General features: G+C 68.7%; 36 protein-coding genes and 11 pseudogenes. 29 read left to right on the forward strand and 18 right to left on the reverse strand.

The window, feature by feature from the left end; all coding sequences use genetic code 11:
• Window positions 1-124: 124 nt before the first annotated feature.
• Both MXD62_RS30020 and MXD62_RS30025 read left to right on the forward strand, forming a co-directional pair.
• A pseudogene (locus MXD62_RS30020) lies at window positions 125-1,180 on the forward strand (methylmalonyl-CoA mutase family protein); the annotation flags it as partial.
• 211 nt (window positions 1,181-1,391) lie between these two features.
• Window positions 1,392-2,708, forward strand: coding sequence for an ABC transporter substrate-binding protein (locus tag MXD62_RS30025; protein ID WP_248832742.1), 1,317 nt, complete (start codon window positions 1,392-1,394; stop codon window positions 2,706-2,708).
• Window positions 2,709-3,257: 549 nt separating this feature from the next.
• Here the strand turns inward: MXD62_RS30025 and MXD62_RS30030 are convergent.
• Window positions 3,258-3,950: pseudogene (locus MXD62_RS30030) on the reverse strand (ISAzo13 family transposase); the annotation flags it as partial.
• A gap of 309 nt (window positions 3,951-4,259) precedes the next feature.
• Between MXD62_RS30030 and MXD62_RS30035 the strand changes: the two are divergent.
• The 3 genes from MXD62_RS30035 to MXD62_RS30045 all read left to right on the forward strand — a co-directional run bounded on the left by MXD62_RS30035 (window position 4,260) and on the right by MXD62_RS30045 (window position 7,255).
• Window positions 4,260-4,610 (forward strand): hypothetical protein, encoded by a 351-nt coding sequence (locus tag MXD62_RS30035; RefSeq protein WP_248832743.1) that lies wholly within the window; start codon window positions 4,260-4,262, stop codon window positions 4,608-4,610.
• A 120-nt stretch (window positions 4,611-4,730) separates the two neighbouring features.
• Window positions 4,731-6,167 carry an NF041680 family putative transposase gene (locus MXD62_RS30040; protein WP_248832744.1) on the forward strand — a complete coding sequence of 479 codons (1,437 nt, stop codon included), beginning with the start codon at window positions 4,731-4,733 and terminating at the stop codon, window positions 6,165-6,167.
• Entirely contained in the window at window positions 6,149-7,255 is a 1,107-nt protein-coding gene (locus tag MXD62_RS30045; protein WP_285224238.1) for an IS3 family transposase, read from the forward strand. The genes MXD62_RS30040 and MXD62_RS30045 overlap by 19 nt, the downstream gene beginning before the upstream one ends.
• A 378-nt stretch (window positions 7,256-7,633) precedes the next feature.
• Here the strand turns inward: MXD62_RS30045 and MXD62_RS30050 are convergent, their stop codons facing one another.
• The gene (locus tag MXD62_RS30050; protein WP_248832746.1) at window positions 7,634-8,803 is read right to left on the reverse strand and encodes an IS4 family transposase; all 1,170 of its coding nucleotides are present in this window, start codon (window positions 8,801-8,803) and stop codon (window positions 7,634-7,636) included.
• Between the two features lie 365 nt (window positions 8,804-9,168).
• Between MXD62_RS30050 and MXD62_RS30055 the strand changes: the two are divergent.
• The 3 genes and pseudogenes from MXD62_RS30055 to MXD62_RS30065 form a co-directional block, all read left to right on the forward strand.
• A pseudogene (locus MXD62_RS30055) lies at window positions 9,169-9,801 on the forward strand (serine/threonine-protein phosphatase); the annotation flags it as partial.
• Between the two features lie 136 nt (window positions 9,802-9,937).
• Window positions 9,938-10,288: pseudogene (locus tag MXD62_RS30060) on the forward strand (DUF6444 domain-containing protein); the annotation flags it as partial.
• A gap of 104 nt (window positions 10,289-10,392) precedes the next feature.
• Window positions 10,393-11,460 (forward strand): integrase core domain-containing protein, encoded by a 1,068-nt coding sequence (locus MXD62_RS30065; RefSeq protein ID WP_248832748.1) that lies wholly within the window; start codon window positions 10,393-10,395, stop codon window positions 11,458-11,460.
• A gap of 207 nt (window positions 11,461-11,667) precedes the next feature.
• Here the strand turns inward: MXD62_RS30065 and MXD62_RS30070 are convergent, their stop codons facing one another.
• Window positions 11,668-12,213 (reverse strand): TetR/AcrR family transcriptional regulator, encoded by a 546-nt coding sequence (locus MXD62_RS30070; RefSeq protein ID WP_248832749.1) that lies wholly within the window; start codon window positions 12,211-12,213, stop codon window positions 11,668-11,670.
• 537 nt (window positions 12,214-12,750) lie between these two features.
• Between MXD62_RS30070 and MXD62_RS30075 the strand changes: the two are divergent.
• Window positions 12,751-13,237: pseudogene (locus MXD62_RS30075) on the forward strand (LLM class flavin-dependent oxidoreductase); the annotation flags it as partial.
• Between the two features lie 49 nt (window positions 13,238-13,286).
• Window positions 13,287-13,628: a transposase gene (locus MXD62_RS30080; RefSeq protein WP_251082532.1), complete on the forward strand. Its 342-nt coding sequence runs from the start codon at window positions 13,287-13,289 to the stop codon at window positions 13,626-13,628.
• A gap of 111 nt (window positions 13,629-13,739) precedes the next feature.
• On the opposite strand, the gene MXD62_RS30085 is transcribed toward MXD62_RS30080, so the two are convergent.
• The 8 genes from MXD62_RS30085 to MXD62_RS30120 all read right to left on the reverse strand — a co-directional run bounded on the left by MXD62_RS30085 (window position 13,740) and on the right by MXD62_RS30120 (window position 22,098).
• Window positions 13,740-14,720, reverse strand: coding sequence for an alpha/beta hydrolase fold domain-containing protein (locus MXD62_RS30085; RefSeq protein WP_248832751.1), 981 nt, complete (start codon window positions 14,718-14,720; stop codon window positions 13,740-13,742).
• A 72-nt stretch (window positions 14,721-14,792) separates the two neighbouring features.
• On the reverse strand, window positions 14,793-15,665 hold the full coding sequence (locus tag MXD62_RS30090) for an alpha/beta hydrolase fold domain-containing protein (RefSeq protein WP_248832752.1): 873 nt from the start codon (window positions 15,663-15,665) through the stop codon (window positions 14,793-14,795).
• A gap of 191 nt (window positions 15,666-15,856) precedes the next feature.
• Window positions 15,857-16,324 carry a hypothetical protein gene (locus tag MXD62_RS30095; protein ID WP_248832753.1) on the reverse strand — a complete coding sequence of 156 codons (468 nt, stop codon included), beginning with the start codon at window positions 16,322-16,324 and terminating at the stop codon, window positions 15,857-15,859.
• Complete coding sequence (locus MXD62_RS30100) at window positions 16,321-17,061, reverse strand: ABC transporter ATP-binding protein (protein ID WP_248832754.1); 741 nt, start codon at window positions 17,059-17,061, stop codon at window positions 16,321-16,323. The genes MXD62_RS30095 and MXD62_RS30100 overlap by 4 nt, the downstream gene beginning before the upstream one ends.
• Window positions 17,058-17,768 carry an ABC transporter ATP-binding protein gene (locus MXD62_RS30105; RefSeq protein ID WP_248832755.1) on the reverse strand — a complete coding sequence of 237 codons (711 nt, stop codon included), beginning with the start codon at window positions 17,766-17,768 and terminating at the stop codon, window positions 17,058-17,060. Before MXD62_RS30105 ends, MXD62_RS30100 begins: the two co-directional genes overlap by 4 nt.
• Complete coding sequence (locus MXD62_RS30110) at window positions 17,749-19,863, reverse strand: ABC transporter permease (protein ID WP_248832756.1); 2,115 nt, start codon at window positions 19,861-19,863, stop codon at window positions 17,749-17,751. Before MXD62_RS30110 ends, MXD62_RS30105 begins: the two co-directional genes overlap by 20 nt.
• The gene (locus tag MXD62_RS30115; protein ID WP_248832757.1) at window positions 19,863-21,242 is read right to left on the reverse strand and encodes an ABC transporter substrate-binding protein; all 1,380 of its coding nucleotides are present in this window, start codon (window positions 21,240-21,242) and stop codon (window positions 19,863-19,865) included. The genes MXD62_RS30110 and MXD62_RS30115 overlap by 1 nt, the downstream gene beginning before the upstream one ends.
• Before the next feature lie 256 nt (window positions 21,243-21,498).
• Complete coding sequence (locus MXD62_RS30120; RefSeq protein WP_248832758.1) at window positions 21,499-22,098, reverse strand: TetR/AcrR family transcriptional regulator; 600 nt, start codon at window positions 22,096-22,098, stop codon at window positions 21,499-21,501.
• A gap of 252 nt (window positions 22,099-22,350) precedes the next feature.
• On the opposite strand from MXD62_RS30120, the gene MXD62_RS30125 reads away from it, so the two are divergent.
• Window positions 22,351-22,650 (forward strand): hypothetical protein, encoded by a 300-nt coding sequence (locus MXD62_RS30125; protein WP_248832759.1) that lies wholly within the window; start codon window positions 22,351-22,353, stop codon window positions 22,648-22,650.
• A gap of 5 nt (window positions 22,651-22,655) precedes the next feature.
• On the opposite strand, the pseudogene MXD62_RS30130 reads toward MXD62_RS30125, so the two are convergent.
• A pseudogene (locus MXD62_RS30130) lies at window positions 22,656-24,169 on the reverse strand (ISKra4 family transposase).
• A gap of 281 nt (window positions 24,170-24,450) precedes the next feature.
• Here MXD62_RS30130 and MXD62_RS30135 point away from each other — a divergent pair.
• The 6 genes and pseudogenes from MXD62_RS30135 to MXD62_RS30160 form a co-directional block, all read left to right on the forward strand.
• Window positions 24,451-24,771, forward strand: a pseudogene (locus MXD62_RS30135) (transposase family protein); the annotation flags it as partial.
• On the forward strand, window positions 24,760-25,404 hold the full coding sequence (locus MXD62_RS30140) for a MerR family transcriptional regulator (protein WP_368862469.1): 645 nt from the start codon (window positions 24,760-24,762) through the stop codon (window positions 25,402-25,404). The pseudogene MXD62_RS30135 and the gene MXD62_RS30140, both read left to right, overlap by 12 nt.
• Window positions 25,405-25,585: 181 nt before the next feature.
• The gene (locus MXD62_RS30145) at window positions 25,586-26,191 is read left to right on the forward strand and encodes a hypothetical protein (RefSeq protein ID WP_248832760.1); all 606 of its coding nucleotides are present in this window, start codon (window positions 25,586-25,588) and stop codon (window positions 26,189-26,191) included.
• Between the two features lie 172 nt (window positions 26,192-26,363).
• Window positions 26,364-26,921 (forward strand): copper resistance CopC family protein, encoded by a 558-nt coding sequence (locus MXD62_RS30150; RefSeq protein WP_248832761.1) that lies wholly within the window; start codon window positions 26,364-26,366, stop codon window positions 26,919-26,921.
• A 306-nt stretch (window positions 26,922-27,227) separates the two neighbouring features.
• Entirely contained in the window at window positions 27,228-27,365 is a 138-nt protein-coding gene (locus MXD62_RS30155; protein WP_248832762.1) for a hypothetical protein, read from the forward strand.
• A 44-nt stretch (window positions 27,366-27,409) separates the two neighbouring features.
• Window positions 27,410-28,255, forward strand: coding sequence for an aminoglycoside phosphotransferase family protein (locus MXD62_RS30160; protein ID WP_248832763.1), 846 nt, complete (start codon window positions 27,410-27,412; stop codon window positions 28,253-28,255).
• A 468-nt stretch (window positions 28,256-28,723) separates the two neighbouring features.
• Here the strand turns inward: MXD62_RS30160 and MXD62_RS30165 are convergent, their stop codons facing one another.
• Both MXD62_RS30165 and MXD62_RS30170 read right to left on the reverse strand, forming a co-directional pair.
• Window positions 28,724-29,605, reverse strand: a complete 882-nt coding sequence (locus MXD62_RS30165) for a reverse transcriptase domain-containing protein (protein ID WP_248832764.1) — start codon at window positions 29,603-29,605, stop codon at window positions 28,724-28,726.
• Window positions 29,606-29,649: 44 nt separating this feature from the next.
• A complete protein-coding gene (locus MXD62_RS30170; RefSeq protein WP_248832765.1) occupies window positions 29,650-30,717 on the reverse strand; it encodes an integrase core domain-containing protein in 1,068 nt (355 codons plus the stop codon).
• Window positions 30,718-30,795: 78 nt separating this feature from the next.
• Here MXD62_RS30170 and MXD62_RS30175 point away from each other — a divergent pair.
• From MXD62_RS30175 to MXD62_RS30195, 5 genes and pseudogenes are all read left to right on the forward strand, one after another.
• Window positions 30,796-31,221, forward strand: a pseudogene (locus MXD62_RS30175) (ArsI/CadI family heavy metal resistance metalloenzyme); the annotation flags it as partial.
• Between the two features lie 5 nt (window positions 31,222-31,226).
• Entirely contained in the window at window positions 31,227-32,009 is a 783-nt protein-coding gene (locus tag MXD62_RS30180; RefSeq protein ID WP_248832766.1) for an MIP/aquaporin family protein, read from the forward strand.
• Between the two features lie 60 nt (window positions 32,010-32,069).
• On the forward strand, window positions 32,070-32,267 hold the full coding sequence (locus tag MXD62_RS30185; protein ID WP_248832767.1) for a hypothetical protein: 198 nt from the start codon (window positions 32,070-32,072) through the stop codon (window positions 32,265-32,267).
• Window positions 32,268-32,376: 109 nt separating this feature from the next.
• On the forward strand, window positions 32,377-32,787 hold the full coding sequence (locus tag MXD62_RS30190) for an arsenate reductase ArsC (protein ID WP_248832768.1): 411 nt from the start codon (window positions 32,377-32,379) through the stop codon (window positions 32,785-32,787).
• A 337-nt stretch (window positions 32,788-33,124) separates the two neighbouring features.
• A complete protein-coding gene (locus tag MXD62_RS30195; protein ID WP_248832769.1) occupies window positions 33,125-33,469 on the forward strand; it encodes a hypothetical protein in 345 nt (114 codons plus the stop codon).
• Window positions 33,470-34,618: 1,149 nt separating this feature from the next.
• On the opposite strand, the pseudogene MXD62_RS30200 reads toward MXD62_RS30195, so the two are convergent.
• Window positions 34,619-35,109 (reverse strand): annotated as a pseudogene (locus MXD62_RS30200) (SAM-dependent methyltransferase); the annotation flags it as partial.
• 179 nt (window positions 35,110-35,288) lie between these two features.
• Window positions 35,289-36,020, reverse strand: coding sequence for an SDR family oxidoreductase (locus MXD62_RS30205; protein WP_248832770.1), 732 nt, complete (start codon window positions 36,018-36,020; stop codon window positions 35,289-35,291).
• On the opposite strand from MXD62_RS30205, the gene MXD62_RS30210 reads away from it, so the two are divergent.
• Together MXD62_RS30210 and yaaA are read left to right on the forward strand one after the other, a co-directional pair.
• The gene (locus tag MXD62_RS30210; protein WP_248832771.1) at window positions 36,001-36,714 is read left to right on the forward strand and encodes a TetR/AcrR family transcriptional regulator; all 714 of its coding nucleotides are present in this window, start codon (window positions 36,001-36,003) and stop codon (window positions 36,712-36,714) included. The genes MXD62_RS30205 and MXD62_RS30210 overlap by 20 nt on opposite strands.
• Before the next feature lie 73 nt (window positions 36,715-36,787).
• Entirely contained in the window at window positions 36,788-37,636 is an 849-nt protein-coding gene (gene yaaA, locus MXD62_RS30215) for a peroxide stress protein YaaA (protein ID WP_248832772.1), read from the forward strand.
• Window positions 37,637-37,904: 268 nt separating this feature from the next.
• Here the strand turns inward: yaaA and MXD62_RS30220 are convergent, their stop codons facing one another.
• Window positions 37,905-39,173 (reverse strand): MFS transporter, encoded by a 1,269-nt coding sequence (locus MXD62_RS30220; RefSeq protein ID WP_248832773.1) that lies wholly within the window; start codon window positions 39,171-39,173, stop codon window positions 37,905-37,907.
• 191 nt (window positions 39,174-39,364) lie between these two features.
• Here MXD62_RS30220 and MXD62_RS30225 point away from each other — a divergent pair.
• The 4 genes and pseudogenes from MXD62_RS30225 to MXD62_RS30240 all read left to right on the forward strand — a co-directional run.
• Window positions 39,365-39,520, forward strand: a pseudogene (locus tag MXD62_RS30225) (IS66 family transposase); the annotation flags it as partial.
• 243 nt (window positions 39,521-39,763) lie between these two features.
• Window positions 39,764-40,327 (forward strand): NUDIX hydrolase, encoded by a 564-nt coding sequence (locus MXD62_RS30230; RefSeq protein WP_248832774.1) that lies wholly within the window; start codon window positions 39,764-39,766, stop codon window positions 40,325-40,327.
• 9 nt (window positions 40,328-40,336) lie between these two features.
• Window positions 40,337-40,612, forward strand: a pseudogene (locus MXD62_RS30235) (helix-turn-helix domain-containing protein); the annotation flags it as partial.
• 88 nt (window positions 40,613-40,700) lie between these two features.
• On the forward strand, window positions 40,701-41,357 hold the full coding sequence (locus tag MXD62_RS30240; protein WP_248832775.1) for an HAD family hydrolase: 657 nt from the start codon (window positions 40,701-40,703) through the stop codon (window positions 41,355-41,357).
• Between the two features lie 18 nt (window positions 41,358-41,375).
• On the opposite strand, the gene MXD62_RS30245 is transcribed toward MXD62_RS30240, so the two are convergent.
• Window positions 41,376-42,587, reverse strand: coding sequence for an XRE family transcriptional regulator (locus MXD62_RS30245; RefSeq protein WP_248832776.1), 1,212 nt, complete (start codon window positions 42,585-42,587; stop codon window positions 41,376-41,378).
• Between the two features lie 454 nt (window positions 42,588-43,041).
• On the opposite strand from MXD62_RS30245, the gene fxlA reads away from it, so the two are divergent.
• Entirely contained in the window at window positions 43,042-43,188 is a 147-nt protein-coding gene (gene fxlA / locus MXD62_RS30250) for an FxLD family lanthipeptide (protein ID WP_248832777.1), read from the forward strand.
• The last annotated feature ends 56 nt before the right edge of the window (window positions 43,189-43,244 follow it).

Raw genomic sequence — 43,244 nt, forward strand, 5'->3', positions numbered from 1 at the left:
TCATCAGGCACGGTGTGCCCACGACCACCCACCCCTACCTACTTCACGGCCGGAAACGTTCGTGGTCAGCGCACTAGACCGGGGTGTGCGCAGCGGGAAGCTCAGCGAACAGGACCGGGCCGCGGAGCAGGTCCTCGCCTACGAAACCGACCTACTGGAATACGAAGACCTCTTCGAGGGCTCGGTCGTCGTGGAGAAACGGGTTGCCGAGCTGGTCGAAGCCGCTACCGAGGAGATCGACCGGGTCCAGGCGATGGGTGGCGCGGTCGCGGCGGTCGAGAGCGGATACATGAAGTCCCAGCTGGTCACCTCCCAGGCCGCCCGGCGGGCACGGATCGAATCAGGACAGGACACCGTGGTCGGGGTGAACCGGTACACCGAGACCGAACCGAACCCGCTATTGGCGGACCTCGACACAGCGGTGCAGACCGTCGATCCGGCGGTGGAGACCTCGGCCCGGACCCGGATCACCGCCTGGCGCGCCGGCCGGGACGCCACCACGGTCGACGAGGCTCTGCTAAGCCTGAGGGAGGCGGCGAAGACCGACGCCAACCTGGTACCTGCGACGCTGGCCTGCGCCCAAGCCGGAGTGACCACCGGGGAGTGGGCCGGGGTCCTACGCGAGGTGTTCGGAGAGGACCGGGCTCCGACCGGAGTGTCGGCCGCGGCTGCGGCCGCGGGTGGCGCGGAACTGGCCGAAGTACGCGAGCTCGTCGCCCGTACCAGCCATGAGCTCGGCCGGCGGCTGCGGCTGCTCATCGGAAAACCGGGCCTGGACGAACACTCCAACGGCGCCAAGCAGATCGCCGTACGGGCCCGCGACGTCGGTTTCGAAGTCGTCTACCAGGGTATCCGGCTCACCCCAGCACAGATCGTCGCCGCCGCTGTCGAGGAAGACGTCCACCTGGTCGGCCTGTCCGTGCTCTCCGGATCGCACATGGATCTGGTACCCGAAGTCCTCACCGGGCTACGCGCCGCCGGGCTGGGGGACATGCCGGTCGTGGTCGGCGGGATCATCCCCGCCAGTGACGTACAGCAGCTGATCGCGATGGGGATAGCGTCCGTCTACACACCCAAAGATTACGGCTTGACCAGGATTATGCGTGACATCGTTAATATCGTACGTACCACCCGCGGCCTCCACCGTGAGGTGCCACCTGATTCTCGGATGCCAGTGTAGCGGCCGACACTTTTCTTTTCCGCCGCACCACCTGCGTAGTCAGGGCTGCCGGTCGCCAACGGTGTCGTGCATCCCGTGCATGCCGGGAAGTGTATACATCACTTAAAGACTAAGTCGCCATTCTCGCTGATCTGAACTACCAGCCCATGCGATCATGAAACTGGATAATGACAGGAAATTTTGCCAAAACCCTACAGAAGGTCGTCAGGCAATGCTTGAGGTGAAGTCGTCGGCGGTGAACGGCGCGAAAGATCTGAAACAGAGCGGGAGCGCCGTCGCGATGGTCTTGCCTGGACGGCCATCGTTATTACGGCTGACTGCGCTGATTCTTATCCTGAGCGGCCTGGTCGGACTGGCTGCGTGCACCGGTTCGGGGGACTCCGCCGGACGCGCCGGGACAGCTACCTGCGTCGCACCGGGCATTACTGAGACCGAGATTAAGGCCGGCGTTCTGTTCCCTGACACCGGGCCGTTCTCATACAGCATGCGTGCGTTCCGGGCAGGGATTGAGGCCCGTCTTGGTGAAGTAAACATCGCAGGCGGCGTCAACGGGCGGAAGATTGTCTACACTTGGCGGGACGATGCCTCCGACCCCCAGGTGAATCTAACCGCGGCCCGCGAACTCATTCAGAAAGAAGAGGTCTTCGGCATCATGGAAGGACTGGGTGCGGTCTCCGGCTCAGCCCAGTACCTCGCGGATCTGGACGTACCGGTCATCGGGCTAGGAGCCGAACCCGTCTGGGCGGCCCACGAGAACATGTTCACGTGGCATAATTATACACTTGCGGCCGGATCGTCCACCGTCTGGGGGGATTTTATCCGTGGTACGGGGGGAACCCGGGCCGCCGTGGTGGACGTAGCGTTGAACGATGCGGTACAAGACTACCATCGGCAGCTCGTTGACAGCCTATGGGCGGCCGGTGTCAGCGTGGACATAAACTTTGAGGTGACCGCCGAGACGACCGGCTTCGGGGCGTTGGCCAGGCAGATGAAGGCGGCGAACATCGACACCATTACCGGCGTCGTCACCCCGGACGTCCTCGCTCAGATCCTCCCTGCGGTCCGTGCCGCTGGCGTCAACCTCAGGACGGTACTCCTCTCGCTCGGCTACGATCGGGACCTGCTAAAAAAACTCGGCCCAGTCTTGGCCGGCACCAGCATCTACATCAGCTTCCTCCCGTTTGAGCTGAACACCCCCGCGCATCAGCGGCTGCTCACCGCAATGGCTCGCTACTCTTCGCAGAGCGAGGCGCCGGAGCAGGAAAGCGCGGTGTTCGGTTGGTTGTCCGCCGACCTGTTCCTACGCGGTCTGCAAGCCGGCGGCGCATGTCCGAACCGCCAGTCGTTCATCCAAGGTCTGCGTGCCGTGCACGACTACGGCGGCGCCGGTCTGCTTCCCGCGCCGGTGGATCTCGCAAAAAACCGGGGCCAACTCACCGACTGCTATTACTTCGTGCGCGTCAGCGACGACGGCAGGCAATTCGTACCGCTGCAATCCGCAGCCCGTTGTGGTAACTTGATCAACTGAACGTTCGCAAAACTAGTCAAGTGCGGTGTGCTGTAGCCGGATACGCCGGGACGAGATTTTCGCTCTTCCTGTCGTGAACAAGCCCAGCCGGAGTACCGAACAGAACGAGCCGCGGGCCCACGACGAGGTTAGTGAGCCTTTCCCGTGCGCCCAGCAGACTGGAGGTGACGCCGTGTAAACGGCCGATCTACCTTTCGTAAGCTCGTCGTCGCTTGCCGGTGGAAGTCCGGTCCGGGTAGCTGCCAGGAGGCCCGGTAGCAGGCTGGCGACTTCGTCTGGAAACGGGCGGGGTCGAAGCCCAGCGTCAAAGGCCCTGCAAGGGGGAGCGACAGTGCGGTCCGCAGCATAAAGCGAAGCCTGCGGCGTCGTTACTCAGCCCGTTCTTCGAACGGGACAAGGGAGTGCCGAGCCCTTCGGAATCGGGGCGAAGGCCATGGAAGCGGCGAAGATCCTGGAATTGCAGCCGTGAGGAACTCCCCGGCGTATGGGGCGCGGAACGTACTGATAGTGGCGGCGGGAACTGGGGAGGCCCTCCCAGGGAGCCGCCGATTAATAAGTCCCGTTCTTGATGTTGTTTTGGTCGATCAGGTTGGTGAGGTCGTGCGCGGTCGGTGCGGTGATCGGTGCGGGTCGGATGCGCCGGTCGAGGCCTTCGAGGACGGGGGTCATCTCGTGGATCGCGTCGCTGACGGCGCCGCGGGGTGAGCCGAGCAGGCGGGTGAGTGCCTGGTGCTGGGTCTTCCAACGGTGGTGGATCACGGTGATGAGCAGCCGGTCGGACAGGGAGAGGGGTCCGCGTCGCAGGATGCGGTGGCGGGCGTGCAGGTGGTGCAGGCTGATCGGCGGATGGTCGAGGATGTACTGCTCGACCGCGGCGAGCAGAGAGGCGAACGTGCCGTCGTTCATACCGGTGATCGTCGGATGGCGTAGCCAGTCCGGGGCCCGGTCGTCCGGCTGGCCGCGGTCGACGTACCGTGACGCCGGAGTCGAGACCGTCTGGGGTGGTGCCGGGGTGAGGGTGTAGTTCCACTGGCCGTGCCAGTCGTGGGCGGTCAGCGGGAGGGCGTCCATGACCTCGTCGGGCACGGTGAGACCGGTTGGGTAGGTGCCGGGGTCGAGTTCGGCGTGGATGGTCAGGCCGGTGCGCGTCGTCATCGCCCCGATCGTGTTGACCACGACCTCGTGGCTGGTCAGCGGCCGGCCGCGCCAGTTCGTGCTGATCCGGGAGAACAACCGGTGCTGCCGGGTAGCCAGGGGCATTTCAGCCCCTGGCCCCCACAGATCACGGACGTGAATCTCTCGATTCATCCGGCTCCTGCTGCACATCACGAGCGGTGCTCGCCTGGCCGCCTGTGGCTTTGCTCATCCCGCAGAGGTTGGCGAGTCCGTAGGTAGCCGCACCGCTCTACGAGGCGGTCAGCCCTGTCTGTCAGACTCCCGTGAGACATGAGGATCACCGAGACTTCTGTAGCGTAGGGCGAGACGGGATCTTCAAGACCAGTGACGTTGACCATGGCAGACATGGCCTCCTCGAAGCAGGAGGATGGCGGGGTGAGCTCGTCTGGAGGACCGCGGTCGGACCGGCCGAAGCGCCGGAGCTTCACCGCGGCCTACAAGAAGAGAATCCTGAACGAGTACGACGGGTTGACCGAGTCGGGTGAACGAGGCGCGTTGCTGCGCCGGGAAGGTCTTTACCACTCCCACATCCAGAAGTGGCGCGAGGCGCGGGACCAGGGGGCCAGCGAAGGTCTCACCGGAAAGCCCGCCGGTCGGCCCGCGGCCAGCGAGACGGATATCGATAACGAGCGGCTACGCCGAGAGAACGAACGGCTCGCCACCGAGCTGGCAAGAACGAAAGCAGCGCTGGAAGTCGTGGGAAAAGCACACGCGCTCTTGGCTTGAGATTTAAGCATCTCAAGATCGATTTTGGCGGATCGGTGGATCCACCGGACGAGCCGACACCTTCTACGAGATCATGCCTTCGCGTTGAGATCAGCGTCGGTCGCACCGGATTCCGTAGAGGTGAGTTTACTGCGCGAAGGCGTCAACACTGAATCGTTGGTCGAATTGGCCCGGTTCCGTGAGGGGTTCCACAGCTGTCTGGACGCTCGGGCGGACACGCTGTTCGAGTTGGCGGATGCCGTGCTGTGCACGGATGGTCCGGTGACCTCTCTGGTCGAGCTGTCGCTGGCGCCGGTATTCCGCCGCGGTCACGGAGCCCTGTACGACGCGTTGACGCAAGGCGGGATCGATGAGGAACGACTGCGGGACCTCCTGGCCGACCAGCTACCACCCGACAGCCCGTTGATCTTCGGTGTGGACTCCACGACGTTCCCGCGGCCGAACGCCGAATGCTCACCGGACCGGGGCCTGCACTACGCGCCGTGCCGCTGCGACGGCGACCGCAAGGTCGTGCCCGGCTGGGAGTTCCAGTGGATCACCGCCCTGGAATGGGGCCGTTCCTCGTGGACACAGCCCGTTGACGCTCGCCGCCTGCCCCAGGGCAGCTGTCCCGTGCTCTCGACCGCGGAGCAGATCCGCGACCTCGCCCGGCGGCTGGACACACAACCAGGGCAAGGGCGCCCCATCCCGCTGTTCGTGCTGGACCAGGGCTACGCGGCCGCCGCGCTGACCCACGCCCTGGACGACTTGCCGGTTCAGACCCTGGTGCGGATCGCCGGCGACCGGGTCTTCTACGACGGTCGGCCCGGCCCCCGCAAACCCGGCCCTGGTCGTAACGGCATCCACGGCCAACGGTTCGCCCTCAACACGCCGGTGAACCTGCGCCGCCCCGACCAGCTACTGATCGTGCCCGACACGACGAACTACGGACGGGTCGAGGTCCGGGCCTGGCATCAGATGCACCAGCGAGTCGCGCGCAGCGGCTACTTCGCGCGTCTCGGAGCCCGGATCTTCACCCGCCTCCCGATCATCGAAGGGACCGTGATCGAGGTACGGGTGGAACGGCTCCCCGATGGCCGCAGCCCGCACCGGACCATGTGGCTGTGGCACTCCGGCCCCCACGCCCCCGATCTGGACGTGTGCTGGCGGGCCTACCTGCGCCGCTTCGACATGGAACACACCTTCAAGCTGATGAAGTCCCAGCTCGGGTGGACCGCCGCCCGGCTACGTCACCCCGAGCAGGCCATCCGCTGGACCTGGCTCCTGATCGCCGCCTACACCCAGCTCCGCCTCGCCCGCGACCTGGCCACCGACCTGCGTCGGCCCTGGGAACGCCGGCCACGCCCCGGTAAACCCCTCACGCCCTACCGGGTCCGCCGCGCATTTCGACATCTCCGCGACCGCCTGGGCACCCCGACCCGTCTCCCGAAAACCAGCCACCCCGGCCCCGGCCGCCCACCCGGCGGCCGGAACACCCCCGCCCCACGCCACCGACTCGGCTCAGAAATCCGCAAAACAGACATACCAGCTGCGGTGGGATGCAAGAAGAAAGGTTAAATCTCAAGCTTGGAACTAATCTCCGAGAGCGCGGATTCCAGCAAGAAACCCGGCAGGTAGTAGACGAGGCGTTCACCTCGCTGGTGCCACTGACCTCGATCAAGGTCGCGTGCGACCTGCTCGGGATGTCCCGGGCGACGGTGTACCGTCGGCGTAATCCCACACAATCCACAGGACGCCTGCCCCGGGCCCCGGCCGTCCACCCGGCAGCACTCGACGACACCGAACGCGAACGGCTACTGGAGCTCCTCAACAGCGACCGGTTCGTCGACAAGTCCGCCGCCCAGGTCTGGGCGACTCTGCTCGACGAGGGCGTCTACCTGGCCAGCGTGTCCACCATGTACCGGCTGCTGCGTGCCCGGCACCAGACCGTCGAGCGGCGTGCGCAGGCCACCCACCCCGCCCGGAAGAAACCGGAACTACTCGCGACCAGACCCAACGAAATATGGAGCTGGGATATCACGAAGCTAACCGGACCCGTCCGCGGTGTGTACTTCGATCTGTACGTCATCCTCGACATATTCTCCCGCAAAGCCGTCCACTTCGAGGTTCATCCCACCGAGACCGGTGAACTCGCAAAAGCCTTCATCGAGCACGCAGTCGCCGTGAACGGCGACGTCCAACCGAACGCCGTCCACGCCGACCGCGGAACCTCGATGACCTCCCAGCCGGTAGCCGCCCTCCTGGCTTACCTGAACATCGACCAGAGCCATTCCCGCCCGCACGTCTCCAATGACAACCCCTACAGCGAAGCGAACTTCAAGACACTCAAATACTGCCCCGCTTTCCCGGGACGTTTCGGTTCTCTCCAGGACACCCGCGTCTTCTGCGACGTCTTCTTCAGCTACTACAACAACGACCACCGGCATTCAGGCGTCGCTCTACACACCCCAGCCAGCGTCCATGACGGCACCGCCCACGAGATCCAGACCCGACGCGCCCAGGTCCTCGACGCCGCCTACCTCGCCAACCCCGAGCGGTTCCACCACCGACCAACTCCGCCTGCGCTACCGACCAAGGCGTGGATCAACCAGCCCCCAGCGATCATCGAGACCGAGGAGACGCTACACACGAACGAAGCCGCCTGATGTCTCACCATGTTTGACAGGCTCCGCAGTACCGCAACTCCCAGTGCGCAAACAGGCCAGGGGACCGTTCCCGGACTGCCCTGAGCCACGCCCGCGCCCTACGGTCGCTGCGTTTCAGCCGCTTGTATTTCCCTTCTGCCCAGCGCACAATGGCCATAGGTTAAATGATCCCCTGAAGGTTTGGGGATGGTTGGTCATCGGAAGTCGAGGCAGTGGAGTTCGAGACGGTAGGTGACGGACCGGGTGGGTGGGTCGTCGGCCTTGCGGCGAGGGTAGGTGCTGGGCCGGCGGGTCCTGCGGGGTGCGGTACGACCGGGGCGGTCGGGGATGATCAGCCGTGGGTCGAGGATCTCGAGTAGGAACGCGAGAAGTGCCTGTTCAGGGGGAAAAAGCCGCGGCCCGGATGGAGTCGGACGCGGCGGTCAGGGCCCGGCGGAAGCTGATCTTTTCGGGTGGGGTGCCGGTGGTGTCGGCGGCGACGCCGATGAGGCGGGCGAGTGCCTGGTAGACGGCGAACAGGGCCCACATCTCCTGGGCGACGCCTTCGGGGTCCTTCGAGCGCAGGACAGGCCGTCCTTCACCGAGGTCGGTCTTGTGGTGGCCGATCACGGTCTCGCATCCCCACCGCGTCGGGTAGGCGCAGGCCAGGTCGAGCATGGGCCATTCCTCGGGGTCGAGCAGGTCAGTGACCAGGCAGAACAGCTCCGAGCTGCTCTGGCCGTCGGCGGTGGTGGAGTGCACGGTGTACTCGATCACCCGCACCGTCAGCGGCGGGCCGTCGCCCTTGCGGGCAGGTTTCAGCTCGGCGAGGTAGCTGCCGTCGTCGAGGACGCGGACCGGGGCCAGCGCGAAGTTCGCCTTCGCCCGCCACAGCAGGTGCGCCCCGGTCGCCAGAACCTCGGTGGCGAGCCGGTGGGACAGGAAGTTGCGGTCCGCCAGGGTAAGCATCTCCGGGCCCAGGTGCGGCAGCAGGTCGCGGGCCAGCGCCGGCTCGCCCGTGGTCCACGGGCCGAACGACGCGCCCAGCAGGGCGCCGGTGGCGGCCTCGGCAGCGATGACCCAGCGGACCTTCGGGAACGGCGCCGGCCCGTCGGCGTTCGACGGCCCACCGAAGAAGGCCCGGTTCTTCTCCGTGTCCGCCACGTCGGAGGTCGACCCGTCGATCTGGACCAGCCGCAGGCCGTGAAGGAACACCCCGGCCTGGCCGGCGACCCCGACCGGCCCCGCGGCGTGCTCGAACAGCATCCGCACCGGGTCCGAGTCGACCCGCGCCCGCGCCTCGCCCAGCGACGGGCTCGCCGGCAGCGACCAGCCCGCCCCGTCCGGCTCGCCCGCGGCCAAGGCGGCGGCCCGGCGCTGGAAGTGCAGCCCGTTGGTCAACCGGGCCAGCACCTGCACATAGCCACAGTTCCGGCCCCGGAACAGCCACAGCGCCAGCACGAAGTACACCACCAGCCGCGACGGCAACAACCGGCGGCGGACCTCGGCGGTGTCGGTCACGGCCAGCACCCGGTCCACCAGTTCCGGCGGGTACACCCGCGTCAGCACACCCACCGTCACCCGGTCCGGCAACCAGCCCTCCGGCGACAGCCCCTCACTCCCGTCATGACCCACAGGCCAAGCCTACCGACACGACGATCACTTAACCTACGGCCATTGATCCATGGACACTGGCGCGGTGGTCCGGCTTGTTAAAAGCTGACGGAAAGATCTCCTGGATCATGAGGAAGGAGATCCATCGGGAACCGGCTGGCACCGGCTTTCATGGCGGGCGATAGGGAGCGATGATAGGTACCGGACGTGCCGCGGCGAGTTCCTGATGGATCGACACAGCGTGTGCGGACGGAAGTGTGTGAATCGGCAGGAAAAGGGGGATCGCTGTGGCGGAGGAAGGGCGGAAGCCCGGCAGGGTGATGGTCGATCGGTCGGAAGGTTTCGGCGAGCGGCTGCTGGGTGTTCTGCTGGACCGGGCCCATGAGATGCCTCCGCAGTTGATCGCCCCGCTGGTCGCGGAAGAGGTGAGCAGGATCGGTGGCCGGGACGTCTCGATCCTCCTCCAGGACTACGATCAGCTGAGGCTTGCGCCGCTGCAGGGCAGGGGCCTCATGGTCGGGAAATCCGAGCCGATCGATGGCACCTCGGCAGGTAGAGCCTTCCTTCGCGCAGCTACTGTCGACGAACCGCAAGCCGATGGCGTACGGATGTTCATGCCGCTCCTGGATGGCAGCGACGAGGTGGGGGTGATGGCAGTCACCCTCGATACTGTCGATGATGACGACCGGCGCCTGCTCGGACGGTTGGCAGGCCTGGTCGCTGACATGATCGTCACCAAGAACAGCTACACCGACCGGTTCTTCCAGGCCCGGCGTCGCGAACGGATGAGCGTGGCCGCGGAGATCCAATGGTCCCTGCTGCCCCCACTGACAATGACCACTCCGCAGGTTTCGGTGGCAGGAATTCTCGAACCCGCTTACGAGGTCGCGGGTGACAGTTTCGACTACGCGCTCAACGACGACATCCTACATATAGCTGTTATCGATGCTATGTAGCTGTTCAGCTCGGTTGAGCGGGCGTCTTCCGGATCTTGTGTGGTGATCGTTCGTGTGATCGCGTGGCGGTGGGTGGTGATCCGCTAGCGTCCCGGGTGTGGACCTCGCCGGCCGGCCGACGTACGAGGATCTCATGCGCCTGCTCGCGGACCGGGACGCCACGATCGCGGCTCAGGATAGGCAGATCGCGGGGATGGCCGAGCAGCTCGCGGCGGCTACCGAACTGATCGAGCAGTTGGCCGGTCGGGTCGCCGAGCTGGAACGCCAGGCGGGGAAGAACAGCCAGAACTCGTCACGGCCGCCGTCGTCGGACGACCCGTACACGAAGGCGCCGACGCGCTCCTCGCGCACGTCCTCGGGCCGGCCGAGAGGCAAGCAGCCCGGCGCGCCCGGCCAGACCCGGAAGATGGTCGCCGACCCGGACGAGACGTTCACGATCGACCCGCCGTCCTGCGCGGGTTGTGGCGGGTCGCTGGCCGGGGCGCCGGTGTTCGCCACAGCGCGCCACCTGTGGGGTGCCAGAAGTCGGCCTGGGCCTGTGACCTGCGGGGATGCGGCCGTGCGGGGCCGGCGGCATGATGGTCAGCTATGTCCATCCGCCTGCTCTATCTGATCTTCGTTCGGGTGTGCGGCTGGCTGGTCCTCCTCGGCCGTTCGTCAGCGTCCAAGAACATCGAGCTGCTCGTGTTACGGCACGAGGTCGCGGTGCTGCGCCGTACCCAGCCCAAGCCCCGGTGGGACTGGGCAGACCGGGCGGTCCTCGCCGCACTCATCCGGCTTCTCCCCACGACGCTGCGAGCCCACCGGCTGATCACCCCTGGTACCGTCCTGCGGTGGCACCGCCGTCTGATCACACGGAAATGGACCCATCCGCAGCGGAGGGGACGACCTCCGGTCAGCGCGGAGATCGCCGCACTCATCAAGCGGTCCGCGACCGAGAACACGACGTGGGGCTACCAGCGGATCCAGGGTGAGCTCCTCAAGCTCGGCCACCGGGTGAGCGCCTCCACGATCCGCCGGGTCCTGACGTCCCTGGGTCTCCCACCCGCGCCCAGGCGGCAGACCGACACAACGTGGCGGCAGTTCCTACGTACCCAGGCCTCGACCATGCTGGCCGTGGACTTCTTCCACGTGGACTGCGCGGTGACGCTGCGGCGCCTGTACTGCTTCTTCGTCCTGGAGGTCGGCACCCGCACCGTCCACATCGTCGGGATCACCGCCCACCCCGACAGACCGTGGACCACCCAACAAATCCGGAACCTTCTCATGGACCTCGGTGACCGCGCGGCAGACTTCCGGTTCCTGGTCCGCGACCGCGCAGGGCAGTTCACCGCATCGTTCGACGCGGTCCTCGCCGACGCCGGCATCACCGCTGTCAAGATCCCGCCCCGGGCTCCCCGAGCGAACGCCTACGCGGAACGGTTCGTCCGCACCGTCCGGAACGAGGTCACCGACCGGATGCTGATCTTCGGTGAACGGCATCTGCGTACCGTCCTGGCCGACTACGCGACCCACTACAACGGACGACGACCCCACCGCGGCCGCGACCTTCAACCACCCCGGCCCGACCACCCCATCGCCGACCTGACCCAGGAACGGATCAAACGTCGGCCCGTCCTCGGCGGCCTGATCAACGAATACGAACGAGCCGCCTAAAACCCCAGGTCACCACCGGTGGCCGAGTTCTGGCACCCCACAGGCTCCCAGGGCGCGGGTGACCGACGGACTGGCCGGAACGAATTCGCACCTCAACACGGTCGTCGACGCCAGGCACGTGAGCGGCGATCAACTCGGAACCGGGAGAGAAATCCGGTGCCGAACCGCTACAGACTTTGCTGGCCCTGGCCAGTCGGCCCGAAGATCCTATTCTTCACGCTCGTGCCGACGAGGTTCGATGTGGTCCAGAAACCGCTCGATGATCTCGACCGCGTCGCGATGACCGGTATGGGTGCCGAAGGTCTCCTCAAGCGCCAGCATGCGGAGAATAGCGTTCATCATGAACAGGAGCCCGGCCGGGGACACAGCCCGTTCGTCAAGGCCATACTGTGTCCACTGCCGGGACACGGCCTCGAGCTGAGCGTCGCGGACACGCTCACCACCACGACCGATCTCACTCTGAATAGCCTTGCGATGGTTCGCGAGGGCCATGAACTCCAGGAGTAGAGCTGTCGCGGTCTTGTCGCTCGCGTACTCCCAGACCGCGCGGAGCGGCTGCTCCGTTTGGGATGCCTCGGCGAATCGTTCGAGGATGCGGTCCGTTCCGCTCCGCAGCAGCGCCACGAAGAGATCATCGAGGGTGGGGAAGTAGTACTGCACGAGGCTCGCGGCAACGCCGGCGCGGGCCGCGAGACCTCGGTAGGTGACGGCGGCATAGCCGTGCTCAAGCATGAGCTGCTGCGCGCTGTTCAACAGCAGCGTTCGCGTCCTGGACGTCGTCGACCCGACACGACGGGAGGATGCCACCAGCTGCCTCCTCGTCGCCGCTCCATCCGCTCACCAGCGAAGGTATCTCCTGACGCCGCGGGTCCGATCCCGCGGGTCCCGGACGGGACCACGAGTAGTCGGCAGCCCGGTGGCACCGCAATCAGTATCGTCCGCGGTCGGGCGGGCTGCTGGCCGACAGCCACTCGCTACAGCCGGACGCCTGCCTCGGCTGGACCGGCCGGCGAGTCAGGGGTGTCCGTGCTCACCGGCGCAACCCTGGTGATCATATTCCGCTTCGCTCATCGCTGGTGGCGCCGGCAGCGGGGAGCGAAGACCGCTGCGGCACCGGGCCTCCTGCATGGAACCGTTCAGCTGCCCACGTCCACCGTCCGGCGGATCATCGGGTCGTGCTGCTCTGCGGCCGGAATCCGGTCACGGCTGGCCACTGAAACCCGCACATCATAGATCCCAATGCTGCCACCAGAGCGCATCCTTGGCTACCTAGCGCAACACAGCCTTATCAGCCACCCGGTGCCCGTGTTGCTCGCGGCCTTGTCGCCCCGCCTGCTCCGGGGTCGCCGGCCAGCTCGCTGACGGCGTGGTGCTGTGGATGGCCCCGCTACGGGCGATCGAGACCCACGTGGCGCCGAAGGTGCACGCCGCGGCGGCCACGGCGGGCCGCCCGGCCCCGCGCATCGTCGCCGGGCTCCCCGTCGCCGTCCACGACGACCTCGACGAGGCCCGCGCCGCCACGGCAGCTACCGCCGCAGGTTACGGGAGCCTGCCCAACTACCAGCGCATCCTCAGGATCGGCGGGGCCTCCACCGCGACCGAGGCTGCCATCGTCGGCGACGAGGCCTCCGTACGCGGCCAGCTCCACAGCCTGATCGACGCTGGCGCCACCGACATCTGGGCCAACGTGGTCCCGGTGGGCGACACGCGGGAAGCACGGGCGGCCTCCCGACGCCGCACCACAGATCTACTCCGCGAGCTCCTCGACCAGGACTAAGAGCGTGTCTTGTGTGGCGGCTGCGGGTACATATCTGATCATGGATGTGATGGAGAGCAGCCTCGCTCTGCGGCTGGTCCCGGACGATCTGTGGGAGCTGGTGGAACCGCTGCTGCCCCGGTTCGAGACCCGCCACCAGGGTGGTGGGACCGCGCCGATCGAGGATCGGGCGGTGTTCACTGCGGTGGTCTACGTGCTGACAGCGGGGTGCGCCTGGCGGCATCTGCCCGCCGAGTTTGACGACTGCGCCGTGACACTGCGGCGCCTGTACTGCTTCTTCGTCACTGGATGCCTGGCTACGTGCCCATCCCGGCGTTCAGGTGGTCTGCCGGGACGGCTCCGGGACGTGCGGGCGTGCACGGGTTGCGTGATTACGACTGGTCCGCGGTGAGGCGAGGCGACGGGAGCGGTGGGTCTTTCGCCGGGTTTTGTGTCGCGCCAGTTCAGTCAGCGGTCGAGAAGGTGAGGCCCGGGAGGTTGGCGTGTCGGGTGTCTGGGCGGTTCACGGGCGGGCTCGGGCGAGGATGCGGGTGAGCCAGCGGCTGCGGGCGGTGAGGGTGTCGGTGGCAAGGGCGGTGTGGGGGGCGAATTCCTCGAAGCCGTGAACTCCGCCGGGCCAGACGTGGAGTTCGGCGTCGCCGCCGCAGGCCCAGATGGTGGAGGCGAAGGCGACGTCTTCGTCGCGGAAGAGGTCAACGGAGCCGACGTCGATGAAGGTGGGTGGGAGTCGGGAGAGGTCGGTGGCGCGGCCGGGGGCGGCGTAGGTGGTGACGTTGTCGGTACCGACGCGGTCTCCGAGCAGCATGCGCCATCCGGTCTGGTTGCTGCTCCTGGTCCAGGACAAGTCGGCGGTCATGCGGGACGACGGGGTGTGCATGCGGTCGTCGAGCATCGGGCACAGCAAGAGTAGTCCGGCAAGGTCGGGGCCGCCGTGGTCGCGGGCGCGGAGCGCGGTGCCGGCGGCGAGGCCGCCGCCGGCGCTGCTGCCGGCGAGGATCAGCGCGTGGGGATCGATGCCCAGTGTCTGGGCGTGTTCAGCGACCCAGAGCAGTGCGGTGTAGCAGTCGTCGAGGGGTGCGGGATCGGGGTGTTCGGGAGCGAGTCGGTATTCCACCGATACGACGGTCGCGCCGGTGGTGACGGCGAGCCGGAGCGCGGGCATCGCGCTGAAGCGGTCGCCGGTGGCCATCCCGCCGCCGTGTATCCAGAGGATTCCCGGGCCGGCGGCGGTGTGGTCGTGGAGGGTGAAGACCGATAGGACGATCGGTGTTTCGGGGCCGGCGATGGTGTGCTCGTGTTCAGTGACCGGGAACAGGTTGAGGAGGTCGTCGCGGCCCGGGACGGTGAAGGCGCGGGTTTGTGGAAGGGTTTCCTCGGTCAGCGTCATGGGAGAAACCCCGCCGAAGTAGCGGTCGACGATGTCGCGCCATGCGGCGCCGCAGTCGGGGTCGGTGGGCGGTGCCGGAAAGTCGGGTGCGCTCATGGAAACCTCACGGTCGGTGCCGGCGGGTGCTGCTGGGCCGGCAGCGGTGGTCCGCCGGTGCGGTGGGCTGTTTCACGCGTCGGTGGGGCCGGCGGCTGCGGTGAGCCAGTGGGTGATCCGGTCCAGGCTGCGCTCGCCGGGGGCCTCGAACGGAATGTTGAGGTGTCCGTGCTCGGCGTCTGGTTCGACCTCGACGGTGACCGGGACGCCGGCCGCGCTCAGTTGCGCGGCGTAGGTTTCGCCGGATGCACGCAAGTAGTCCGCGTGCGCGTTGAGAATGTAGACGGGTGGCTGGCCGGAAACGTCGCCGTTGCCGGCGAAGGCGTAGGGGTCGGCGAGGATGTCGTGGGGGCCGGTGAATTGGCGGGTGAAGTCGGCGACGATGTCGGCGGTCACGGCGGTGTCGGTCAGGTGGGCGGTCGCGGTGCGCAGGTCGTCGTTCAGCGGCGGTAGTTGGGGATGGACGATCGGGTAGGCCAGCAGCAAGGACGCCGGGGCGGGGCCGGCGCCGTCACGGAGGCGTTTTGTCATTCCCGCGGCGAGGTTCGCGCCGGCGCTGGCGCCGCCGAGGTGCAGGTGGGCTGGTGTGGCTCCCATCTCGTCGGGGTGGTGTGCCGCCCACTGCCAGGCGGTGAGGACGTCCTGACAGGGCACCGGGTAACAGACGCCGTGCAGACACTTGTGGTAGTCGACCGACAGGACTGGGATGCCGCGGGCGGCCAGGGCCAGCCCGATCCAGTTCGCTTCGGGCATGTCCAGGTCACCGCCTACATAGGCGCCGCCGTGGATCCAGACGAGCGCCGGGCCTGCGCCGCCGTGGGGGCTCCGGTAGTGCCGCGCGGCGATGTCGCCGTGGGCGCCGCTGATGGTGATCTCACGGGTCTCGACCACGGCGAGGCTCGGGTAGTGGGCGGTGAGCGCCGCAGTGTCGGTTCCTTTCGGCATGCGTGCGGCCACCAGCTCCGGGTGGGTCTCTAAGACACTGACGTAGTCGGCGAATGGTGAACGGCGCGCAGCGGGTGACACGGATCCTCCGGCGATGATCGGGGGGCGGATGGTGATCGGCCGCCGGCTCCGGACGCGGGCAGCGGCCCCGCACCGTTGCGCTGGCTCTCACCGTTTGGCGGGGGCGACGGTTAGTGATGCGGTGTGGTCACAGTGTCGCGGGCGGCTGTTGTGGGCCGCGGCGCGGTCTGGGGTGCCGGCAGGGTCACGGGGTCGGGGTCGGGGTCGGGGTCGGGGCCGGTGAGGTCGCGGCCGGTGTCGGGGTCCAGCAGGCGGTCGGCGAGCAGGGCGATGTCGTGGGACTGGCGGGCCATCCAGAACCGTAGGAAGCCGGTCAGGGAGTACCGCAGGAAGATCGCGGAGCCGACGACGGCGGCGGTCACGGCGGCCAGGCCCAGGGTGATGGCGTCGCGTTGCACCAGGGGGTCGCGGGTGGTGTGGGACAGAAAGTAGGCCGACACGGCCAGTGCAGCTCCCAGCAGCATCAGGACTGTGCCGAGACGTAGCCAGGTCTTGGGACGCCCGGCGGCCGGGTCGGGGATCTCGAGGTCCGCCAGTTCGCGGACGAAGCGGTCCGCGCGCGCGCCGGTCGGTGTCATACGGAACTCCCCAGGTAGAGGGCGGACAGGTCGGTGCGCAGGCTGTCGGGAGGGCCAGCCCGTTCGATCCGGCCGCGGACCAGAACGGCGGCGTGGTCGGCGATGCCCAGGACAGCGGCGGCGAACTGTTCCACGATCAGCACGGCGACGCCGTCGCGGGCGATCTCGGCGACCTGGTCGTAAAGTCGGCCGACGACCAGGGGTGCCAGGCCCATGGACAGCTCGTCGAGCAGGAGGACAGCGGGGTCGGTGGCCAGGCCCCGGGCCAGCGCGAGCATCTGCTGCTCGCCACCGGACAGGGTCCCGGCCGGCTGGCCGGGTCGCTGACCCAGGACCGGGAATCGGCTGTAGGCGATTTCCTCGATCTCTTCGCGGGACCGGCCTGTGAAGGTCATCATCAGGAGGTTGTCGCGGACCGACAGGTTCGGGAACACGCCGCGACCTTCGGGGATCAAACAGATCCCGGCGCGCGCCAGGTCACGGGCGCGGGCCCCGGTCATGTCCCGCCCGCCGACCATCACCGTGCCCGACGCGACCGGGTGAACGCCCGCGGCGACCCGCAGGGTGGTGGTTTTCCCGGCGCCGTTCGGGCCGAGGAGAGCGACGATCTGACCGGGCTGGGCGGAGAGGTCGACGCCGTGCAGGACGGTGATCCGGCCGTAGGCGGCGCGGACGTCGGACAGCGCGATCAGCGGCCCTGTGCCCGCCGGGGGGTGGAGGTCCGGTCTGGCGTTCATACGTCCCCCAGGTAGGCGGCGAGGACGGCGCCGTCGCGGCGGATCTCTTGGGGCGGGCCGACGGCGATGACACGGCCGAGGTCCAGGACGTGCACCGTGTCGCAGACGTCCATGACGAGGTCCATGTCGTGTTCGACGAGGACGACGGTCGCGCCGTCGGCGGCCAGGGATCGCAGCAGGGCGGCGAACCGGGCGGTTTCGTCGTGGTCCTGTCCGGCGGCGGGCTCGTCGAGCAGCAGGAGCGTGGGTCGCACGGCCAGGGCCCGGCCGACCTCGACCAGCCGGCCGATCCCGGTGGGCAGGCTGTCGGCGGATTGGTCAGCGATCGCGGTCAAGTCGAGGCGGCCCAGGATGTCGGTGACGGCGCGGGCCGCGCGGCGGCGGTCGGGTCCCAGTTCGGCGGCGACGAGCAGGTTGTCGCGGACGCTGAGCCGGCCGAACAGTTCCAGGCGTTGGAACGTGCGGGCCAGGCCGTGGCGGGCGCGGCGGGACGGGCCTAGCCGGGTGACGTCGCGGCCGTCGAGCAAGACTTGCCCGGCCGACGGTCGACGTAGCCCGGTCACGACGTCGAACAGGGTGCTCTTGCCGGCGCCGTTGGGCCCGATCAGGCCGGTGACCTGGCCGGGGTCGGCCGTGAGGTCGACCCTGGCCAGGGCTTGATGGCCGCCGAAGGTGACCGTGACGCCTCTAACCTCGAGCGATGCCACGGGCCAGCGCCTCCTCGTCGTCCTCGCGCCACGGCCGCCGGACGCCCCACCATTCGACCGGGACGTCCGCCTCGACGACGGCCGGCCGCCGGCTGGCGACGTAGCTCTGCGCGATGAGTCCCACGACCAGGGAGGTCGCGAGGAATGCCCCGCCGCTAACGAGGCCGGTCATGGTGAGCAGCCACGGCACGGCGATCCCGGCGACCAGCAGCGCCACGGCGATCGGCTCCCCGAAGGTGGGATCCCAGCGGCGCCGCAGTTCGGGGAGCACGCCGTCGGGGTTGCGGCCCAGGCCGACGCCGGCCAGTCCAGGTAGCAGCGCGACGACGTTCGTCAAGGACGGGGCCAGCGCGACGAGCCCGTTGATGGGCGCGACGTAGGCGGTGCCGGTGAACAGGCCGGTGCCGACCCAGGTCAGCCCGCCGACCACGGCGATCAGGAAGATCGGCAGACCGGCGACGAAGTTGAACTGGTCGGCGGTCACCGACCGTTCCTGCATGGCGTAGAGCGCCCCGCCCAGTCCGGCGATTCCGGCCGACAGCGCGAACACCGCGACCCGGGCGATCAGCAGGTTCCCGCCCAGCGTGGCGTAGGCGGCCTCACTGTCGCGCAGGGCGATCAGACGGCGGCCGAACCGGCTCCGGCGCAGCAACGCCACCCCGAGCGAGGCGAGAGCGAGACAGACCGCGGCGAAGATGACGAGACGTTGTCCGCTCTCGAAACGGACACCGAACAGTCGCGGCGCGGCAGCCTCCACGGAGCCCTGGTCGAACAGGGAGATTCGTACTCCGAGCAGGTCGAAGGCGGGCAGGGTGAAGATCCACCGGTCGAGGACGACCGCGACGGCCGCGGTGCCCAGGGCCAGGTACACGCCCGAGAGCCGTAGGACGGGCACGGCGATCAGGGCGCCGACCGTCGCCGCGACACCGATCGCGGCGCCGAGTGCCCACAGGTCCCCGTGGCTGCCGAGGTGGCCCCAGACGACGGCACCGACGCCGGCCAAGGACAGCTGGCACAGCGAGATCTGGCCGGCGTACCCGGCCAGCGGCACGAACGACAGGCCGACGACCCCGAGCGAGAAGATCGGCCCGTAGGTGATGAGGTCGGCCTCGCCCATCACCGACGCGAGCAGCACCCCGAACAGGACCGTCACCGCGCCGAACGCGGCCGTCCCCCGCAGCGAGGGTGTCGGCACCGGGCGCAGCCGCTGGTCGCGGCCGCGTAGCCGCCGGTGGGGGAACACCAGCAGCGCGACGAACAGCAGCAGGGCCGGGGCGGCCAGCCGCAGGCCGGGCAGGTAGGCGTTCTGGGGCAGGTAGCCGGCCAGGTAGCTCTCGGTGCAGCCGACCACGACGGCGCCGGCGAATGTGGCCGGCAGGCTGCGGAGCCGTCCGAAAACCGCCGCCGTGTAGGCGCTGACGATCAGCAGGGACAGCTGGACGGCGTCCAACGCGACGTTCGGCGCGATGAGGATCCCGCCGACCGCCGCGAGCTGGGTCCCGAGGATCCACGCGATCCGGTTGGCGCGCAGCGGATCGGCTCCGGTGAGGCCGACCAGGCCGCGGTCGTCGACGGTGGCCCGCATCTCGGCGCCGAACCGCGTGCGATACAGCAAGATCCGCAGGCCCACCGCGATCATCACGGCGACGATCATGATGATCGTCTGGTGCCAGGTGAGGGTGGCCGGCCCGAGGTGCAGCGGTGCACGGTCGGCGAAGAACGTGGACAGCGTGCGCGGCTCGTTGGGGTTCCAGATCCACTGTGAGACCGCGATGAGGCCGCTGAGCATCGCGACCGTCATGACCAGCCGTTCGGTCTCGCCCAGGCTCTGCACCGGTCGCAGGATGAACCGCTCGACCAGCAGCCCGAAGGCGGGGGCCAAGACGAGCAGGACCACGGCCAACGCGACCGGTACCGGCACGCCCCAGCCTGCGGTCAGCTGCCAGTAGGCGAACGCGGCCATCATCCCGGCCGCTCCGTGGGCGAAGTTGAACACGCCGGTGGTGGTGTAGGTCAGGACCAGGCCGCTGCCGATGACCGCGTAGATCGCGGCGGTGCTGAGCCCGACGATCCCGAAGGCCAGGAACTGGTCCATTACGTGAGGTCGCTGAGGCTCTTGCCGACGTCGGCCAGCGTCGTCGGCCGGCCGTAGTCGCTGGTGAGCCGGTACGGGGCGTCGCCGCACCGGTAGGCTCCGTCGTTGGGCTGGAACGCGGCGGGCTGCCAGCCGGACGGGGTCAGCTGCTCGACGTTGAAGCATGCCAGCGGCGTGTCGGCGCCGGACAGGTCGATGGGGGCGGTCAGGCCGCCGCCGGTCCACGCGGTCTGTGTGCGGGCCGCGTCGTAGACGCAGCGGCGGGTCACGGTGTCGCTGCAGCTGGCGGCGGACTCGGCGAACACCAGCCAGGCCGAGAAGGCGCGCAGCACGGGCAGGGTGACCTTGGCCGTCGGCTCGTACTTGGCGAACAGGTCGAGGACCTGCTGGGTCGCCGGATTGGCCGACGCCCGCTCCAGTGGGTAGGTCCCTCCCAGGTCGGCCAGATTGTTCTGGGCGGCGGCGGACGTGCCCAGCAACTCGAGGAAGGCGGGGCTGTAGGCGTTGCTGTTGGCGTCGATCCAGTCGGGCTTGTAGTCGATGGTGGTCAGGACCTGCTCGAGCTTGGCCAGGTCCCGGTAGTCGCCCAGGAACACCAGGCCCCTGACCCTCTTGTTCTTGATGGCCTGGGCATACGGGGTCCAGTCCGAGACGCCGACCGGTGGGTAGAGGTCGTTGTAGGTGATCGTCGCACCGGTAGCGCTGAGCCCCTCGGCCAGCTCCGCGGCGATGGTCTTGGTCAACGGGAGATCGCCGGCGATGATGCCGACCGAGCTCGCCGAGTCCGGGTAGGCCTCCGTGAGCAGCCACCGCTGGTAGGGAACGTAGGGGTTGTACGAGTGTCCGCCGCCGGAGGTTTCGACCTGCAGGTCGGAGCCGATGTTCGCGACCTCCACCGCCTGGGCGGGGAAGGCCGGCAGCAGGCACGACAGGCGGTCTTCGACGCCCGTGCCGTCGAAGGCGGCGCCGCCTCCCACGATCGCGAAATCCTCGTCGCAGGATTCGAGCATCCGCTGCTGCACCTGGAAAATCCGGCTGTCCCGGGTGGTCGCGACGAGCTTTCGTCCGTTGATGCCGCCGGCGTCGTTGCACCACGACGTGAACACCTTCGCGGCGTCGACGAACTCCGGGTTCTTGGTGAAGCCGACATCGGTGAAGACACCGACATTGATGTTCTGCGCGGTGACGCCCTGGGCGGGCGATCCGGTCGGTGTACCGGGCCCACAGACGCCCTGCAACGAACCGAAGTCGCCGGAAGCGGCCTGCGTGGCCGAGGTCGCAACGTCGCCGCCGACCTCGTTGTTCGAGCCACTACGACCGCATCCGACGACCACTAAAGCCACGACGACAAGGGCTACGAGAGGTGTCTGCGGTCTCACGACGCGTCTGCCCATGCTGCTGCGCCGCCGGCGCCGGCGGACCGAAATCCTCCGCCGCGCAGGCGAACGCCACCTGGACCGGGAACGTCGTGACAAGCCGTCAGCGACTGTTCTCATCGCCTCTCCTCACCTCGGGCCCGACGATTGCAGCCCAGAGGGCACCGACGGGAAACGGACCGGCGACCCGGCCCTGGCTTGTGCCCAAGGCCACTCTGACCCCGGCCCGGCGAAGCGTAGAGAGAAAACCGAGCGACGTCTAGGTTTTCGAGGACGGTGCGGCGAGGCAGCCGTCGAACAAAGCGAGGTAATCGGCCAGGGCAGCGACCAAGTCGATCTCGTCCGGGGCAAGCAGCCACTGGGCCTGCAAGCCTTCGAAGACCGCCAGCAGATGGGCCGCGGCGAGGTCCGGCGCGGACCCGCGGGGGAAGCGGCCGGCGCGCTGTTCCGCCGCGAGTCCCTCCGCCAGCGTCTGGCGGACCCACCGGTTTCGCTCTCGGAACCAGGCGTGCGCCGGATGGTCGGCGTCGAGACTCTCCCCGGCGAGCTTGCTGTGCAGGCGTGCCAGCTCGGGCCGCGCCACTATCCGCCGACCCACCTCGAGCAGGCGCTCGCTCCAGCTCGTCGCCACGTCGTCGTCCGCCGCCGTGGCGCCCAGCCAGCCGGCCTCCTCGACATCGCGCCGCCGTAGGACCTCCACCAGCAGGTGTTCCTTGCTCGGGAAGTGGTGCAGGACGCCCGCTTCGCTCAGACCCACCTGCCGGGCGATCGTCGACAGCGAACCGCCGCGGTAGCCCTGCGCCGCGAAGACCTCCACCGCGACCCGCAGGATCTCCTCCCGCCGAGCGCGGCCCTTCACATAACTGCCCCTGGTACCCGGTGTCGCCACGGGGCTCAGGCTAGCCCAGTGACCGGCCGACCCCGACGCAAAACCTAGCTCCCGCCCGGTTTTTGTTCTAGGCTGCCCGGCGGCGGCTATCCATGCCGATGCCCGTCACGGTGGTCTCCGTCCTGAACCGCGCCGCGGGCGTCGGAAGCAGCCGACCGAACCCGACGCCGGACGGCGACACTCCCGCCGCTCCGGCTGACTCCTCCGTAAGGAACGCAGACGATGGCCGACGCCGCGCACAGTCCCGAAAGCCGGGCCGAGGATCTTATCCAGATCATGACGATCGAAGAGAAGGCCCAGCAGGTCACCGGCCTGATGGCGATGGGCCTCATCGGCATCGACGACCTGATCCCGACGCAGGCCGACCGCCTGCTCGGCGGCGGGATCGGCCACCTGGCGATGCTCGGGATGGCCGGCCAGGCGCTGTTGCGTTCGGAGGAAGCAGGGCATGCCAGGGGCCCGGTGAGCAGTGGTCAGACGGCCTGGGCGAGTTCGATGAAGGGTGTAGTTCTCGCCAAGTGACTTGATCATGTCGGTGTGTAGGTTTCGGCGAACTTGCTGTGATGGTTGCGGTGTTGTTCCTGGTCGAGGTGGTAGGCCCAGTAGGCGTCGGAGTCGCCGTTGGTGACGACGGCGCGGAGAAGGAGGACGGCTTCGGTGCCGTCGAGGCCCCATCTCGCTCCGGTGATGTCGAAACGGTCCTTGACCAGGTGTCGGCAGGAGCCCTCGACGACGCCGGTCGCGATCGCCCAGCCGTTCGCGAGCGCGAGGTCGTAGCGCAGGTAGGAGGCCTTCGCGTCGAGGTAGTCGGCTGCGGTGTCGGCGCCCTTGCGCTCCCGGGCGTCGTAGTGGTTGCGGGTCGCGCGGCGGCGGAAGCCGGAGGCGATCGCCTTTGCCCGGCCGGCGAGCACGCCTCGGGCCTGCGCGCGGACCCAGTCCTCCGCGTCGGGGTCACCCTTGTCGAAGAACGACCAGGCCGCGGTCCAGATGTATTCGAGGACGTGGACGAAGTCGACCACGATGGTGACCGCCGCCTTGCGGCGTGTCGCCTCGGTGTGGATCGCCTCGATCTGGGTGTTGTTCCCGTCGACGAGCACGACCCAGGTCCGCTGGTGGTGGGGGTCGCGCCGTTCGGCCTCATCGAAGCCGGCCGTGATGACGGTGGCGATGTCGTCGACAACGGAGGCGGTCAGCCACTTCCCGGTGGCCTTCGGCCCGTCCGCCCGTGGCCGCGGTGTCTCGTCGGCCCCGGCCTTCGAGCGGGGACGGCGGGCGATGACGTCGTCGACGGTGCGCGGCGCCGGGTGATGTCGTGCACGACCGCGATCTCGGCCATCCGTTTGCGGTTGGCCTTCTCACCCGGAGACAGGCGGGTGGACAGCCGGTGGGTGGCCGCCCCGGCGGCCTTCGCGGTCGCCGGGCGCAGCGCTTCGGGACGCATGACGATGCCCTTGCCATCGAACTGGAGGACCAGCAGCCGACCGGCGGGGCTGATCTCGGGCCGCGCCTGGGCGTAGAAGGCATCAACGTCGGCGGCCAGGCCGCGGACGAGCTCGACGGCGAGCCGTTTGCCCAGGACCTGGCCGGTCGCGCGGGCGACCGCGTCGACCGCGTCGTCGAACGAGCCCCGGGTCACCTCCAGGGCGAGCCTGCGCGCGAGCGTGTGCGAGTACAGCCCCGCCGGCAGGTTCAGCGCCGCATCCGCGGGATGCAGGTTGCCCACTCCCGCCGCGCGGTAGGCGTGGCGGCTGACCGTGACCTGCCCGAACTGGGACACCAGCCGCCGGTCATGGCCGCGCTCGGTCCGGGTACGGGTCACACCGTCGGCGCCGACCGGCGGCGGGTCAGCCCGCTCCTCCTCACGTGCCCGCAGGTCAAGATGGCCCTGGAACAGCGCCCGCAGGACCTCGCGGCCATGCCGGTCGATCAGTTCCTCGACCTCGTCGTGCCTGCCAGAGCGAGCCTCCGCACCGGCGAGCAGCGCCTCGAGCGCGAAGTACCGCACTCTGGCCTCGGTGAACGGGCCCGCCGGCGGCGGCACGGCCGGCTCCTCGTACCCTGACACGCAGGCTCCTTCTTGCTGTCACGTCCCACTGGTTTCGTCACCACGGAACGTAGCGAGAAGGAGCTTCTTCCTTGATCAATAGCAGCACGCCGCCCAGAGATCATTAGCGCAACGATCTCACTCAGCCGGAACTACACCCGTCGGATATCACGATCGGCGGCTACGGCGCCGTCGCACACGTATAAGGGTCTGTCCAGTTAACGGCTCTGTCGCAGATCCGGTGGTAGCCGATCCGAGTAGTTACGCCACGATGCGTCATGGTTGGCGTGGATGGCCTTGTGGCGGTGGTGTTTTCGGGGTTGGCGCCGCTTGTCGTGGAGGACGTGGCGGATGAAGGCTACCGGGTCCGGGTCCGGGTCCGGGTCCGGGTGAGGGCGCGGACGCCGGACGCGCCGACCGCCTGCCCGGCGTGCGGTGCGTTCACGGCGCGAGTGCACGGCTTTCACGAGCGGACGGTGGCGGACGTGCCGTTGGACGCTCGCCGTGTGATCATGATCGTGCGGGTCCGTCGCCTGGTCTGCCCGACACGCGGGTGCCGCCAGACATACCGTGAGCAGGTCCCCGGGGTGCTGGAACGTTGCCGCGTCTGGATAACGGGTGACGAAATCGAACACCTGCCCGTCGGCCACAGACCGACCCTCCTCCTCATCAGCGCCAGCGTCGGTGTTCTCCGTGGTGTGGAACGATCGTGCGTGTTCAAGCCGACTTCAACGCAACCGATGTTCGAAGGGAGAGCTATGGCGCATCCGGTAGACGACGACCTCCTCCCGATCGACCAGGTCGCCCACCGCGTCGGGCTGAGTGCCTCATTGATCCGGTACTACGAGCAGCGCGGCCTGATCGACCGCGCGGTGCAGGCCGCTGGCGGCCGCTGGTATCGCCCAACCGAGATCCGCCGGCTGGCCGTCATCCGCTACTGGCGGAGGGCCGCCCTCATCAGCCTGGACGACATCGCCGACCTGCTGCTTGCCGACCGTCCCCATCCGGCATGGAAGCAGATGATCGAAGCACAGATCCAATCCCTACAGGTCAAGGCCGATCGGCTTCTCGCGGCCCGCGAACTACTCGAACACATCCTCGATCACCACGGCGACGCCCCACCGGAGGGCTGCCCCCGCTACGAGGCGCTCATCTGGTCCAGCGACGTACCCGCGAGCCACCACCACCACGACCGCCGTCCCGGCTCGCCCCCCGTGCCAGAACGACCATGAGGAGACCACCGGACAAGAAAGAGAACGCCCGCCAACATCGGACCGGCCAGATATCACCGCGAATCGCCGGGCAGTGGCCCAGGCCACGGCGATGGTCCGACTCGCCCGGCGATGACATGGGCGGGTGCGGGATGATCGGATCTGCCCCGGGGGGTGGTCTGGACTGTGGAGAGTGTGTGACGTGACGACCTCGACAGCACCGGTGAAGACGGCTCCTGGCCGGCCGCGGTTGACCGGCCCGCAGGCCGCGGCCGCCCGCCAGCTCGTCACGTTCGCCGCCGCCCTGCCGGTCAGCCCCGACGCCCAAGTCCTGGCACTCACGATCGCGGCACGCGCCGTGCGGGACGGGGAAGCGAACCTGACCAGCATGGACCTGCACCGCTACTCCCACCCCGCCGGTGTACTCAACGAACTGGCCGGGGCCGGGTGGATCAGCGGGGAATTGGACCGGATCATCGATGCCGACCCGGCGGAGACGTTCCGCGTCCAGGCGCCCGGGTTCACCGAGCTGGTGGACCCGCCGATGGGCACGCTGATGCGCAGCCGCGTGTCGGGGTGGATCAGCCGCACCCTCGCCACGAAACCGTTGAAGAAAACCGGGCCCACCACCCGGCTGGCCGCGCTCGCCCTGGTCCTGCACGCCAACCCCACCACCGGCATCGGCACCCTCCCCGACGACCTGCCCGGGCAGGTCGTCACTGACCTGACCCCCGCGTGGATCAGCCTCCAGGCAGACGGGGGCTACCAGCTGTCCGAGAGTGCCGCCGGCTGCCTGCCCACCGGCTGACGGTTCCACGCGCCGTGGCGGCTATCGCGGTACGCGGGGCGCGAACGGCAACGAGCCAGCCACGCCACCCCACCCACGATGTCGTTTTGGGGTTTAGCCCGACCGGACACGGCGGGCCGAGCCGAATGTACGATCAACCGTGCCGGCTGGGGTCGGCCGAGGGGATCACGCCGTGAAGACCGGACGCACGACACGGCCGACGTCGCGGCACCGGTTCCGGCGCCTGTGCCGGTTCGCGGTCCTGCTTCTCGCCGCGGCTGCGGCCTTGGTCGGCCAGGCCGGGGTGGCTTCGGCGCACGCCACCCTGGAAAGCTCCATCCCGGCTGACGGCGCCACAGTCGACGACGCCCCGAGCGAGGTGCGGTTGGTCTTCTCGGCGGCGCCGCTCAGCGTCCTATCGGTGACTGTGACCGCTCCCGACGGGTCGATCATGTCGACCGGAGATCCGGTGCAGGACGGGGCGGAGGTCTTCCAGGCACTCGGCCCGTTCACCGCCACCGGTGACTACGGCCTGCACTACTCTGTGATCTCCGAAGACTCGCACGCGGTCGGGGCGTCGCTGAGGTTCACCTTCACCGGTACCCCCGCAGCCGTGCCCGCCACCTCGGCCGGCAACGAGCCGGAAGAAGGTTCGGACGACGGGCGCGGCGTCGGCGGCGTCGTCCTCGGCGCCGGCATCGTGCTCGCCGTGCTGGTGTTCGGGGTGCTGCGGCTGCGCCGCCGGGACTGACGGGGCTGGGGCCAGCCACCGGACCCCTCTACGATCAGCTCGCACCGGATCAGCGCTATATCCCATCGTTCCACGATGTCGTTTTGGGGTACACGCCAGAATGATCGCCTCCTCCACCTCGGTCATCGCCTCCTGCCACGCGGACCGGAACGGGGAAGGCCGGTCACCGTCGTACACGTGCTGGTGCGTGGCGGGCTATATGGCTGCTGGCGAGGACGCTGCGGGCGGTGGACGGCCTCTCGGCGGCCAGGCGCAGCGCGGTGGCAGCGGCGAGTAGCAGCGTCGGCGGTGCGGGACCGTACCCTGATGGCGGTCATCGAGGCCGGCTACGCGGTCGACGCCGACCTGGGGTCTGAGGTGACCGGTGCGGACTGTTCGGGTGAGGGGAACTGTTCCGCGTCCGGTAAGGACGGCAACGAGAGTTCGGGCTCGTGGATCCCGTAGAGCCCCGGGAGAGTGAGGCGGACGTGTGGGGGTCGGTCCCTGGCGTGGTGCGGCGAGCGATCGAGCGGCATGTCGGCACGGTCACCTCGGCGACAGCCGTCGACGGCGGGCAGAACAACGACCTCGCCGCCGTCGTGCACGGCGGCGTGAGCGGGCCGGTGTTCGTGAAGGCCGTCCGTGGGACCAGCCGGCCGATGCGCTGGCTGCGGAACGAGATCACGGCCGGGATGCTCGCCGACGGCATCGCCCCGGCCGTGATCTTCTCCGAGGAGGTGGAAGCCGACGACCTGTGGCTGATCGTCGGCTTCGAGTACCTGCCCGGCCGGCCCGCTGACCTCACCCCCGGCTCGGTGGACCTCGCGGTGGTGGGCAGGACGCTGGACCGGATCAGCGCTCTGCCCGCTCCCGGGATCCGCGGGTTGCACGCGCGGTGGACGGTGCCGGACTGGTGGAGCCGAGTGCGTGATGCCGCCCCGGATGTGGCCGCCGGGTGGGATGTGGAGCGGATGGACCGGTGGACGGCGCTCGCGCCTGCGGCGGTCGAGGGCGACCGGCTCGCGCACACCGATCTGCACGCCGATCAGTTCATCCTCGGCCCGGACGGTGCGGTCCACGTGATCGACTGGGGGTGGCCGGCCGCGGCCGCGCCGTGGGTCGACACGGCGTTCCTGGTGATCCGGCTCATCGACGCTGGGCACTCCCCGGCGGCTGCGGAGGCGTGGGCGGCGCAGCGGCCGGGCTGGACGCCGGACGACGATGCTCTGACTGCGTTCGCCGCGTTTGTGGCCGGTCTGTGGACGTACCGGGCGGTCACCGACGGAGCGGCCGGGCCGTGGGTCCGAGCCGCCCGTGACTACGCAGCGTGGAGAGCCGGGGTCGCGGTCAGCTGAATCACAGCGTCGCCTGCCGTATCGCGCCGCGGGACCACATTGCGGCCCGCGGTCCATGCGTGCTCCCGTGGGATGCCACGGCGGTCTGACTCGTCCCGTAACCGGAACCAGGTGTTCCACATGGAACACCCCCGCAGAGTGCGACGGCGCGACATCCCTTGTAGCAGAGTGGCTTTGGGTGCGACGCGGGGTGCGACGGATCGCGGGGGCTGTCGCACCCCGGCTCTTGGAATGCAACACACCCACCGCGAGACCGTCTACAGCTACCTGCGCACCGTGGCCCGTGTTACCTGGCTCATCGGCTGGGCCCACGGCCATGTGAAGTACCGCCGGCAGCTGTCCGCCTGCGGGGGGATCGCTCCGATCCTCGCCTGCCACGGTTGCTCTATCCTGACCTCTACAGATCAGCTAGTCGCGGTAGGGACCGTCCTTACGGACGGCCCCCCGCACAGATCCCAGCGAGCGGAACTACCGCACTGGGCTCCTGCCTCGGGTACTGGCGTCGAGCCGAACGGTAGGCAGGGGATGTCGGACCTTTGCGGTCGGTAGCCACCTGTTCGCGATGGGCCCCATCCGTCCCCAGTTCAGGTACCCGCGCTGGCTACGGCGCGATAGCGCCTTGTGCCAGGTATGGAGCACCTCGTAGCGGAAGGATGCCGTCGCGTTCATGTTGCCTGGCACGGCATAGTAGTTCAGGTGGCCGTTGACCACGCTGCGCAACCATTGCCCCTGAACGGGGGTGGGTAGGTGACTACGCCGCTTCGCTTCGATCTTGATCTCGCGTAGCTTCGCCGCCATCCGCCTCTTGTCGGTGACCCGCCGCACCCAGAAGTAGCCCCGCTTGCCCGTCGCGCAGATGTGCGTGAAGCCCAGGAAGCTGAACGTCTCGGGTCTGCCCTGCCCGCGCCGCGACCGGTTCCGGACGGTGAACCGCCCGAACTCGATCAGCCGGGTCTTGTCGGGATGCAACTCCAGGCCGAACTTCGCGAACCTCTCCCGAAGATCGACAAGGAACCGCCGCGCGTCATCCTCGTACTCGAAGCCGGCGACAGCGTCGTCAGCAAAGCGCACGGTGATCACGTCACCGCACGCGAAGTGATTCCGCCACCACCGCACCCACAGGTCGAAGACGTGGTGCAGGTACACGTTAGCGAGCAGCGGTGATACCGAAGCCCCCTGCGGTGACCCTTCCATTGTCTGCGACCGCGCGCCGTTCTCGATGACTCCCGCGCTCAGCCATTTCTGGACCAGGCGCAGGATCCGTTTGTCCGCGATCCGGTGCTCAAGGAACTTGACCAGCCATTGATGACTGAGGCTGGAAAAGAAATCCCGGATGTCCAGGTCGAGCACCCTGCGGGGTGCCAGAACTCGGCCACCGGCGTTGACCTGGCCTTTTAGGCGGCTCGTTCGTATTCGTTGATCAGGCCACCGAGGACAGGCCGGCGCTTGATCTGTTCTGTCGTGACGTCGGCGATCGGATGGTCGGGCCGGGGTGGTTGAAGGCGGAGCGCGCGGTGGGGTCGTCGTCCGTTGTAGTGGGCGGCGTACTCGGCCAGGACGGTGCGCAGATGCCGTTCGCCGAAGATCAGCATGCGGTCGGTGACCTCGGTCCGGACGGTCAGGACGAACCGTTCCGCGTAGGCGTTCGCCCGTGGGGCTCGGGGTGGGATCTTGACGGTGGTGATGCCGGCGTCGGCGAGGGCCGCGTCGAAGGAGGCGGTGAACTGGCCGGCCCGGTCGCGGATCAGGACCTGGAAGTCGGCGGCTCGGTCGCCGAGGTCCATGAGGAGGTTCCGGGCTTGTTGGGTGGTCCACGGTCCGTCCGGGTGGGCGGTGACCCCGAGGATGTGGACGGTGCGGGAGCCGACTTCCAGGACGAAGAAGCAGTACAGACGCCGCAGCGTCACCGCGCAGTCCACATGGAAGAAGTCGACTGCCAGCATGGTCGAGGCTTGGGTGCGTAGGAACTGCCGCCACGTCGTGTCGGTCTGCCGTTCCGAAGCCGGGGGCAGCCCCAGGGACGTCAGGACCCGGCGGATCGTGGACGCACCGACCCGGTGGCCGAGCTTGAGCAGCTCGCCCTGGATTCGCTGGTAGCCCCACGTCGTGTTCTCGGTCGCGAGCCGCTCAATCAGCGTGGCGATCTCCGGGCTGATCGGTGGCCGTCCCGTCCGCTGCGGGTGGGTCCATTTCCGTGTGATGAGACGGCGGTGCCACCGGAGGACGGTGCCGGGGGTGACCAGCCGGTGCGCTCGCAGCGTCTTGGGGAGAACCCTGATCAGTGCGGCGAGAACCGCGCGGTCCGCCCAGTCCCATCGGGGCTTGGGCTGGGTACGGCGCAGCACCGCGACCTCGTGCCGCAACACCAGCAGCTCGATGTCCTTGGATGTCGACGAACGGCCGAGGAGGACCAGCCAACCACAGACCCGCACGAAGATCAGATAGAGCAGGCGGATGGACATAGCTGACCATCATGCCGACAGCCGCACCGTCGCATCAGCCCAGCTCACGGGCCCAGGCCGACTTCTGGCACCCCACAGGGGTATGCGAACTTCGCGGTCGAGGTGCCGCCGTTGAAGCTGGTGCTGATCGAGAACCCGGACGTCCGCGGCAGCGGCGTCGCGGGGGCGTTGAACCATCTCGGCGTCGAGGTCGAGACGACCAACGAGGTCACCGCCGCGACGACCCGGCTGGCGGGCGCCGGCCTGGACACCGCGGTCGAGGAGAACACCGCCTGCTGCTACGCGGTACAGGACAAGGTCTGGGTCGACGACCCCGACGGCGCGCCGTGGGAGGTCTACACGGTGCTCTCCGACGTCGTCGACGGGTCGATGCCGACCCTGCGGACGGTGGAGCCGGGCAGCGGGCCGGGGTCGGCCTGCGCCTGCGGACCGGGGGTGGACTGCGGCCCGGCCGCCGACACCACCGACGTCGCCATCGAACCAGCGCCCGCCGGCACCCACTGAACCCGGTGGCGGACATCGAGCCGGGTGGTCAGCCGACGCTGACGCGGCGGCTGGCCGCCGAGGCGGTGGGCAGCATGCTCCTCGCCGCGCTGGTCGTCGGGTCGGGGATCGCCGCGGTCCAGCTCAGCCCTGAGCAGGTCGGGTTGCAGCTGGTGGAGAACGCCGCGGCGACCGCCGCCGGCCTGTTCGCCATCATCCTCATGGTCGGCCCCGTGTCCGGGGCGCATTTCAACCCGGTCGTCAGCCTCGTCGACGCCGCGTTCGGCGGCCTGCCGTGGCGTGACGCCGCCGCCTACCTGCCCGCGCAGGTCACCGGCTGTATCGGCGGGGCGGTGCTGGCGAACCTGATGTTCGACCAGCCGGCGGTGTCGATCGCCACGCACCACCGCGCGTCCGCAGCGCACCTGCTCGCCGAGATTGTCGCGACCGCCGGACTCATCCTCCTGATCTTCGCGTTGGCCCGGTCCGACCGGGCCGAACGGGCCCCGGCCGCGGTCGGCGCCTACATCGGCGCAGCGTACTGGTTCACCAGCTCGACGAGTTTCGCGAACCCGGCGATCACCGTCGGGCGGATGTTCTCCGACAGCTTCGCCGGCATCGCCCCCGCCTCCGCCCCGGCGTTCATCGCCGCCCAGGCCGTCGGCGGCGCGGTCGGCTACGGGCTGGTCCGACTGTTCTACCCACCTACCGCCACAGCCCGCGCGCAGGCCGCGCAGATCGCGCTGCCCCATTCCGACCCGGCAACCGTGAACGGCGCGGAGCCGCATGCGCCCCGAGGCGTGTCATGACCGATCCCGCATCCCCTACCCGTCTGGACGCCTTAACCGGGGTGGACCTGGCGACCGTCCGTGCGCTGCGGGCCAGCGCCGACCGGCTCGCCTAACCACTACGACACCACCTTCACCGCCGAGGAGGTGGAGGAGATGTTCCTCGACGACCTCGACCCCGCCTACACCCCACCCCCGGGCTCACCCTGGGACGCCGTTCAAATCGCCGCCCAAAGCTGGCTCCGCTACCACCACGGCACCGGCCGCGGAACCCCCTGACCACCACTGCCTGAACCCCGACCGGGCCCGCTGCCCGTCCGCCCACCACCAGCGCGGCGACGACCGGCTCACCACCCGGACCGCCCTCCGACAGAAGGATCACGCTTCCATGGCCGCGAAACCCTCCGTACTGTTCGTCTGCGTCCACAACGCCGGCCGATCCCAGATGGCCGCCGGCTGGCTCACCCACCTCGCCGGCGACCGCGTCGAGGTCCGCTCCGCCGGCTCCGCCCCCGCCGACCAGATCAACCCCACCGCCGTCGCCGCCATGGCCGAAGTCGGCATCAACATCACCGACCAGGCCCCGAAGATCCTCACCATCGACGCGGTCGAAGCCTCCGACGTCGTCATCACCATGGGCTACGGCGACGCCTGCCCGATCTTCCCCGGCAAACGCTACGAGGACTGGAAACTCGACGACCCCGCCGGCCAGGGCATCAACGCCGTCCGCCCCATCCGCGACGACATCCGCAGCCGCATCGAAAAGCTCATCGGTGAACTGCTCCCCGTACCATCCTGACCTTCCCAGCGTGCCGCCGCCCCCGGACCAAGAAATGACACCGCACAGCACCACGGCCAGCCGTCGGCATCACTACGCAGCCGCAGCCGCAGGCGTAGCGACCCGGCACCGACACACGAGTCGCGCGAGACGTGACGCCCGACTGGCATGGGGGTCACTGCTGGTCAGCGGCCTACTTCTGGCCGGCTGCTCCCCGAGCACGAGCACCCCACCAGCGCCACCCACCACCGTAGGACCGACGACGGCACCCGTCGCCCCCACCCCGATCCCGACCTGGACGTTCCCCCCCACCGCAGACCCGATCAACGACGCCTACCTCCAGTTCTGGGCCGCATTCATGGACGCCCAGACCCGCGGCGAACCGGACTACCCACCGCTGATTCGTTATACCGACGGGCAGGCCCTCGACTGGGCCCAGGCAGTGATCCGCGGCTACGCCACCCGAGGATGGGTACGCACGATCGAAAAAGGCTACGACATTCATCCGCAGGTCACCAGGAGATCCAGCGACGCCGCGCAGATAATCGACCAACAGGACTGGACGCTGTGGCCCCTGAAAGAACGCCACACCGGACAGGCCGTGCCTAACATCGTGACGCAGCAATGCATCACCGCCGACCTCGCCCCACACGACAGCACCTGGCAGGTCACAACACTCGTATTCACCCACGGCAGGTGCTGAACGCCACCGCCCGCCACCACAACTTCCGAGGACGGCGCGCGACCCAGGCCGCGCGCCGTCCTCCAGCCACGGAACCAACTAGAATTAGCCATGCACCACGGTACACAGAGCCCTCGACCGGGGCTGATGCGGCGCAGGACCAGGATGCCGACGGAGTGAGCGGCATTCTCGCCGTGGACTCGGACATGGCCAAATAGCCGCCCCACAAGTGCATTCCGACTGGCCAACAAGACCATCTCAGCAGTTCGGACTAGCCATTTTGATCCGTTCCCTACAGCTGTCGTAGGCGCCGGGTATGCATGAGCAATCGACCGCGTATTTGAGCAGTACATGAGCAGCGGTCACGTTTATCCGAGCAGCCGCCACCGTGGGTGATGTTCGGTGGTGCCGTCTCACGTGTGCCCCGTGGCCGTGAACCGCGTGCAACGCGTCCCCGCACGCGCGGAGATCTTCTCCCGGACAGCGGCGTCTCCTTCCACCTGTGGCTGTCGTCCCCCAACGCGTGCGGGATCTTCCGGACTGGCACATGATCCGCTCGGCTTCAGTCTTGCGTCGCCCCACGCGTGCGGGACGGCGCGAGGCCGACTGGTAATTCTTCAATTCGTGGTCGACTGGTGCGCACCTCATCGCGCCCGCCGCCGCAAGCCACAAGGGTCGTACGGGCGTGGAGGTGACGTCGAACCTCGCAACCGTGGCAACAGCGGTTCCACCAGCTCCCACAGATCGTCCGGGACCAGCCGCACCGCCAGACTGTTCTCCGTCACATCCATGATCAAAGATGTACCCGGACAGCCACACGAGACACCCTCTTATGCGGTTCGCCGGTGGACTAGGCCGGCGTGGTCACGGTCGTGAACGAGAGGGAGGCGCGCCGGGCCGAGCCCCCGCGGGGCCCAGCGCCTGACCACCGTAGGCCGCGCAGAAGGGCCACGGTGTTGACCTTCCGTGAACGGATCATCTCCGGATCGAACGGCATGCCCGTGAGACGACGGCCCGGCAGTGGGCGACGGAGAACAGGGTGACCGCCTGTCCAGCTGTCGCCGGTCGAGGTCCCGGGCCAACGCGGCTGGCCACGGTTGTCGGACCTGCGTCGCCATGGGTCCCACCAGCCGGGTGCCCGCGGCGCGCCGCGGGCACCATCCCGCGGTGTTACGGGACGCGGGCGAGTGCGCCGTACACGTTGACCTCGGCGTCGGTCGGGCGGTCCGGGCCGCTGGTGTCGTCGGGCCGCCAGCGGTGCACGGGCTGCACCCCGGGCTCGACCATGTCGAGGCCGTCGAAGAACCGCCCGACCTCGCTGCGGCTGCGTACCGTGGCGGGGATGCCCTGGCTCCGTAGACATCGACGACGCGCTGGACGTCGTCGGGTGCGAAGTCGGGGGTGACGTGGGTGAGCGCCAGGTAGCTGCCGGCGGGAAGCGCGTCGAGGTAGCGGCGGACGATGCCGTAGGGGTCGTCGGAGTCCGGGATGAAGTGCAGCAGAGCGATGACGGACAGGGCGACGGGGCGGGTCAGGTCCAACGTGTCGCGGAGCTCGGCCGATTCGAGGATCTTCTCCGGCTCGCGCAGGTCGGCGTCCAGGTAGGCGGTGCGGCCCTCCCCGGTGCCGGTGAGCAGAGCACGAGCGTGCGCGAGCACGATCGATACCACCCCTCGGTTGCATACACAGCCCGGTCACTGACGTGCGACCCACCGACCCTCTGAGCGCCTTCCTCGAAGGACGCCGCATCAGAGTGAGCGATCCGTCCTTCGGCCGGTCGGCAGCCATCCGGTTGGAAGACCTCACCCGGCAGGTACTGCTCAACCCCTATCTGTCCGGATCAGGCGAGCCGCAGCCCGCCATCGCAGGGCAGGACCACGCCGGTGATGAATCGGTTCTCCAGGACCGCGACGATCGCCGCCGCGACCTCGTCGGGCCGGCCGTTGCGCCGGACCGGAGCTCGGCCGGCGAACTCGTCCAGCGCGGCGCGTCGAGCGTCCGCTGGCAGCTCGTCCCACCAGCCGGTCTCGATGACGCCGGGGGACACCGCGTTCACCCGTCGGGGAGCGAGCTCGACGGCGAGTGGCGGCACCGCGGCCTCCAGGGCGCCGTTGACCGCGGCCAACCCCGCGGTCCCCGGCAGCGCGGCCTGGGCCGACCCCGCGGTCACCAGCGTGATCGAGCCGTCCGCGGCAAGCGTCGGCATCGCCAGGGCCACGGCCCGCAGGTGAGCGACGGACTTGCCCAGAAACGCTCCGGTCAGGTCGGCGTCGGCGAGCTCGGCCGCGGGACCGGCCCCGCCTCGCCGGGTGACGGTGACGACCAGGTCACTGATCGGTCCCGCCTCGCTGAAGAGGCGCCGCAGCGCGCCGACGTCCTCGGCGTCCACCTCGATTCCCCTGGCCGATCCGCCCAGTTCCTTGACTGCCGCCTCGAGCCGGTCGCGGTTGCGGCCGCCGATGGTGACGTCCGCGCCCCGGTCGGCGAGGAGCCGGGCCGTGGCGAACCCGATCCCGGCGCTGCCCCCGAGGATGGCGACGTGACGATCTTGCGTGCTGCTGCTCGCGGACATCGCGAACCTCCATTTCCGAACGACCCGTTCGCAAACTCTACCATCAATACCGAACGGACCGTTCGGTTACGATGCGGAGGTGAATGAACAGCCCGCCCGCCGGCCCGGACGACCGCGCAGCGAGCGAGCGCGCGCCGCGGTGCTCGAAGCAACCCTGGCGCTGGCAGGAGAGGTGGGACCGGCTGGTCTCTCCATGGAGGCCATCGCGAGGCGGGCCGGCGTCAGCAAGGAGACGCTCTACCGCTGGTGGCCGTCCAAGACCGAGGTGATTTTGGATGCGATGGTCGAACGCGGGCAGATGAGCATCCCGCTCCCCGACAGCGGCAGCCTGCCGGACGACGTGCACACCTTCCTGAGGTCCACGATCGACGCGCTCGACGACACCACCGCCCTTCTCCTGCGCGCGGTCGCCGCAGCGGCAGCCACCGATCAGGCGGTCGCCCATGACGTCCGAGACCGCTTCCTCATCACCAGGCGGGCCGCGCTCGGAACGCTCCTCGACCGGGCCGTCGCCCGCGGCGAGATCCCCGACGAGTACACGACGCCGCTGGTCGACTTCGTCTACGGTTCGCTGTGGTACCGACTGATCTTCGACGTCGGACCGCTCGACCACAGGTGGGCCGACGAAACAGCCACGGCGATCACGGCGATCACGGCGATCACGCGGCGGACGCCCGAGCGCCCGCCGGACTGATCAACCTCGAGGCCACCGTAGCTTGGCAGCACAGAACGTCGGGATGCCAAGATCGTGAAATGAGGTCGGGTAGGTGCGGATCCTGCTGCCGCCGAGCGAGGGGAAGGCCGAGGGCGGCGACGGGCCGTCGCTGCGGACGGCCGGGTTCGGCGACGGCCCGCTCGCGGAAGCCCGCGCCGAGGTCGCGCGGGCGGTCGCGGCGTTCTGCCGAGCCGACCCGAACGCGGCCGTCGTCGCGCTGCGGCTGCCGGCCTCGCGCGCGCAGGCCGATCTGGCCGCCAACACCGCGATGCTGGACGCACCAACGATGCCAGCGCTCGACCGATTCGTGGGCGTGCTCTACCAGGCGCTGGCTCCGGCGGCGCTGCCACCCGCCGCGCGAGCCGCAGCCAGCCACACCCTGTTCGTCTCCAACGGGGCGTTCGGCCTCCTCAGCGCGGCCGAGTCGGTACCCGACCACCGGGTCGGCATGGCGGCGGCGATCCCCGGCCTCGGTGGCCGTACCGCACCGACCGTGCTCGCGGCCTTCTGGCGCGCCCGCCTCGCGCCAGCCCTGCCCGACCTGCTCGCCTGCGCCCCGGACGCCGTCGGCGAGCACCTCATCGTGGACCTCCGCTCGTCGGACTACGCGACCGTGCCATCCCTTTCCGGACCTCTCCGCGCCAACGCCCTGCCCGTGCGTGCCCTGACCGAGAAACTCGTCGACGGGCACTGGGTCCGCCGTCCACTCAGCTACCAGGCGAAGCAGACCAAGGGCCTGCTGACCCGCGCACTCCTGCTCACCGAAGCCACCAGCCGCCTGGTGAAGACCATCGACGACGTGGCCGAGGTGGCAGAGTCCGCCGGCCTCGTCGCCGAGCCGCGCGGCACCGCGACCGCGCCCACCCTCGACGTCATCACCCGCTGGAACCCGACCGCCTGAACCATCCGGGGCAGCCAGCAGAAACCATCGCGGCCAGGACCAGTGCCGCGACCTGCGCGCGGTCCCAGGCCTGGCACGAGATACCCCACTGCGGGTACACGGCGGTGTTGCGTCGGGCGGTCTCCGCCAACGCGAAGCCCGCGGTCGCGTGGCTGAGCACCAGAAGGCTGCCGGCTCGGGCTGACAACGCGTCGACGAGCTGGCGCGACCGGCTCGTTAGAGCGGCATCGTTAGCCCCGTAGCCGGCGACGGCGACCATCCATCTCGATCAGGAGCGCGCCCAAGGGGCAGGCCACCTGCGCCCAGGGCGGGCCTGTCGTACGTCCGGGAGGATCGTGCCGAGGGCTGCGGCCTCTCTCGCCGGTGTCCGGTACGGCAGCAGCGCGGCGCTGGCCGCGCAGGCGAGTCCTGCGATGAGCAGCGTGGTCCTGACACCGGTGAGCGCGGCGAGCCCGCCGCCGGCGACGATGAACAGCGGCTGGATGGTCTTGGCGCTGATCCCCCAGGCAGTCCGTACCCGGGCCATGTAGGCGTCGGCGGTGACCTCCATCCGGTAGGTCGCGAACACCGGGTTGAACACTCCCGCGCAGGTCAGCAGGGCCGTGTCCGCCAGCATGATGATCGCGAGTCCGGCCAGGCCGTGGGGCGCGAGCGGGTACAGCAGCAGCCAGGGAGCGCGCGCCGCACCGGCGGCGAGCAGGACACGCCGCTGCCCGTACCTGCGCGTCAGAGCGGGCGCGAGCCGTGATCCGGCGATTCCACCAAGGCACGGTAGGCCCAGGGACAGTCCGTAGGCTGCCGCGGGCAGGTGGAGGTCGTCGAGGATGAGGACCGCGAGCAGCGGAAGGGTCATGATGACCGGGCCGCCGAACAGCATCGCGTTGAGGAACAGTGGCCGCAATCCGGGGTGGGCGAAGATGTAGCGCCATCCCGGTCGGATGCCGGAGTCGGCGGAGCGCTCGGGCGGCGGCGGTTCAGCTGCGCGGATGCGCCGCACGCCTACGGCGGAGCCGAGGTAGGACGCTGCGTCGATGGCCATCGTGGCGGTGGCCCCGAGGCCGCCGATCAGCAGCCCGCCCACCGGTGGACCCGCCGTACTCGCTGTCCAGTCGGCGGTCTCGAACCAGCTGTTCGTCGCCAGACGTCCCGCCGGGTCCGTCATCGCTTTCAGATGCGCCCCGCTGGCGGCGGCAAACGCGATTGACGCGGTCGTGGAGATCGCCCCGACCGCGACCAGCTGCGGGTAGGTGAGCACATGCAGTGCGGCGGCAGCTGGCACGCTGGCGAGCGCGGCGCACCGCACCAGATCCGCCGCGATCATCACGGGTCGTTTGCGTCGGTGTTCGATGCCGGCGCCCAGTGGCAGCAGAACCGCCGCGGCGGTGAGCCCGGCCAGGCCGGACAGCAACGACACCTCGAACGCGGAGGCGTGCAGGACAAGGACGGCGACGATCGGCAGCGCCCCCGACCCGACGCCGGTCCCAGCCGCACTCACGGCGTACGCGAGGAGCAGGCTGCGGCGATCTTGGTCGCGCACCCGGCGCGCTGTACCGCTCGTACGGCGATGGATGTGGGACGGATCGACCACGCGGCACCTCACGAACCGGTGGAGAGAATGCGACAAATAAAGATAGTCGGATTATTCACTACGCTAGATACACGATGGCAATATGGCATGATTCCTGACTTATTTGAGCGGGTTCTGAATATCAGCTGATCTTTCCTTAGGGCTACTGGCTCACTCTGACCGGACTCGCCAACTTCGCCGTCACACAATCCTCCTACCTGCACACCGCCAACGAATGGAGCCTCGGCACCCTCAGCGCACGCGCCCAGCCGTTCACCACCAGCGCCAGGCATCCACTCACCGCCCAACCCACCTAGCCGAAACAATCAAGGGCTGGCTGCACCACAGCTGAACAGCTCCCTGCAAAGATCTGGTCGGAGACCTGCCCCTTGCCGCTTCCCGGCGTGGCACATACGCACCGCCGAGTCCCCGCGTGTAGGATACGGGCTTCCTAGTACACCATGCACTATGTACGGAGCTGGTTGTGTCGCATCTCGTCGCTCACGTTCAAGCAGGAGGTCCCGGAAGGCTGATCTTGCGAGCCGACACGGAGGCAGCTCGTGGCGATCAGTGATTCGGATATATCGAGTGCTCTTTCCGCTTACATCGAGTGTTACCCGGATGATGCCACGCTGCTGGCTGAGCCGCTGCTACTACTTTCTCAAGGACGGGATTTCGCCTCACGGCGAACCTTTCCAATGCACGTAACTGCCGGTGCACTTCTGGTCCGTAGTGACAGCTGCGGTGACACCGAGATCCTGCTGGTCGAGCACCGCGCGTACGGGATCATGTTGCAGCCTGGCGGCCACCTGGAACCGACCGATACCACACTCATCGGCGCGGCAATGCGCGAGTTGACGGAGGAGACCGGTGTTGACCTCGACATGGTCTTCCCCGCGTCGCAGAGCCCCGTCTACATCGAGTACGGCCAGGTCCCGGCACGACCGAAAAAGGACGAGCCGGATCACTACCACCTCGACATCGGGTACGCCTTCACCACGGCGCATGCGGACGTGGGGCGCATCCAGGAGTCCGAGGTGCGCGGTGCCGCATGGCATCCGCTCGCCGTAGCCGAGCGGCTTGTCGGCCACCGCATCGCGCGAGCGGTCAGCGCACCGGTCTAGATCGGTTGACTGCGCCGCGATGCCGGTCTGACCGCGATCGAGCGGGCTGCCCGTGCCGGGTGGGAGCGTACGAAGGTCTCGAAGATCGAGCACGCCACCCGGCCCCCGTCAGCGGCGGACGTCCGCACATGGTGCGAGATCAGCGGCGCCGAGGGCGAGACTGCGGGTCTGCTCGCGTCCCTGCACTCGGCGGAGGGGATGTGGGTCGAGTAGCGCCGAATGGAGCGCTCCGGGCTGCGTCACGCTCAGGAGGCACGGCTGCCGCTGTATGAGCGGCAACGGCAACCGGCCGCTGACGGAAGGCAACGGCGCCCGGTAGCTTCATCGTGAACGATAGAGGCGTCCGCAGTCCGACCAGAATGGAGGGACCCGCGTGCCGATCAGGTCGGTGTTCTTCGACGTAGGCGAGACGATCGTGGATGAGTCCCGGGAGTACGGGACGTGGGCGGACTGGCTGGGGGTGCCTCGGCACACGTTCTCTGCGGTGTTCGGCGCTGTGATTGCCCGTGGGCTGGACTACCGGGAGGTGTTCCAGGTGTTCCGGGCCGGATTTGACCTCGGGGTGGAGCGCGAGCGGCGCGCGGCGGCCGGGCAACCGGAGTTTTTCGGCGAGGAGGACCTGTACGCCGATGCTCGGCCCTGCCTGGCGGCGTTGCGCGCCGAGGGTCTGTGGGTCGGCTTGGCGGGTAACCAGACCGCCCGCGCCGAAGTCATCTTGCGGGCGCTGGATCTCCCCGTTGACGTGATCGGAACGTCGGACAGCTGGGGTGTGGAGAAGCCGTCGGCGGGGTTCTTCGAGCGTGTCGTCGCCGAAGCGGGTTGCCCGGCTCGGGAGGTGCTGTACGTCGGTGATCGGCTCGACAACGACATCCGTCCTGCGCAGGCTGCCGGCGTGGCGACTGCCCTCATCCGTCGGGGTCCGTGGGGCTACATTCTTGAGGATCCCGCAGTCGAGGATCATTGCCTGTTTCACCTCGACTCGTTGACTGAGCTACCGGATCTGGTGCGCAAGTACAACGAGGCGAACTGACGCTCCGCAGGCTGGAGGTCACGATATTGGTGACAGTGCTCTGATCTGGCCATCGAGGTGTCGACCGTGCTTGCTGTCTCCCAGGAGTGGCCGGATAGCGCGTACGCGGTCGATCCCGGTCGCGTACCAGTCGGTGGTGAGCGCGTCGATCGCTTGGCCGAGATAGTCAGCGATGCGGTCGCCGTCCCGGCCATGGGCTCCGGCGAGATCGGCCAGGATGACGCTGCGCTGTTTGCTCCCCTGCGCGCCGAGCCGGTCCGCCGCCGCAGTCAGTCGCCGAGCGGCTTCCGGGTGATCTCCGGTGGTGAGGGCGGCGTAGCCCGCGAAGGAATCAAGGCGGGCCGCGTCGTAGAAATCGAACCATGCGAGATCGCTGGGAGCGTTGGGTAGCGACGCTTCGGCGAGGTCGATCTGGTGGCGGCTGGTCGCCGAGGCGCCGCTTCTGGCTTCGATCTCGGAGGACACGCAGTGCAGCCAGGACCGGACGATGGGATCGACGCCGTGCCAGCAGTGCTGCAGCGCGGCGGCGAGTAGGTTCCGCGCACTGCCAGGATCCTGGTTGAAGCCGGGAATGAAGGCCATGTGACCGAGGACGGTGGCGGCGAGCGCGTGGTCGCCGGCTTCCTTGCTGGCTGTCAGCGCGACCTCGTAGCAGCGGGTGGCGACGGCGGGCTGGCCGAGATCGAAGAAGGCGAGGCGCCCGGCGAGCAGCGCCGACTGGACCAGCCCGGCGGCGAGTGCCACGCGTTGCGTCCCGTGGGCGCCGCGCACGAGTGCGACGCCCAGGTGGGTGTGCGCGAAGGACGCTTCGAAGAGCGGGCGCGGAGGGCTGTTCCAGTAGAGTTCCCGCTGACCATTCGCGATCTTCGTGTAGGTCTCGGGGTCCACCTGGGAAGATCCAGGCTGCGGGTCGCCCTCTGCCGACGCCACGGACAGCAGCGGGCTCAGCAGGGGAAGCGCGCCCGCTCCCAAGAGCGCGCGAAGGACGGTGGCCCGATCCCAGCTCGCGTCACCAGTCGCGCCAGATGGCATGCCGTCCACCCTCCCCATCGTGATGTCAGGGCGCATCTTGAGCTCGTCTGGTGTGAGCAGGCCGAGTTCGCTCGCGGGCTTTCCGAACACGGTCACCAGGTGTTTGCGGTAGCGAGGCTCAGGGCGCCGCTCGCCGGTCTCCCATCGCCTGACCGTATTGGCGCACAGGCCGGTGTACGTCTCGCCGACGTGGTCCATCTCCATGCCGATGCGGCGGGCGACCTCGTCGTGTGACCAGCCGCGTTGGAGTCGTTCCCAGGCCAGATTCCGGTTCGGGGGATGACGGTTGCTCGCCACTCCGCGCCTCCAGCGGCTCGTCGGGCAGGTGTCGTCGACCACGATGAAGCTATCGGATGCTGCTACCTTCCGTCATTGACTGGTTGCCCTTGGACGGGCTGTGGACGGTACCGCCCACGTTGGTAACCAGGTTTTCTGATCAGGCCGGCGCGGACCAGTCGCCGGGCCGTACCGGCTGGCTCGAGAGCCTGCGTCGGCCGGACCAAGCCGTCTACCTCCCAGCGGGTCACCGCAACTGCGGCGACGCCCAACTCCTCACGCAACCTCGCAGTGAGCCGGGAGGCGGGACGGCATCACTGGAGTCCTTCACGAGCCCGTGTCCCATGTGAACGGGCGAGACAGGAGTGTGATGATCATGGAAACCATTATGGCCGACGCGACCACCGCGGGGATCAGCGAGCTGGAGCTCGACGTCTCGATCGTCGAGCAGGGCGACGCGGCGGACGCGCTGCTGTGCACCACCGACAACGGGTGCTCGACGAACAAGAGCACCGACTGCTGACATCGCCGAGGGTCCGGGTGGTGGGGGGGGGGGCGGGGCGCGGCGCCCCCGCCCCC

The sequence above is a fragment of the Frankia sp. Mgl5 genome, from assembly GCF_023242985.1.
Taxonomy (GTDB): Bacteria; Actinomycetota; Actinomycetes; order Frankiales; family Frankiaceae; genus Parafrankia; species Parafrankia soli.

Coding starts and splice junctions, on each gene's coding strand:
- MXD62_RS30025 (WP_248832742.1), top strand. CDS start 1,392: ATGCTTGAGGTGAAGTCGTCGGCGGTGAACGGCGCGAAAGATCTGAAA.
- MXD62_RS30045 (WP_285224238.1), top strand. CDS start 6,149: ATGCAAGAAGAAAGGTTAAATCTCAAGCTTGGAACTAATCTCCGAGAG.
- MXD62_RS30065 (WP_248832748.1), top strand. CDS start 10,393: ATGTCCATCCGCCTGCTCTATCTGATCTTCGTTCGGGTGTGCGGCTGG.
- MXD62_RS30080 (WP_251082532.1), top strand. CDS start 13,287: ATGGAGAGCAGCCTCGCTCTGCGGCTGGTCCCGGACGATCTGTGGGAG.
- MXD62_RS30085 (WP_248832751.1), bottom strand. CDS start 14,720: ATGAGCGCACCCGACTTTCCGGCACCGCCCACCGACCCCGACTGCGGC.
- MXD62_RS30090 (WP_248832752.1), bottom strand. CDS start 15,665: ATGCCGAAAGGAACCGACACTGCGGCGCTCACCGCCCACTACCCGAGC.
- MXD62_RS30095 (WP_248832753.1), bottom strand. CDS start 16,324: ATGACACCGACCGGCGCGCGCGCGGACCGCTTCGTCCGCGAACTGGCG.
- MXD62_RS30100 (WP_248832754.1), bottom strand. CDS start 17,061: ATGAACGCCAGACCGGACCTCCACCCCCCGGCGGGCACAGGGCCGCTG.
- MXD62_RS30110 (WP_248832756.1), bottom strand. CDS start 19,863: ATGGACCAGTTCCTGGCCTTCGGGATCGTCGGGCTCAGCACCGCCGCG.
- MXD62_RS30125 (WP_248832759.1), top strand. CDS start 22,351: ATGGCCGACGCCGCGCACAGTCCCGAAAGCCGGGCCGAGGATCTTATC.
- MXD62_RS30155 (WP_248832762.1), top strand. CDS start 27,228: ATGGCGGTCATCGAGGCCGGCTACGCGGTCGACGCCGACCTGGGGTCT.
- MXD62_RS30170 (WP_248832765.1), bottom strand. CDS start 30,717: ATGTCCATCCGCCTGCTCTATCTGATCTTCGTGCGGGTCTGTGGTTGG.
- MXD62_RS30190 (WP_248832768.1), top strand. CDS start 32,377: ATGGCCGCGAAACCCTCCGTACTGTTCGTCTGCGTCCACAACGCCGGC.
- MXD62_RS30195 (WP_248832769.1), top strand. CDS start 33,125: ATGGACGCCCAGACCCGCGGCGAACCGGACTACCCACCGCTGATTCGT.
- MXD62_RS30205 (WP_248832770.1), bottom strand. CDS start 36,020: ATGTCCGCGAGCAGCAGCACGCAAGATCGTCACGTCGCCATCCTCGGG.
- MXD62_RS30245 (WP_248832776.1), bottom strand. CDS start 42,587: ATGGACCACGTCGGCGAGACGTACACCGGCCTGTGCGCCAATACGGTC.
- fxlA (WP_248832777.1), top strand. CDS start 43,042: ATGGAAACCATTATGGCCGACGCGACCACCGCGGGGATCAGCGAGCTG.